At 65.7% G+C, this 57,671-nt stretch carries 41 protein-coding genes and 1 pseudogene (2 of these 42 cut by a window edge); 27 read left to right on the top strand and 15 right to left on the bottom strand.

The window, feature by feature from the left end:
* The 4 genes from ACM9HJ_RS05185 to ACM9HJ_RS05200 form a co-directional block, all read right to left on the bottom strand.
* Positions 1–881, bottom strand: the 5' portion of a protein-coding gene (locus ACM9HJ_RS05185) for a threonine ammonia-lyase (protein WP_416570634.1). The gene continues 46 nt to the left of window position 1, outside the view; 881 of the gene's 927 nt are visible here — the first part of the coding sequence; it begins with the start codon at positions 879–881; its stop codon lies off the left edge, out of view.
* Positions 881–2,182 carry an MFS transporter gene (locus ACM9HJ_RS05190; RefSeq protein ID WP_416570635.1) on the bottom strand — a complete coding sequence of 434 codons (1,302 nt, stop codon included), beginning with the start codon at positions 2,180–2,182 and terminating at the stop codon, positions 881–883. Before ACM9HJ_RS05190 ends, ACM9HJ_RS05185 begins: the two co-directional genes overlap by 1 nt.
* Entirely contained in the window at positions 2,179–3,975 is a 1,797-nt protein-coding gene (locus tag ACM9HJ_RS05195; protein WP_416570636.1) for a CocE/NonD family hydrolase, read from the bottom strand. The genes ACM9HJ_RS05190 and ACM9HJ_RS05195 overlap by 4 nt, the downstream gene beginning before the upstream one ends.
* Positions 3,976–4,073: 98 nt before the next feature.
* Positions 4,074–5,204 carry an NAD(P)/FAD-dependent oxidoreductase gene (locus ACM9HJ_RS05200; RefSeq protein ID WP_416570637.1) on the bottom strand — a complete coding sequence of 377 codons (1,131 nt, stop codon included), beginning with the start codon at positions 5,202–5,204 and terminating at the stop codon, positions 4,074–4,076.
* Positions 5,205–5,292: 88 nt separating this feature from the next.
* Between ACM9HJ_RS05200 and ACM9HJ_RS05205 the strand changes: the two genes are divergently transcribed.
* The gene (locus ACM9HJ_RS05205) at positions 5,293–6,783 is read left to right on the top strand and encodes a M81 family metallopeptidase (RefSeq protein ID WP_416570638.1); all 1,491 of its coding nucleotides are present in this window, start codon (positions 5,293–5,295) and stop codon (positions 6,781–6,783) included.
* Complete coding sequence (locus ACM9HJ_RS05210) at positions 6,780–8,174, top strand: serine hydrolase domain-containing protein (RefSeq protein ID WP_416570639.1); 1,395 nt, start codon at positions 6,780–6,782, stop codon at positions 8,172–8,174. Before ACM9HJ_RS05205 ends, ACM9HJ_RS05210 begins: the two co-directional genes overlap by 4 nt.
* Positions 8,175–8,217: 43 nt before the next feature.
* Here the strand turns inward: ACM9HJ_RS05210 and ACM9HJ_RS05215 are convergent, their stop codons facing one another.
* Both ACM9HJ_RS05215 and ACM9HJ_RS05220 read right to left on the bottom strand, forming a co-directional pair.
* Entirely contained in the window at positions 8,218–9,045 is an 828-nt protein-coding gene (locus ACM9HJ_RS05215; RefSeq protein WP_416570640.1) for a phytanoyl-CoA dioxygenase family protein, read from the bottom strand.
* A gap of 89 nt (positions 9,046–9,134) precedes the next feature.
* Positions 9,135–9,908 carry a TetR/AcrR family transcriptional regulator gene (locus ACM9HJ_RS05220; protein ID WP_416570641.1) on the bottom strand — a complete coding sequence of 258 codons (774 nt, stop codon included), beginning with the start codon at positions 9,906–9,908 and terminating at the stop codon, positions 9,135–9,137.
* Between the two features lie 203 nt (positions 9,909–10,111).
* On the opposite strand from ACM9HJ_RS05220, the gene ACM9HJ_RS05225 reads away from it, so the two are divergent.
* From ACM9HJ_RS05225 to ACM9HJ_RS05245, 5 genes are read left to right on the top strand one after another with little or no spacing between them, the layout of a single operon-like run.
* Positions 10,112–10,624, top strand: a complete 513-nt coding sequence (locus tag ACM9HJ_RS05225; protein WP_416570642.1) for a MaoC/PaaZ C-terminal domain-containing protein — start codon at positions 10,112–10,114, stop codon at positions 10,622–10,624.
* A gap of 29 nt (positions 10,625–10,653) precedes the next feature.
* A complete protein-coding gene (locus ACM9HJ_RS05230; RefSeq protein WP_416570643.1) occupies positions 10,654–11,952 on the top strand; it encodes an MFS transporter in 1,299 nt (432 codons plus the stop codon).
* Positions 11,949–13,505: a class I adenylate-forming enzyme family protein gene (locus tag ACM9HJ_RS05235; protein ID WP_416570644.1), complete on the top strand. Its 1,557-nt coding sequence runs from the start codon at positions 11,949–11,951 to the stop codon at positions 13,503–13,505. The genes ACM9HJ_RS05230 and ACM9HJ_RS05235 overlap by 4 nt, the downstream gene beginning before the upstream one ends.
* Before the next feature lie 58 nt (positions 13,506–13,563).
* Positions 13,564–15,741 (top strand): TonB-dependent receptor, encoded by a 2,178-nt coding sequence (locus ACM9HJ_RS05240; RefSeq protein WP_416570645.1) that lies wholly within the window; start codon positions 13,564–13,566, stop codon positions 15,739–15,741.
* A 2-nt stretch (positions 15,742–15,743) separates the two neighbouring features.
* Entirely contained in the window at positions 15,744–16,571 is an 828-nt protein-coding gene (locus ACM9HJ_RS05245) for a M55 family metallopeptidase (protein ID WP_416570646.1), read from the top strand.
* A 7-nt stretch (positions 16,572–16,578) separates the two neighbouring features.
* Here the strand turns inward: ACM9HJ_RS05245 and ACM9HJ_RS05250 are convergent, their stop codons facing one another.
* The 3 genes from ACM9HJ_RS05250 to ACM9HJ_RS05260 are packed head-to-tail and all read right to left on the bottom strand — an operon-like array spanning position 16,579 to position 20,945.
* On the bottom strand, positions 16,579–17,349 hold the full coding sequence (locus tag ACM9HJ_RS05250; protein ID WP_416570647.1) for a hypothetical protein: 771 nt from the start codon (positions 17,347–17,349) through the stop codon (positions 16,579–16,581).
* On the bottom strand, positions 17,349–18,815 hold the full coding sequence (locus tag ACM9HJ_RS05255; protein WP_416570648.1) for a hypothetical protein: 1,467 nt from the start codon (positions 18,813–18,815) through the stop codon (positions 17,349–17,351). The genes ACM9HJ_RS05250 and ACM9HJ_RS05255 overlap by 1 nt, the downstream gene beginning before the upstream one ends.
* Positions 18,816–18,830: 15 nt before the next feature.
* A complete protein-coding gene (locus tag ACM9HJ_RS05260) occupies positions 18,831–20,945 on the bottom strand; it encodes a TonB-dependent receptor (RefSeq protein WP_416570649.1) in 2,115 nt (704 codons plus the stop codon).
* 342 nt (positions 20,946–21,287) lie between these two features.
* Here ACM9HJ_RS05260 and ACM9HJ_RS05265 point away from each other — a divergent pair, with 342 nt between their 5' ends.
* The 3 genes from ACM9HJ_RS05265 (at position 21,288) to ACM9HJ_RS05275 (ending at position 24,166) form a co-directional block, all read left to right on the top strand.
* On the top strand, positions 21,288–22,331 hold the full coding sequence (locus ACM9HJ_RS05265) for a Rieske 2Fe-2S domain-containing protein (RefSeq protein WP_416570650.1): 1,044 nt from the start codon (positions 21,288–21,290) through the stop codon (positions 22,329–22,331).
* A 115-nt stretch (positions 22,332–22,446) separates the two neighbouring features.
* Positions 22,447–23,178: a GntR family transcriptional regulator gene (locus ACM9HJ_RS05270; RefSeq protein ID WP_416570651.1), complete on the top strand. Its 732-nt coding sequence runs from the start codon at positions 22,447–22,449 to the stop codon at positions 23,176–23,178.
* 16 nt (positions 23,179–23,194) lie between these two features.
* On the top strand, positions 23,195–24,166 hold the full coding sequence (locus ACM9HJ_RS05275) for a PDR/VanB family oxidoreductase (protein WP_416570652.1): 972 nt from the start codon (positions 23,195–23,197) through the stop codon (positions 24,164–24,166).
* Positions 24,167–24,208: 42 nt separating this feature from the next.
* Here ACM9HJ_RS05275 and ACM9HJ_RS05280 read toward each other — a convergent pair whose 3' ends face one another.
* Positions 24,209–24,682 (bottom strand): MarR family winged helix-turn-helix transcriptional regulator, encoded by a 474-nt coding sequence (locus ACM9HJ_RS05280; RefSeq protein WP_416570653.1) that lies wholly within the window; start codon positions 24,680–24,682, stop codon positions 24,209–24,211.
* A 208-nt stretch (positions 24,683–24,890) separates the two neighbouring features.
* On the opposite strand from ACM9HJ_RS05280, the gene ACM9HJ_RS05285 reads away from it, so the two are divergent.
* The 10 genes and pseudogenes from ACM9HJ_RS05285 to ACM9HJ_RS05330 all read left to right on the top strand — a co-directional run bounded on the left by ACM9HJ_RS05285 (position 24,891) and on the right by ACM9HJ_RS05330 (position 38,358).
* The gene (locus ACM9HJ_RS05285) at positions 24,891–27,284 is read left to right on the top strand and encodes a TonB-dependent receptor (RefSeq protein ID WP_416570654.1); all 2,394 of its coding nucleotides are present in this window, start codon (positions 24,891–24,893) and stop codon (positions 27,282–27,284) included.
* Positions 27,284–27,778, top strand: a complete 495-nt coding sequence (locus tag ACM9HJ_RS05290; RefSeq protein WP_416570655.1) for a TRAP transporter small permease — start codon at positions 27,284–27,286, stop codon at positions 27,776–27,778. The genes ACM9HJ_RS05285 and ACM9HJ_RS05290 overlap by 1 nt, the downstream gene beginning before the upstream one ends.
* Positions 27,768–29,072: a TRAP transporter large permease gene (locus ACM9HJ_RS05295; protein ID WP_416570656.1), complete on the top strand. Its 1,305-nt coding sequence runs from the start codon at positions 27,768–27,770 to the stop codon at positions 29,070–29,072. Before ACM9HJ_RS05290 ends, ACM9HJ_RS05295 begins: the two co-directional genes overlap by 11 nt.
* The gene (dctP, locus tag ACM9HJ_RS05300; RefSeq protein ID WP_416570657.1) at positions 29,069–30,157 is read left to right on the top strand and encodes a TRAP transporter substrate-binding protein DctP; all 1,089 of its coding nucleotides are present in this window, start codon (positions 29,069–29,071) and stop codon (positions 30,155–30,157) included. The genes ACM9HJ_RS05295 and dctP overlap by 4 nt, the downstream gene beginning before the upstream one ends.
* Entirely contained in the window at positions 30,154–31,350 is a 1,197-nt protein-coding gene (locus tag ACM9HJ_RS05305) for a CaiB/BaiF CoA transferase family protein (protein WP_416570658.1), read from the top strand. The genes dctP and ACM9HJ_RS05305 overlap by 4 nt, the downstream gene beginning before the upstream one ends.
* Before the next feature lie 8 nt (positions 31,351–31,358).
* Complete coding sequence (locus tag ACM9HJ_RS05310; protein WP_416570659.1) at positions 31,359–32,354, top strand: CoA transferase; 996 nt, start codon at positions 31,359–31,361, stop codon at positions 32,352–32,354.
* The gene (locus ACM9HJ_RS05315; protein WP_416570660.1) at positions 32,351–33,550 is read left to right on the top strand and encodes a CaiB/BaiF CoA transferase family protein; all 1,200 of its coding nucleotides are present in this window, start codon (positions 32,351–32,353) and stop codon (positions 33,548–33,550) included. The genes ACM9HJ_RS05310 and ACM9HJ_RS05315 overlap by 4 nt, the downstream gene beginning before the upstream one ends.
* Positions 33,547–34,794, top strand: a complete 1,248-nt coding sequence (locus tag ACM9HJ_RS05320) for a CaiB/BaiF CoA transferase family protein (RefSeq protein ID WP_416570661.1) — start codon at positions 33,547–33,549, stop codon at positions 34,792–34,794. The genes ACM9HJ_RS05315 and ACM9HJ_RS05320 overlap by 4 nt, the downstream gene beginning before the upstream one ends.
* Positions 34,794–37,145, top strand: a complete 2,352-nt coding sequence (locus ACM9HJ_RS05325) for a 2-hydroxyacyl-CoA dehydratase (RefSeq protein WP_416570662.1) — start codon at positions 34,794–34,796, stop codon at positions 37,143–37,145. The genes ACM9HJ_RS05320 and ACM9HJ_RS05325 overlap by 1 nt, the downstream gene beginning before the upstream one ends.
* Before the next feature lie 203 nt (positions 37,146–37,348).
* Positions 37,349–38,358: pseudogene (locus ACM9HJ_RS05330) on the top strand (IS110 family transposase).
* A gap of 252 nt (positions 38,359–38,610) precedes the next feature.
* Here ACM9HJ_RS05330 and ACM9HJ_RS05335 read toward each other — a convergent pair.
* Positions 38,611–40,311: a hypothetical protein gene (locus ACM9HJ_RS05335; protein WP_416570663.1), complete on the bottom strand. Its 1,701-nt coding sequence runs from the start codon at positions 40,309–40,311 to the stop codon at positions 38,611–38,613.
* A gap of 259 nt (positions 40,312–40,570) precedes the next feature.
* On the opposite strand from ACM9HJ_RS05335, the gene ACM9HJ_RS05340 reads away from it, so the two are divergent.
* The 4 genes from ACM9HJ_RS05340 (at position 40,571) to ACM9HJ_RS05355 (ending at position 47,887) form a co-directional block, all read left to right on the top strand.
* Positions 40,571–41,716: a pyridoxal phosphate-dependent aminotransferase gene (locus ACM9HJ_RS05340; RefSeq protein ID WP_416570664.1), complete on the top strand. Its 1,146-nt coding sequence runs from the start codon at positions 40,571–40,573 to the stop codon at positions 41,714–41,716.
* An 84-nt stretch (positions 41,717–41,800) separates the two neighbouring features.
* Entirely contained in the window at positions 41,801–44,767 is a 2,967-nt protein-coding gene (locus ACM9HJ_RS05345; protein WP_416570665.1) for a TonB-dependent receptor domain-containing protein, read from the top strand.
* A 58-nt stretch (positions 44,768–44,825) separates the two neighbouring features.
* Positions 44,826–45,773, top strand: a complete 948-nt coding sequence (locus ACM9HJ_RS05350) for an ornithine cyclodeaminase family protein (RefSeq protein ID WP_416570666.1) — start codon at positions 44,826–44,828, stop codon at positions 45,771–45,773.
* Complete coding sequence (locus tag ACM9HJ_RS05355) at positions 45,770–47,887, top strand: amidohydrolase family protein (protein ID WP_416570667.1); 2,118 nt, start codon at positions 45,770–45,772, stop codon at positions 47,885–47,887. The genes ACM9HJ_RS05350 and ACM9HJ_RS05355 overlap by 4 nt, the downstream gene beginning before the upstream one ends.
* A gap of 49 nt (positions 47,888–47,936) precedes the next feature.
* Here the strand turns inward: ACM9HJ_RS05355 and ACM9HJ_RS05360 are convergent, their stop codons facing one another.
* On the bottom strand, positions 47,937–49,271 hold the full coding sequence (locus ACM9HJ_RS05360; protein ID WP_416570668.1) for an APC family permease: 1,335 nt from the start codon (positions 49,269–49,271) through the stop codon (positions 47,937–47,939).
* Positions 49,272–49,542: 271 nt separating this feature from the next.
* On the opposite strand from ACM9HJ_RS05360, the gene ACM9HJ_RS05365 reads away from it, so the two are divergent.
* Both ACM9HJ_RS05365 and ACM9HJ_RS05370 read left to right on the top strand, forming a co-directional pair.
* Positions 49,543–50,025 carry an Lrp/AsnC family transcriptional regulator gene (locus ACM9HJ_RS05365; protein ID WP_416570669.1) on the top strand — a complete coding sequence of 161 codons (483 nt, stop codon included), beginning with the start codon at positions 49,543–49,545 and terminating at the stop codon, positions 50,023–50,025.
* A gap of 83 nt (positions 50,026–50,108) precedes the next feature.
* Complete coding sequence (locus tag ACM9HJ_RS05370; protein WP_416570670.1) at positions 50,109–51,827, top strand: GH39 family glycosyl hydrolase; 1,719 nt, start codon at positions 50,109–50,111, stop codon at positions 51,825–51,827.
* A gap of 18 nt (positions 51,828–51,845) precedes the next feature.
* Here ACM9HJ_RS05370 and ACM9HJ_RS05375 read toward each other — a convergent pair whose 3' ends face one another.
* The 3 genes from ACM9HJ_RS05375 to ACM9HJ_RS05385 form a co-directional block, all read right to left on the bottom strand.
* Complete coding sequence (locus tag ACM9HJ_RS05375) at positions 51,846–53,168, bottom strand: phytase (RefSeq protein ID WP_416570671.1); 1,323 nt, start codon at positions 53,166–53,168, stop codon at positions 51,846–51,848.
* A 138-nt stretch (positions 53,169–53,306) separates the two neighbouring features.
* The gene (locus ACM9HJ_RS05380; protein ID WP_416570672.1) at positions 53,307–54,551 is read right to left on the bottom strand and encodes a TetR/AcrR family transcriptional regulator; all 1,245 of its coding nucleotides are present in this window, start codon (positions 54,549–54,551) and stop codon (positions 53,307–53,309) included.
* Positions 54,552–54,622: 71 nt separating this feature from the next.
* Positions 54,623–56,419, bottom strand: a complete 1,797-nt coding sequence (locus ACM9HJ_RS05385; protein ID WP_416570673.1) for an acyl-CoA dehydrogenase — start codon at positions 56,417–56,419, stop codon at positions 54,623–54,625.
* A 229-nt stretch (positions 56,420–56,648) separates the two neighbouring features.
* Here ACM9HJ_RS05385 and ACM9HJ_RS05390 point away from each other — a divergent pair, with 229 nt between their 5' ends.
* Positions 56,649–57,671: the 5' portion of a TonB-dependent receptor gene (locus tag ACM9HJ_RS05390; RefSeq protein WP_416570674.1), read on the top strand. It continues 1,227 nt past the right edge of the window; only the first 1,023 of its 2,250 coding nucleotides appear in the window; its start codon is at positions 56,649–56,651; its stop codon lies beyond the right edge, outside the window.

Consider the following 57,671-nt stretch of genomic DNA (forward strand, 5'->3'; position numbering starts at 1 on the left):
CCGCTGAGGATGGCCACATCCCCCTCCCCCGCACCGGCGGCAAGAGCAGCGGCGATGGCGACGGCACCGCTGGGTTCGGCGACCAGCTTCGCTTCCAGAGCGATCTGCCGGATGGCACGCAGGATCTGGGCTTCCCCGACAGTGACGATGTGGTCGACATGGTCGCGGATCAGGGGCCAGTTCAGGTCGCCCAATTGCTGCACCCGCAGCCCGTCAGCCAATGTCCGGCCCGTCCGCTCACCGGGCCATGAGACGACAGCGCCAAGCATCTTGCTTTCCTGGGCATCGGCCGCCAATTCGGGCTCCACCCCGATCACCCGGATGGTCGGGTTGCGATGCTTCAGCGCGCGGGCCAGACCGGAGGCCAGACCGCCACCGCCCACCGCGACGAACACCTGGCGAGTGTCCGGCCGGTCGGCCAGTATCTCCTCCCCGATGGTGCCGGTGGCGGCGATCACGGCGTCACTGTCATAGGGTTCGACCAGGCTGGAACCCGCCGCCGCCGCAATCTCGTGTGCCCGCGCGGCGCGTTCGGCACTGGCGGCGGCAACGGTGACCACCTCCGCGCCCCAGTGCCGGATGCCATCCAGCTTGGCCAGCGGTGCGTCGTCGGGCATCACGATCACGGCCCGCACGCCCAGCCGGGCGGCGGCATAGGCCACCGCCTGGCCGTGGTTGCCGCTGGAATGGGTAACAACGCCGGCTGCGCGCTGGGTGGCGGACAGGCCCAGGATGGTGTTGAAGGCGCCACGGATCTTGAACGATCCCGTCGGTTGCAGGCTTTCCGCCTTCAGGCCCAACCCGCCGCGCAGGGACAGGATCGGCGTGCGGCGGACATGGCCGGCGATGCGCGCCGACGCGGCTTCGACATCCTCCAGCATCACGACCTCCGCAGCGCGCGATAGAACATCAGGGCCGAGAGCAGGCCGGCAGGGGCCGCCACGGAGGTGATGGACCAGCCCACGGCCAGCGGATCGGCATAGACATAGTCGGTGAACACCGCCGTCAGGCTGGTGCCCAGGCTCATCCCCACCAGGATATTGCCGAACGATACCAGCGAGGTGCCGACGCCGCGCATCGGGTTGGTGATGGTTTCCTGGATCATGGTCACCCCGATGGTCGCGGCGATCGACGACATCACGGCCCAGAGCGCATAGAGCGCGACGGCAGTGAGGCCATTACCGGCCAGCGCCACCGCCGAGCCGCCGATCATCAGCAGCGCGAACAGCGACGCCGCCAGCAGCCGGGCCCGCGACCCGCCGCGACGGTAGAGATGATCGCTGAGCATGCCGCCGAACAGCGAACCGATGACGCCCATGGCCAGTGAAACCCCGCCCAGAATCGCCCCGACCTCGCCCGGCGTATAATCGAAGCGGCGCGACAGCAGCGACGGTGTCCAGTTATGCAGGGCGCAGTCCCCCACCGATGCCATCGCCACCGCGACATAGAGCGGCACCAGGATATGGCGCCGTTCCACGAAGCCGGTGATCACATCCTTCAACGGCGCGCGATCCCCGGTATCGCCGCCGCCTTGGCGAACCGGTTCGCGCACCGTCAGCAGCAGGGCCACGACCAGCAGGCTAGGCACGGCCAGCAGAATCAGCACCGACCGCCAGGGCGCCAGATCGGCAAACCCGGGGATGGAAGCGAACATTCCCTGGTTAGCTGCCTGCAACAACCCGCCACCCGCCGCGATGGACAGGCTGCCGCCCACCGACATGCCGGTCATGAACACGCCGATGGCGGTGCCCCGGCGATGGGGCGGGAAATAATCGCCCATGATCGACACGGCGGCGGGCGCCAATGCCGCCTCCCCGATGCCCACCAGCATGCGGGCGATGAACAGTTCCTCGAACGAGCGCGCGAAGCCGCAGGCCACGGTCGCCAGGCTCCACACCGTCACGGCGGCGACCATCACCCGGCGCCGGGGCAGGATGTCGGCGAAGCGGCCCAGCGGCAGCCCGGCCATGGCATAGACGAAGGTGAACGCCACGCCTTGCAAAAGACTGACCTGGGTATCGGTGATGTGCAGATCGGCACGGATGGGATCGACCAGCAGGTTCAGGATGAAGCGGTCGGTGTAATAGACGATGGCGGTGATGAACAGGACGACCATCACCCACCAGGCACGGGCGGGTGACGGCCAGCCGTCAGCCCCCTGCCCCACGGTTACGGCGCTCATTGCCACACCCGCAGCGGCAGGGTGACGGCACTGGCGCTGTCATCCCCGTGCAGGATGGTGAAGGCGTCCGGCTTGCCGTCGGAATAACGGCGGAAGGTGCCGGCATCGGCCCCGGCAATGGCGATGCGGACCGCATGGCCGCGACGGATGCGGGCAGCGACGGGGAACAGGGCGATATCGACCTCGAATTTCTCCCCTGGCACCACCGGCAGCGCATCGGCACGTTTATGGCTGTGGGCGGGACCATCGGTTGGATAGGGCAGGTCGCCCGCGACTGCCGGCTTGCGGCTGACGGCACGCAACTGGCCCTCGGTCAGATAGGTGACGCGCCCGTCCGGCGCCACATCCTCCAGATAGACGAAGATCGCCGGATCGGCGGTTTCCGTCCTCATGGTCAGGGTGACGCTGGCCCGGCCAGCCAGTTCCATATCCTGGTCGAACGGCGCGCTGGTATAGGTCAGCAGCTTGGCATCGGCCCCCTGGCGGTCGCCATAGGCGGCGGCGGTGCCCATCTGCGTGCTCCAGCGCGTGGCGGGGCCGGTGCTGGCGGTGAAATCGACGCTGTAGCGATCCGATCCCGGCTTGCCCGGCGCGGCGGCCAGCAAACGCCCCTGACCGAGGTGGAACTGCCGCGCGGCCATGCCCTTGGGCGGCCAGACCGGGGTTTCGCGGAATTCACCGGTGCCCAGCACGTAATAGCGGATGGAACGGCCGACCGGCTGGCCGGCACGCACCTTGGCCGCGAAATCCATCATCGCCGCGACCTGGGCCTCGCCCGCCGGGTTGGGCGGGTTCTCGCCCGACAGGAACGGGTCGGTAAGCTGCCCGCCGCCATGGTCATTGGCGGTGATGATCACCTGGGCCGGCACCTCCGGCACGGCATTGAAGCGGGTCAGCGCGCCATCGGCCGTGCCGGCATCCATCCAGCTGCCCCAATATTGTACCGGCACCTGTTGCCGGCGGATGGCGGCCAGGTGGCTGGAGGGGCTGACCGGTGCCAGTACGTAACCGTTGGCCGCCCTGTCATCGATGAAGGCCACGTCCGCATAGGTGGCGGACGTCCAGCGCTTGCGGCCGGCGATGGCCCTGCGGACCAGGGCGAAATCGGTATCATCATCGACCGGCTGCAACCGAGGGAACAACTTGGGGCAATCGGCGACGCGCAGGGCGCAATCCAGCCCCAGCGACGGATCGACCGAACGGCCCAGGTCGCGGCGCAGCGTATCGGCCCCCCACCCTTCCAGCATCGCATCGTTCCAGATGCCGCCCGGCACCATCAGGCCACGATAGACGTCGAAATCGGCCTGGCGGATGATGGCGCCGGTCAGCCCGGCCGGCGATCCGGTGGCCAGATCGGCCGTGTCCGCCATATAGGACAGGCCGGCGGCGATGATCTGGCCGTTGGACCAGGGCTGAGCCTTCAGGTGGCGGATGATCTCGTCCATGTCGGCGATCTCATCCGGGCCCAGTTCCACATCGCGCGGCCCGAAGGATACCGTCGACCCGCGCGTATCCAACACCGCCACCACATAGCCGGCCTGCCGGTACAGGGGATAATGGCCGCCCTCGTTGAAATTATAGATGCCGGTGCGGCCATAACGGGTCTGGATCAACAGCACGGGCGCCTTCGCGGCCGGTGGCTTGCCACCCGGATACCAGAGGCTGACCGCCACCCGCACGCCGTCACGCATGGCCAGGTAATAGGAGGTGTCGGGCCGCGCCACCTGTGGCGCTGTGGTCGCCGCCGGGGTTTCAGCCGCCCGCGCGCCGTACCCGCCACCGCATAAGGCCATCAGCGCAATACCGCAGCCCAACCAGCGTCTCAACGCCCCCGCCGCCATCACCGTCTCTCCCGGCTATTTTGCAGAATATGATACTGATGTCAGGTTTATTATCTGGTGTCAATCGCCCGAAACCGCGTCGGCCCCAGTGCCCTCGGCGATACACCGGCAACCAGCAATGGCTCCGGCAAAGCCACGCCACGCAGCAGGCAGACCGCCGCCTCCCCCAATGCGGGTGCCGTCTGCATGCCGGTACCGCCCTGGCCCACCAGCCAGAAGAAGGCATCGTCATCGGGATCGAACCCCGCCACCGGCTCCCGGTCGGGCGCGAAGGTGCGCAGGCCGGCCCAGCTGTGCAGCGGACGGCGCGGGGGCAGGCCGGTGACAGTCTCTAGCCGGTCCAGCGCCATCGCCACCTCCAGATCATCGACCATGGCATCGCAGGGGTCGGACGGGCTCTCCTCCATGCCGGAAACCAGCAGCCGGCCGGCATCGGGCTTGAAATAGAGATCATGGCCGGCGGCCACGCACATCGGCCAGGGCTCCGGGTCCAAACCCATGGCCGGCAGCACCGACACGGTACGGCGCAGGGGCGTCAGGCCCAGCGGGGACAGGCCGGCGATCCGTGCCACCACATCGCCCCAGGCACCGGCGGCATTGACCAGGACCCTCGCCCGGATATCGGTTTCCCCGGCCCGCAGGCGCCAGCCGCCAGGGATGCGCTCCGCATGGGAAAGCCGGGCATTCGTGAGCAGTCTGGCACCAGCCGCCCGCGCCTGCCGCAGCCAGCCTTGCAGCATCGCATCGACATCAATCTCGAATGCATCCTCATCCAGCAGCGCCAGAGCGGCATGTTCGGACCGCAGGATGGGCACAAGCTCTTGGACTGCCCCACCCCGCAGCAGGCGTGCCCGGCCGCCTCCTGCGCGAAGCTGGTCATGCAGCGCCGTCAGTTCCCCTTCCGCCGTCCCGTCGCCAAATAGCAGCACCGGCCGGCCGGGCCGCAGAGGGAGTTCGACACTGTCCTGGGCGGTGAAGAAGGCCGCACTGGCCCGTGTCAGCGGCCCGACCTGGGCCCCTGACAGCGCGTGCGTGAAGATCGCCACCGACCGGCCAGTGGCATGATGGCCGGGCTGGGCCTCCTGGTCGATCAGGATGGTGCGGCACCAGGGCGCGATCCGCGCTGCAAGTGAGGCGCCGGCGATCCCGGCCCCGACGATGCACAAGTCGCAGTCGATCATCCGCTTCCCCTTCCCAACATTCATTTGACAAAGGTCACCCATATATCGATTTATGAAGGCGATGTCAGGTTTATAATGAGATGCTGGAATGCGGGTCTTCACGGCGGCGCTCTGGAACGAAACCAACGCCTTCGCACCCTTCCCCGTCGATCTGGGCAACTTCACGCAGGGCGGCCTGTTCGGGCCCGGCGCGCGGCCCGACAGCCATGTCGACGGCGTCGCCCTGTGCCAGGAGGCGCGCCGCCGGGCGCGGGACGGCGCGTTCGACCTGATCGAGGGGACCTGTGCCTACGCCGATCCCAGCGGCCTGATCGTGCGTGCCACCTATGAGGCCCTGCGCGGCCGCATCCTGGCGGAACTGCGCGAGGCGATGCCGGTGCACATCGTGGCCCTGTCGCTGCACGGGGCCATGCATGCCGATGGTTATGATGATTGCGAGGGCGATCTGCTGGCCCGTGTGCGGGTGTTGGTCGGGCCGGGCGTGGCGGTGGGCGCCACCATCGACCCCCATGCCAACCTGTCGGCGCGCATGGTCGATGCCGCCGATATCATCGTCGCCTTCAAGGAATATCCGCACAGCGACAGCGATGCCCGCGCCGTGGAGACGCTGGACCTGCTGATCGCCACGGCCGAAGGGCGCATCCGACCCGTGATGCGGGCCTGGGACAGCGGCACGCTGGGCGTGTTCCACACATCCCGCCCGCCGGTGCGGCACTTCGTCGACCGGATGCTGGTGCTTGAACAGGCGGGAGAGGCGCTGTCGGTCTCCCTGATCCATGGCTTCCCATGGAGCGACGCGGAAAGCAGCGGTACGCGCACGTTGGTCATCACCGACGGTGATGCCACCCGCGCCGCGCATCTGGCCAAGCTGCTGGCGCATGAGGCGGCGGCATTGGCGCCGGTCGGGATGGAAGCACCGATCCCGATGGACCGGGCCATCGACCTGGCCCTGACAGAGACGGCCGGACCGGTGGTGCTGGCCGAATCTCCCGACAATCCGGGTGGTGGGGCACCGGGGGACAGCACGTCCCTGCTGGAACGGCTGATCGAACGCGGGGTGCGCAATGCGTGCCTGGGTCCGCTTTGGGATCCCGGCGCCGTCGATCTCGCCTTCCGCGCCGGTGTGGGTGCGCGCCTGCCCCTGCGGCTGGGCGGCAAGGCGGGCCGGCTTTCCGGGTGGCCGCTGGATGGGGAGGCGGAGATATTGGCGCTTGATCCGGCCGCGGTCCAGACATTCGAGGGCATGGAGCTTGCCGTCGGCCGGGCCGCGGCGATCCGCTTTGACGGGGTGGACGTGGTGGTGGTCGCCAAGGCCTGCCAGGGCCTGTCGCCCGACCTGTTCACCCGGCTGGGCATCGACATCGCCAGCCGCACCATCGTCGCGGTCAAGTCCAGCCGTCATTACGAATATGAATTCGCTGCCATCGCGCGGCGGCTGATCACGCTCGACTGCCCAGGCACCCTGCAACTGGACCTGTCGGCCTATACCTATCGCAATCTCTGGCGCCCGCGCTGGCCAATCGATCCGGTCGGTGCCGCCCCTTTCCCCGTGACCCTATCGACGGAGACGACCCGATGACCCGCGCCACGACACTTTGCGCGCTTCTTGTCTGCCTGATGCCGGCGATGGCCGGGGCCGCCCCGCCCTTGGCCAGCCAAGCCGATGCCATCGTGCAGAAGGCGCTGGAGACCGGTCCCTATCCGGGCATTTCGGTGGCCATCGAACAGGGTGGCAAGATCATCTATCAGCGCGGCTTCGGCTTCGCCGATGTCGAACGGCAGATCAAGGTGGAGCCGGAAACCCGCTTTCCCGTCGGGTCGATCACCAAGACCTTCACCTGCCTGTCGGTGCTGCAACTGACGGCTTCCGGGTCGGTGGGGTTGGACAAGGCGGCCGGCGATTACCTGCCGACCCTGGCCGCACCGGCGCGCGACGTGACGGTGCGCCAGTTGCTGAATCACACGTCGGGCATCGCCAACTACACCGACCTGCCCGATTTCCCCATGGCTAGGCCGGTGGGGATGAGCCGCGATGATGTGGTTGGCCATTTCGCCACCAAACCCCTGCTGTTCAAGCCGGGAACGATGTTCAATTACAGCAATTCCGACACCTATCTGCTGGGCCTGATCGTGGAGAAGGTCAGCGGCAGATCCTATGCCGATTATGTGCGCGAACAGGTGCTGACGCCGTTCGGGATGAAGCGGTCGGGTTTCGATGCCCGCGACAATGGGGCCAAGGACCGGGCGCGCGGTTATGAGAATGCGACCGGCGGGTTCAAGCCGACGCAGCTTTATGATTTCGAGGTGCCGTTTTCCGCCGGTGCGCTGGTCTCCACGCCCGGCGACCTGCTGCGCTACCGCCAGGGCCTGTTCGGGTCCAAGACGGCGGGCAAAGTACGCGACCTAGCCCTGACCACCGGGCCGCTGGCCGACGGCACGCCCAACCCCTATGCGCTGGGCTGTCTGGTCGATGGGAAGATGGAAGGCCATCGCAAGATCACCCATGCCGGCAACATCTTCGGCTTCGCGGCGGATTTCGCCTATTACCCCGATGACGACCTGACCATCGCGATTGCCACCAACGGCCAGAACACGGCCTTCCCGCCGATCTCGATCGAACGCAAGCTGGCAAGACTCTATCTGGGGCTGCCGCCGCTGACGGCCGTGGATGCGCCTGTGCCGACTGAAACGGGCACGGCACTGGCCGGAGATTATCAGGTTGGTGCCTTCCGCATGGGGTTCGAAAAGCTGGGCTTCGTCTTCCAGGATGGCGTGCTGAAGGCCAGCTTCGGCGGTATCAACAGCGGCGCCCCCCTGCTGCCCCTGCGCCACCAGGGCAATGGCCGGTTCCTGTCCAGCATCGATGACGAGGTCGCTATCGACTTCAAGCAGCGTAGCGATGGTGGGGTGGAGATGGTGCTGTATTTCTATGAAGGCGCCATCCGGGCGGTGAAGGCGGCGGCACGTTGATGCCAAGGCCCGATGATCCTGAGTGATCACCGGGCCATCCCCTCTACCCCTGTGGCCAAGCCAGCGGGAACAGCGGACCGCCCATGGGGGCACCGGCGGCAATGCCCGCCGGCGGGATATTCGCCCGCACGCTCGCCATGTCCATGAAGGTCCCCGGCCGTGGATCATAGGTGGCGTCGTCGCCGGTATAGCGGATGGCCAGGGCGCGGCGGCGACGGTCGGCGGTGCGGTTGCCCGGCGCGCCATGGATGGTCAGACCCAGATGCACCAGCACGTCGCCGGGTTCCAATTCCCAGGACAGCATGGGGAACCGTTCCGGATCGGCATCGATATCGGGAATGGGGGGATAGGCGCTGGCAGCGAAGGCGCCCTGGTTGGCGGCATCAAAGGCCTGGGGCCGATAGGTCTCCCCCCGCCGGTGCGACCCACGCACATAGGTGACGACGCCATTGTCCGGCCCCACCGCATCGAACGGCACCCAGATCGACAGGACCTGTCGCCCCGTCACGGGCCAATACGGCAGATCCTGGTGCCAGGGGGTGCGCTCCACCGACCCCGGCTCCTTCACGAACAGCTGGTCATAGAACAGCCGCGCCGTCCGGCTGCGCATCAGCTGCGCCGCCAGGGCCGGCATCGGGGAGTTCAGGGCGAAATCGGCGAAGATCGGATTGCGCAGCCACAGGAAGAAATCGCCATAGAAACGGCCGGCCACGCGCCCATACTCGGCACTGGTGGCCGATGGTGCCGACAGTTCCCCCTCGATCGCGTCGCGCATCCGCGCGATCCAGTCGGGCGGCACCGCCCCCCGCACCACAACCGCACCATCCCGTTCCAACGCCTCGACCTCTGCCCCTGCTTCCATGGCCTGCATGATATTTTCCCTCCCAAAAACTGATTCTGATGTCAGAAACGGTTTTATGGGAGGGAAACGGGCCGGTCAAGCCCGTTGCCGTTGGCCGGCTATAGATGCAGGTCGGCGACCGACCGGGCGGCCGGCGCCAGCGTCCCCTTGATCGGCGTGCCGCCATAAAGCGAGCGATGCCAGAGCACAGCGAAAAATTCCGCAATCTGCGCATCGGTCGGTGTCGTCCGGCTGATCAGGTCCAGCAGGTGCGGGTCGGGATAGACGATCAGCTTGCGCGCCATCTCATCCATCATCGCCCCCAGGCAATAGGCGGCCAGCAGTGCCGCATCCTCGGAGATCGTGCCATCGGGCGTGCGGCGCGAGATCGACAGGGCGATGCGTTCATACCAGGCGCGGTTGCTGCGATGGATCAGGTCGCGGAACCCCGGCTCCTCGTCCCCCAACTGCAACACGCAGCGCAGCAGTCCGGCATTGGCCCGGCCGATTTCCAGCCAGCGCAGATTGGACGCACAGATCGTTTCGAAAATGCTGGTCCCCGCCACGCGCTCCGGCAGCATGTCCACGCCATGGGCCAGATAATCGCTCAGCACCTGCAAGGTGATATCGGCCTTGTTCTCGAAATAGAGATAGAAGGTGGCGCTGCCGACCTCCGCCACCTCGCACAGGTCGGACACGCGCATGGCGTGATAGCCGACATCGTCCAGCACCCGGATGGCCCCCAGCTTCAAGGCTTCCTTGGTCCGCTCCCCCTTGGTGCGCTTGGGCGCATGGGTGATCTCATGCTGGAGATAATCCGCGTAACGCAGGATGGGGCCGCCAGCGGGCTTGGTCGCCGGCACCGCGGCCGGCTTGGATTTCTTGTCTTTCATGCCCTGACCCATGCCAATGGTTCCTTGTTGGACAAACCTGATTATGGTGTCATTTTTACTAAAAAAGCCGTTGAATGACAAGATCATGGCTGACATCGCCGGCGTCGCCAAGCCGATCCTGTCAAAAAATCGACGCACCGCCGCTTGACAAAAACTGATTATGGCGTCAGGTTTTTAAAATAAGCTTTGAAGGGAGAAGACCCATGGCGGCAACCGCAGACGCGGCCAAGCTCGGCGACGAACTGATACCGGGCGAAGAAATCGGGGTTTCCGGTTGGGTGACCATCGACCAGCCGTTGATCGACCTGTTCAGCCGCGCCACCCTGGACGCCGATCCGATGCATGTTGATCCGGTCTGGGCCAAGGAAAAGGGACCGTTCGGCCATACCGTGTCGTTCGGGTTCCTGACCATGTCGCTGCTGACGCATCTGATGCATGACGCGGCCCGCTCCGGCTTTTCGGTGGAGCCGGACGTGCATGGCTATTACCTGAATTACGGTTTCGACCGGATGCGGCTGATCGCACCCGTGCCGGTCGGGTCGCGGGTGCGCGGCCGGTTCCGCACCCTGTCGCGCATTCTGGATGAAAAGCAGCGCCACATCGTCAAATTCGGCGTCGAGATCGAAATTGAAGGGCATGATCGCCTGGCGCTGGCCGGGGAATGGCTATCGGTCTGGGTGCCGCCCGGCGGTGTCACGAATACACCCCGCAGCTGATCGACAAGGCAAAGAGGGGAACCGCCATCATGCGATTGTCCTATCCGCGTCTGGCTGGCTACGCGCTGGGCGCTTTTGGTACCGGCGTCTTTTCCACGGTACCAACCGTGCTGCTGCTGTTCTTCTGCACGGAGATTATCGGCATGCCGCCGGCCCTAGCCGGCATGGTGGTTTTCCTGCCCAAGCTGTGGGCGCTGGCCTGGGACCCCGTCGTCGGTATCTGGTCGGACCGGACCGGGAGCCGGCTCGGGCGGCGGCGCCCCTTCCTGCTGGCCGGCGGCGTGCTGGTCTCCGCCCTGTTCCTGGCTTTGTTTGCCTGGCCCTATCCGGCGGGCGACGCGGCCTTTCCCTGGGTGGCCACGATCTATTTCATGCTGGCCAGCGCCTATTCGCTGTTCGCGGTACCGTTCATCGCGGTCCCGGCGGAGATCAGCAGCGATCCGGCGGAGCGCGAGCGGGTCACCGCCTGGCGCATCGGTTTCGGCATGATCGGCACGCTGATCGGTGCCGGTATCGCGCCAATGCTGGTCCATGCTTTCGGCGGCGGCCGGGCCGGCTATGCGTCCATGGCGCTGGTGGTGGCGGCGATCTGTTCGGTCGGCATGCTCTCGGCTTTCCTCTGCACGCCCTCGACCACCGGGGTACCGGCATCCTCCCCTGCCCCGTTACGCCTGTCGCTGCGGGTCCTGCTGACCGACCGGTCGTTCCGGCGCCTGACCGCCGCCTATATCCTGCAACTGACCGGGATGGGCGTCATCTCGGCCATCACCCCCTATTGGATCGTGCAGGTTGCGGGTCGGGAGGAGGATGGGGTTGGGACGGCCCTGGGGCTGATGCTGATCATCACGGTGCTGTCCACCCCGCTCTGGGCCTGGGCCATCCGCCGTTTCGGGGCCGGCAACGCCATCGCGGCCGCTGCCTTCCTGTGCGGGGCCGGAACACTGGGCTTCCTTCTGGTGCCTGCGGGATCAATGGCGGGGGGCCTGCTGCTCTATACCCTGATCGGCCTGCCCTTTGCCGGCATCCAGGTCGGTCCCTTCGCGCTTGCCGCCCACCTGACCCATGCGGCGGCAGAGGCCAGCGGCAACCGGGATGAGGGCCTGTTCACCGGCGCCTGGACGGCCAGCGAGAAGCTGGGCTTGGCGCTCGGTCCCGGTGTCGTCGGGCTGGGCCTGTCCCTGGTCGGCTTTCATTCCGGGGCGTCGGTACAGTCCCCGGAAGCGGTCAAGGGCATCACCTGGCTGCTGGCCATCCTGCCAACCCTGTTCCTGTGGGCCAGCCTGCTGCTGCGTCCCCCCAACCGGCAATCCAAGGAGGCTTTGGCATGAGCCCGGAACGTGTCGATGACCTGATCCGCGCCACCGCCACGCAGGACCCGATGGCCGAGGCCCTGGTGCTGGGTGGCCGCCGCTGGACCTATGGCGAACTGGTGCGCGCCGTCGATGATCTGGCCCGCGCGCTGCTGGCCGTCGGTGTCGGCCATGGCGACCGCGTCGCCACGCTCAGCACACCGCATCCCGATTTCGTCGTCGCCTTCCTGGCCACCAGTTCCATCGGCGCCATCTGGGCCGGGCTGAACCCCCGCTACCGGTTGGGCGAGCTGGACTATGTCCTGAACGATGCCGAACCCAAGCTGCTGCTGGCCCGCACCCGCATCGATGACCGCGATTATGCCGACGATCTTGTGGCGCTGACCGATGGCCGGCCCGGCCTGGAACTGGCGGTGGTGCTGAACGGTGACCCGTCCTTTGCCGGCGCCATCGCTTACGCCGACCTGATCGCCAAAGGCGCCGCGATCAGCGATGCGGACCTGGCCGCCGCCCGCGCCGCTACCGGCGGGCGCGATGCCGCCATGATCGTTTACACGTCAGGATCGACGGGCAAGCCCAAGGGCGCTCTGCTCTGCCATCAGGGCATCTGCGAGTTCAGCCGCGCCCAGAACCGGCTTTGGCCCGTCTCGCCGGCCCGCATCCTGAACTATTTCCCCATCAACCATATCGGCAGCGTCATCGACGTGACCTGCCCGGTGCTGGCGGCCGGCGGGGCGGTGATCTTCCTGGAACATTTCGAGGTGCGGGAGGCCTTGCGCCTGGCATCGGTGGAGAAATGCACCCTGTGGGGCAGCGTGCCCAGCGTGTTGCAGATGCAATTGGCCCTGCCCGATTTCGATGCCTACGACCTGTCGGCTGTACAGTTGATCCTGTGGGAAGGGGCGGCCATTCCCGCCGATGTGCTGGACCGGCTGATGGCGATGGGGCCACCGCTCGCCACCAATTATGGCATGACCGAAGCCACCAGCGCCATCACCGCCCTGCCCCCCACCCGCGACCGGGAAGCGCTGCTGAACTCTGTCGGCCCGGCCTTCCCCGGTGTGGAGGTCCGGCTGGTCAAGCCCGATGGCAGCGAGGCCGCGTCCGGTGAGGAAGGCGAGGTCTGGGCGCGGTCTGGCTGGAACATGCTGGGCTATTGGCGCCGTCCGGAAGCCACTTCCCAGACGATCACCGCCGACGGCTGGCTGCGCACCGGCGACACCGCCATCCGCCGGCCCGACGGCCTCTACCGCATCGTGGGCCGGATCAAGGAGATGTACAAATCCGGCGGCTACAATGTCTATCCGCGCGAGGTGGAGGATGTGCTGGAGGCGCATCCCGCCATCTCCCTGGCGGCCGTGGTTTCCGTCACCGATCCGCTCTGGGGGGAAAGCGGCGTGGCCTATGTCATGGCCCATACAGCCATCGATGCCGCTTCACTGGATGCACATTGCCGGGCGCGGCTGGCCAACTACAAGGCGCCCAAGCGCATCCTGCTGCGCGACACGCTGCCGCTGCTGCCCAATGGCAAGGTCGACAAGCTGGCATTGAAGATCGACGCGCAAGGGTAGAATTCGCGCCGATTTATAACACTGACGTCACATACATAAACATAAGGGGGTCTTCACAATGGTACGTTCGACACTGGCCCGGCTGGCGGGCACCACGGGGATCGCGGTCACGCTGGCCATGCCGGCCCTGGCACAGCAGGCGGCACCCACCGCCGGCAATGAGATCGTCACGCTGGAGGAAATCATCGTGACGGCGCAGCGCCGCCCGACCAGCGCCCAGGACACGCCCATCTCGCTGACCGCGATCAGCGGATCGGCGCTGGCCGACAGCGGCGTGAAGCGGGTGGAAGACATCGCCAACATGCTGCCCAACGTCTATATCGACAACCGCAACCTGCGCGGCCAGAACATCGCCATTCGTGGCATCAGCGCCGATCTGAACAATCCCGGCCTGGACCAGGGTGTTGGCATCTTCATCGACGGCGTCTATATGGGCCGCGCCACCGCCACCAACCAGAACCTGTTCGACCTGGAGCGGATCGAGGTGCTGCGCGGGCCGCAGGGCACGCTTTATGGCAAGAACGCCATCGCCGGCGCCATCAACTATGTCACCCGACTGCCGGGTGACGAGACCTATGCCGAGGGCACCCTGGGCTATGGCAATTTCGACAGCGTCACCGGCAGCCTGCTGCTGAGTGCCCCCCTGGTGGATGACAAGCTGTCGGCCAGCATCGGCGGATCGATCGACCAGCAGCAGGGCCTGATCTACAACAGCCTGACCGGCAAGCATATCGACAATCGCAACGGCCAGAATGCCCGCGCCGTGATCCGCGCCCGGCCCACCGACGATCTGGACATCATCCTGCGCGGCGACATCTCCCGCGACCGCACCCGGTCGGGCGCCATCGAGGTGCTGAATGACGGTGCCATGACCGGCACGCCGCTGGACCAGCCCGACCCGCGCACCCGCGTCGTCGCCCAGAACCGCGACCCGCAGAGCGACCGCGATGCCGGCGGCGTCTCCGCCGAAATCAACCTGGCGACGGAGGCCGGCACCCTGACCTCGCTGTCCGCCTGGCGCTATTCCGACTGGTATAATCTGGGCGAAAACGATTATACGCCGCTGGACATCCTGGCGTCCGGCATCCGTGAGGACCAGAAGCAGCTGTCGCAGGAACTGCGCTTCGCCTCGTCCGGGTCCGGCCCGTTCGACTATGTGCTGGGCCTCTATTATTTCCACCAGGATCTGGATACCCAGGCCCGCTCCATCGCCGGCCCCGATCTGGGCGTCTATCCCTATGAAGTGGATGGCAGCATCTTCGCCGATGTCGTCACCAACAGCTATGCCGCCTTCTCCCACGGCACCTACAGGCTGACCAATCAGGTCAGCCTGTCCGGCGGCCTGCGCTTCACCAAGGAGGACAAGAATGTCAAGCACCGCCAGCAGGGCGACCCGCTGCAATTGCTGCTGCCAAACATCCCCCTGCGCGAAATCTCCCGCTCGGAGACCAACGTCTCCCCCAGCGTCAGTCTGAACTACAAGCCGGAAGAGAACCTGTTCTTCTACCTGACCTTCTCCCAGGGCTACAAATCCGGCGGGTTCAACGTCTTCTCCATCTCGCCCACCGACGATGCGGAGTATGAGCCCGAGCATGTGAACAACTACGAAGCCGGCGTGAAGACGACCTTCCTGGACCGCCGCCTGCAGATCGACGCCTCGGTCTATCATCTGGATTATCGCCGCCTGCAGGCCAGCCAGTTGCTGCTGATCAACAATCTGGCGGTGTTCCAGACCTCCAACGCCGCCAAGGCCCGCAGCCGGGGCACCGAGATCAGTCTGGCGGCACGGCCGGTGCGCGAACTGACCCTGTCGGCCACCTATGGCTATGTCGATGCGACCTTCCCCGAATATCCCAACGCCACCAGCACCGGTGCGGATTACAGCGGCCACCGCCTGCCCCGCGCGCCACGCCACAATGCCAGTGCTGCCGCCCAGTACGAGGTGCCGGTGGGTGGCGATCTGGAACTGTTCGCGCGGGCGGAGCTGTCGCACCGGACGAAGATCTTCTTCGCCGCCGACAATATCCATGGGCAGGATGCGGTGACCCTGCTGAATGCCCGTATCGGCATCCAGGATTATTCCACCGGCAACTGGGGCGTCTATCTCTGGGGCCGTAACCTGACCAATGTCGATTACACGATCTACAAGGAAGCCGGCGCCATCGTGCCGGGTCAGGTGATCCAGTCCATCGCGGCCCCGCGCACCTATGGCATCGAACTGCGCGGGCGGTTCTGACCATGGCGCTCATCTTCATCTGCGCTGATATCGAGGGGGTGGCCGGGGTCGTCAACCGCGAGGAGACCCTGATCACCGGATCGGACTGGCAACGGGCGCGCGAACGGATGACGATGGAGGTGCTGGCGGCGATCGACGGTGCCCGCACCGCCGGCGCCACCGGCTTCACGGTCGCGGATTCCCACGGGACCGCGACCAACATCCTGCCGGATATGCTGCCCGACGATGCCGAGCTGGTCCGTGGAACCCCAAGGCCGCTGATGATGATGGAAGGGGTCGATCACGGCCCCTTCACCGCCGCCTTCCTGCTGGGTCACCATGCCGGTATCGGTCAGCTGCGCGGCGGGCTGGCACACAGTTTCTCCAGCCGGCTGATCTCCACCCTGCGCGTCAATGGCCGCGACCTGCCGGAATGCGCGCTGAACGCAGCCATCGCCGGGCAGTTCGGCACGCCCGTCACGTTGGTGACGGGCGATGACGCCTGCATCGCCGAGGCTGTGGAATGGCTGGGCCCGGTGGAAACCGCCACCACCAAGCGCAGCATCGGCTATTTCGCGGCCAGCGGCCGATCGCCAGCCGTGATACGGGATGACATCCGGACGGCGGCGGCACGGGCCACGGCACGGGCGGGGGAGGTCTCCCCCTTCCGGCTGGATGGTCTGTTGGCCGTCGATCTGACCCTGAAATGGCCGCTGATGGCGGAGATGCTGGCTTACCTGCCGATGTTCGAACGTACCGATGCACTGTCGGTGCGGTTCGAAGCTGCGGATGCCGCGACATTGGCCCGGCAGCTGCAATTCCTGCTGACGGTGCTGCCCAGCCTCGCGTGATGCCGGTTTACGGTTCCACCCTGATATCCACCCGCCGCCGCGAGGTCTCGGTCAGCCCGTCGAAGGCGGGATCGGCCAGCGGTGACGGGTTCAGGCGCCATTCCAGCCTCACCCGTTCCGCCGGCACGCCCAGGCTGACCAGCCACAGAAGCGCCATCTCCGCCCGGCGTTTGGCCAGATCGGCCGGTTCCGCAAGGGTCTGGCCCGACAAGTGCAACGGCTCCGTCTCCGCATAACCGGTCACGGTGACCTTACCGCCCGCCGCCTTGGCATAGGTGGCGGCGTTGACCAGCATCTGGTCGCTCTGCTGATAGACCACGAAGTCGCGGCCGAAATCGAACGGGATGGGAAACAGCGTCGCCACATAGGGCGGCGGCGGCACCGGATCTGGGGCGTAGAGCGGGCGGATATTGCGGGCCGGCAGCACGAAGCGCCGGCCGGGGAAGCCTTCCGCCGGGATCAGAGCGCGGGTGCAGGCATGATCAGACAGGATGGAAACGCGCACCGGTTCCAGCACCGTGGCACCACAGGCGTTATCTTGGCGATCCGCAATGCGCCCTTCGACCAGGACGGCCATGGACCAGTCGGGCTTGGTGGCCGACTGGGTGATGTCGAAGCGCCGGCCCGTCTCCCGCTCATCCGCCAGCCAGCAGCCGGATTTGCGGCCCGCGTCGGTGTCGCGATAGATCGGGCAACTGACAAAGCGCACGGCCTCTGACGCCTGGGCCAAGGAGGTGCAGGACAGCAGCGCCAGCAGCGCCGGCATGATCCGCCGCATCAGAGTGCCCCCATCAGATTGACCAGGTCGCGCTTTTCCTGCTCCGTATAATGGATGTTGTAGCGCCGGTCGTAATAATCGATCACGGCGCGCAGGTCGGGTGCGGAACCACTAGCGAAATAGGGTGCCCTGCCGGTCAGGCCGCGCAGGGTCTGCAAGGTGATCTTGCCGACATCGACACAGCGCCCTGTGGTCAGGGCGTAACCCGGATCATGGGTATGGATCACCTTTCCGTAATGCGGGTGCGGTTCGCCGGTACAGGTCAGGCGGAACAGGGGCAGGTGCGGCTGCGGGTCGGCAAACGGCAAGGTGGTGGTGCCCAGATCGACCTGACCCGGTGCCACATCCATGCCCATCTGGCTCATGTTGTGACAGAAGACGCAGGAATTGCGGACGGGATTGCCGAAGCCGACGGGGGAATTGATGCCGGCACTGTCGGTGATCAGGAACATCTTCTCCCGGAAAATACGGGCACCACGCGCCACGGACTCCCGATATGCCCGCTGTTCCGGCGTGATCGCTTCATCGGCCGGGATTTTCTCCCACGCCGCGAACTCGCTCCACACCGCCGTGCCCTGGCTGCCCAGGCGGCCGGGCTGGGATTTGGCCAGGGTTTCCGGCCCGCCCCTGGCGCCGCCCGCATCCAGATCGCCGCCTACCCGGTCACGCTGTCGCGCCACGAAGATGCGATCCTCGAAATCGCGGATGCGCTTGATATCGTCGGGGGTCAGCACATCGAAACCCATATGGCTGTGGGCCGCGTCACGCATCTGTGCCTCCAGCGACAGGGCGCGGCGGTCGGCCATCAGGTTGCCGCTGACCATCCGCCCCGTCTCCGGATCGATGGGCAGGGGCTTGCCAACCTTGGGATCGACGGCGAAACCCATGGCCAGGATGTACTTGAAATTCGCCACCGGACGCGGGCGACGAAAGACGGAAACCTGCGGGTTCGGCGACGACAGGCCCCAAACCTTTGACGCGTTGCAGCCGGTGGGATCGCGGACCAGTTCCAGTGTGAAGTCGGGGGTGATCTTCGCGCCATCATGATCCACCGGCGGCCAGGGCCGGGCGATGCGGAACAGGCCGTGATCCAGCAGCAGGGAATGCGATGCCCGCTCCCCCTGCGTCAGGTCGGGGCAATTTGCACCGTCGATGGCGGCGAACAGCGGGTCCTTGCCGCCCGTCTCCGTCCACCTTATGCGGGCGGTTTCGACCGACAGGCTCATCCCGTCCGACGGCTGGTGGCAGGTGATGCAGGCGCGGCCATACTTGCCCTTGGCTTCGAAGAAGGGATGGCCCTTCGTTTCCATCGGCCCGCCATCCAGCAGCAGGCGGGTGAGGCCATCGGCGTCCGTATCGTCCAGTTGGGCCGGAAATACCGTACCATCACCGGGCGACCACCAGGCGGCATCCGCCGGCAGCGTCAAGGCCGCCAGCAGCGCCAATGCTGAAACGAGGGACCGCATCCCCAACTCCCCGCCTCAGAACCGATAGGTCAGGCGGCCGCCATATTGCCGGCGGGCGCCATAGATCAGGCCGCCATCGGCCGAAGACGAGTTCTGCAGCTGGCTGGCGATATAGGTTTCGTCAAACAGGTTGGTGACGAACAGTTCCAGCCGCACGCTGTCGGTCGGATCGATGGACAGGCGGGCATCCACTACGTCGCGCGATGGCAGGGTGGTGACCACGCTGGGGAACGGCGTGGCATAGCTTTCCGCCACGTGGGACCATTGCAGGCGCGGGGTGATCGCCGTCTCCCCCACCAGGATTTCGTACTGCACCCCGGCATTAATGGTCCATTGCGGGGAGAATGGCAGAGTGCTGCCCTTGGTCACCAACTCGTTGCGGTTGGCCACCGTATTCTGCAGAATCGTGCCCTTGGCGAATTCCGCATCCAGATAGCCCAAGCCGGCATTCAGCCCCAGGGCACCGAACCGCCCCTCGATCTCCAGCTCCCCGCCCATGGCCTGGCCGGCGGCGGCGTTCTGGGTCAGGGGCAGGCCGTTGGCCAGGCTGGCCAGCTGCATGTCCTTGTAATCGGAATAGAATAGCGACCCGTTCAGGCGCAGGCGGCGGTCCAGCAGCGTGGTCTTCCACCCGGCTTCATAGACCAGATTGGTTTCCGGCCCGAAGGACGGGCTGGAGGCCGGCAGATTGCCGCCACCGGCCTTGTAGCCCTTGGACAGGCTGGCATAGAGCATCGTGTCGTCGGTGACATGGTAATTGGCGCCCAGCTTGCCCGTCAGCTGGGTGGAGGACAGCTTGCTGATGCCGGTGCCACCAGCCGAGGCGATGCGGTTATAGGTCTGGTCGTCCCAGGAATGGCGGGCCCCGACGATCAGTTCCAACTGCTCCGTGGCGAAATAATTCGCCTGACCGAACAGGGACTGCGACTTGTTCGTCACCTTGGAAATGATGGTGGAGGTGGAGGAGACGAAATCGACGGTGTGGTTATTGTCGCGCAGCACCGACAGCGGAATATCCTCATCCATGCGGAAGGCACCGACCACCCAGGTCAGCGGCCCGTCACCGGTGGACAGCAGATTGACCTCGTTGATCAAGGTCTCGATCGTCGTATCCGTAAAGCCGACACGGCCGACATTGGCCGCCGGCGGGCGCGGCAGGGCGGTGGCCGTGCGGTCGCCATCGGTCTGATCGGTGGTGCTGCCATCCTGCCAGGAGGTCAGGGCGCGCAGATCGACATCGTCCGACAGCGACCATTTCACCTCACCCGACAGGCGGTAGCCTTCCTGCTTCAGGTAGGAGATGGCATCTTCCTGGATCACATAGGGATTGGTGCTGACCGTGTCGTTGCGGCGCTTGACGGCGTTGTTGTCGCTGTCGCTGTTGAAATATTCCGCACGCAGATTGATGCGCAGAGTCTCCGCCTCGTTGCGTAGCGCGACATTGATGCGGCCCCCCTCCAGGTCGGTATTGCCCGGATTGCTGGGGCTGGGGCCGATATTCCTGGTGAAGCTGTCGCGCTTGTCGCGGACGGCGGCGACACGCACGGCGACATTGTCGCCCAGGCCGACATTCAGGGCACCGGTGGTACGCAGCCAGTCGTAAGAGGCCACGGTCTGGTCGATGAAGCCCTTCACCACGCCGAATTCCGGATCCGGCGTGCGCACATAGATCGCACCACCCGTGGAATTCTGTCCGGTCAGCGTGCCCTGCGGCCCGCGCAGCACCTCCAGCGATCCGATATCGTAGAAGGACTGGCTGATGAACTGCTCATGCGGGATCAGCTGCCCGTCGATGTAATAGGCGACACCGGGGCTGGAGCTGGGCGCGGTCTGGGCGATGCCGACGCCGCGGATATTCACGTAAGTTGAGCGGTTCACCTGGTTGATGGCGATGGAGGGCGACACCTGCTGGATATCGGCCAGATTGGCCACGCCCTTGCGCACGATATCGTCGCCGGACAGGACGGTGGCGCTGATCGGCACATCCTGCAGGCTCTGCGTCCGGCGTTCCGCCGTCACCACGATCTCCTCCAGCACGGCGTCCTGTGCCTGGACGGCGGGGACGATGGCGCTGCCAGCCAGCAAAAGGGTAAGCAGACGCGCCGCCGGGCGCGATGCCAGCTTGTTCATGGGGCTTCTCCCTTGGGGCGGCCCGTTCGCGACCTTGAGGAACGGGCTCTTGGTTAGTTGATTTTATGAACGATACGATAGCACAAACCGTAATGCAATATAACATATGAATTGATAAGCAATTTCTGAATGTCGGCTGTTGATACCCGCTCAATATGGCCGCTATTGAGGTCGGTTGCTCCTGCATATCGCGCTTGCGAACGTGGCGTTTAAGTTATATTGCATATCTAATATAGCCGCCAAATGACCCGTTCCGAGTGCCCAGCGCATTCTGTCGACGGGCGCCTGGAAAGGCTGTATACAGATATCAAAACAAGGACACATGAATCGGGAGGATGACAGATGGGCCAGAGTTTTCCGCTGAACGCCTGGTATGTCGCGGCCTATGATGTGGAGGTGGGGCGTAAGCTCCTGCCCCGCACCATTTGCGACAAACAATTGGTTTTATACAGAAAACTGGATGGGTCGCCTGTGGCGCTGGCCGATGCCTGCTGGCACCGGCTGTTACCCCTGTCGCTGGGCAGGCTGGAGGAGGATCGGGTTGTCTGCGGTTACCATGGGCTGACCTATGATGATACCGGACGGTGTGTATACATGCCGTCGCAACACACGATCAACCCATCGGCCTGCGTGAAATCCTATCCGCTGGTGGAACGCCATCGGTTCCTTTGGGTGTGGCCGGGGGACCCGTCGCTGGCCGATCCGGCGCTGATCCCCGACATCCATTGGAACAATGACCCGGCCTGGGCCGCCGATGGCAAGGTCATCCATGCCAAGTGCGATTACCGGCTGGTGGTCGATAATCTGATGGACCTGACGCATGAGACCTTCGTGCATGGATCGTCCATCGGCAACGATGCCGTGGCGGAGGCGCCGTTCACCGCCACCCATTCCGACGATACGGCCACCATCACCCGCTGGATGGTGGATATCGAGGCACCGCCCTTCTGGGCCGACAATCTGGGCCGCAAGGACCATGTCGACCGCTGGCAGATCATCAATTTCACCGCACCCTCGACCATCATCATCGAGGTCGGCGTGGCCCCCACCGGCACCGGCGCGCCGCAGGGCGACCGATCCGCAGGTGTGGATGGGCGGGTCATCAACGTCCTGACGCCGGAGACGGGCAGTACCTGCCATTATTTCTGGGCCTTCGCGCGCAATTTCGACATCCACAACCAGGCGCGCACCCACAAGATCCGCGAGGGCGTGGCCGGCATCTTCCGCGAGGATGAACAGATCCTGGAAGCGCAGCAGCGCGCCATCGATGCCAATCCCGGCCATGTCTTCTACAACCTGAACATCGATGCCGGGTCGATGTGGGCACGACGCCTGATCGACCGGATGATCGAGCGGGAAACGCGGCCGGCGCTGGCGGCGGAATAGGGAGCAGCGGCCACGGCCGCTGCAGGCCGCCGACTGGCGGCCCGCGCCACGTGGCGCGTAAGCCAAGGCGGCGGAACCGCCGCCCCGGCGCCTGAGGGAACAAGGAAAGAATCTCATGAGTTACAATAAGGATGCAGCCCAAACCGTCAGGGCGCTTGCCGGTATCCGTGACCTGATCCTCAGCGGCGCAGTCGAACCCGGTGAGCGGCTGTCGGAGCCGGGGCTGGCCGAACGGCTGGGCATTTCGCGCACGCCGATCCGCGCGGCGCTGGCCCGGCTGGAGCAGGAGGGGCTGCTGGAGCGGGGGCCGGCGGGTGGTCACATGCCGCGCCGCTTCACCCTGGCGGAGGCCATCGACGCCATCGAGCTGCGCGGGGTGCTGGAGGGCACGGCGGCGCGGCTGGCGGCGGAACGCGGGGTGGAGCCGCGACGGATGATCGCCATCAACCGTGTGCTGGACGCCATCGACGCCCTGATGGCGTCCGATCCGGCCAACCCGTCGCTGGCGGGCTATATCGGCCTGAATGCGGAATTCCACCAGCTTCTGTCCGGCCTGTCGGGGAGCGAGACCATCGAACGGGAGATCGACCGCATCACCCGCCTGCCCTTTGCCTCGCCCAGCGCCTTCCTGGACAAGCCGGGATCGGTGGTGGTGCCGCATTCGCTGGTCTTGGCCCAGGCGCAGCATCGCGCCCTGGTGGAGGCGATCGGCCTGCGCGAGGGCAGCCGTGCCGAGGCCGTGGCGCGGGAGCATGCGCGGCTGGCACGGCGCAATCTGGAACAGGTGATGGAAGCGGGCAGCACAGCACTACGCCGCTTCCCGGCCCTGGCGCTGGTCGCCGGGTGAGAGAGGAAACGCTATCATGAAGAACGATGCCGTCTGGGTGGACGCCCGGATCACCCGTACAGAGATGGTCGCCGATGGGGTGCGGCGTATCGAGTTCGCGGCGCCAAGCCCCCTGCCCGCCTTCGATCCCGGATCGCATATCGCCGTCCGTGCCGCCATTGCCGGCGGCCATGCCATCCGCACCTATAGCTGCCTGCCCGACGCCGCACCCGGCCATGTCGCCGTGGCGGTGAAGCTGCATCCCAACAGCCGGGGCGGGTCGCGTTTCATGTTCGGCCTGGTGCCCGGCGATCAGGTGCGGATCACCACGCCGCAGAACCGGTTCGAGCTGTCCTGGCGGGCGCCGGATTATCTGCTGCTGGCCGGCGGCATCGGCATCACGCCGATCCTGGGCATGGCGGCGGCGCTGGCCGGGCGCGGGGCCAGGGTGCGGGTGGCGTATGGCGGGCAGAGCCTGGATGCCATGCCGTTCGTGGAACCGTTGCGGGTGCTGCTGGGCGACCGGTTGGCGCTGTATCCGCAGGATCAGGGGTCGATGATCGACCTGGATGCCGCCATTGCCGGCCTGTCGCCGGATGGCGAGGTCTATATCTGCGGCCCGCTGCCCATGCTGGAAGTGGCCAAGAGCGCCTGGGCACGGGCCGGACGGGCCAGCAGCCGGTTCCGGTATGAGGTGTTCGGCGATACCGGCCGCTTCACCGAGACCCCCTTCACCGTGCGCGTGGCGGGCTACGGGGTGGAGGTGACGGTACCGCCGGACCGGTCGCTGCTGGACGCGCTGGACGATGCCGGCATTCCCATGATCCATGATTGCCGACGCGGGGAATGCGGGCTGTGCGCGGTCGAAGTGCTGGACCACCAGGGCCCGATCGACCATCGCGACGTGTTCCTGTCGGACGCGGAGAAGCGGGAGGGCACGAAACTGTGTGCCTGTGTCTCCCGCATCGCCGGCGGGCATGCGGTGATCGACACGGGCTATCGGCCCTGAGGAATGTTTAGTAATGAATAATAACAAAAATTTCCACGAAGCTCAGCCCTTGAAGCAGCTTTGATAGATCCGGTCGAGCAGGCCCAGCAGCAGGGTCCGCTCGTCCGGCGACAGATGGGTCATCACGTCCCGTTCCGTCTCCTCCAGGTTGGCAAAAAGCTGCGCCAGGGCCGATTGGCCGGCTTCGGTCACCACCAGTTCATAGAAGCGCCGGTCGTTGGGCGAACGGCGGCGTTCGGCCCAGCCGCGCCCTTCCAGATCATCGACGATCTGCACCGTCGCCGACTTGTCCAGCCCCACCTCCCGCGACAGGAGGTTCTGGGAAATCCCCGGATTTGCGGCAATGATGGAAAGCGAGCTGAACAGGCCGGAACGCAGGTTCCAGTCGGCATTGCGTGCGGAGAAATTGCGCGACAGATGGTTCTGGATGCGGCGCAGCCGAAAGCCGATGAAATCACCCAGCCGCCCAAGTTCCACCTCGGGCGGGTCGTTCGTTTCGATCTTGTCGTTCGCCATGGTCATCATCGGGAAGGGAGCGGGGAATGGTGCAAAACCTTGATAGCGGAAGCGGAAAGCCCTGTCCGCAAATTCCGTTCTCCTGGATCGCATTCTGGAATTTAGATAGTTGTGAACATCAACCGTCTATGTTATGAACTATAACGAAAGGCGAAACAGCCTTCACGGTGGGGCAATGCACCCACCCGAACATCCAGGGAGGATGAGAATGTTCCAGAAGTGGACGCTTCGCGGCGCCGCGCCCGTGGCGCTGGCCGTCGGTCTTTACGCCGTACCCGCCATGGCCCAGGCCCAGCAGGCCCCAGCCCCCATCCAGCTTGAAGAGATCATCGTGACGGCGGAACGCCGGTCCACGAATTTGCAGGACACGCCCATCGCCATCACGGCGCTGACGGCCGAGGACCTGCGCGAAAAGGGCGTGGTCGACCTGAAGGGCGTGGCCGATGCTACCCCGAACTTCCAGATGACGACGTCGGGCAACGGCTCCGGCGGCAGCAATTTCGCCCAGCTGTTTATCCGCGGCGTCGGCCAGCCGGATTTCATCATCACCAAGGACCCTGCCGTCGGCATCTATATCGACGGTGTCTATCTGGCGCGCGCGCCAGGTGCCGTGCTGGAACTGCTGGATATCGAGCGGGTGGAGGTGCTGCGCGGGCCGCAGGGGACACTGTTCGGCAAGAACACGTCGGGCGGTGCCCTGAACATCACCACCCAGGCCCCGTCAGATGATTTCGGCGGCGTGGCGGAACTGCGCATCGGTGAATATGGCCGCCTGGATGTCGGCGGTTCGGTCAATGTGCCGCTGGTGGAGGACAAGCTGGCGCTGCGGGTCAGCGCGCTGTCGCGCGATCAGGATGGCTATTACAAGCGCCTGCTGCCGTCCGCAGATGGCACCAAGCGCAACGGCAACGACGTGAATGTGCGCAGCGGCCGAGCCACGCTGGCCTGGACGCCCACGGACGAACTGTCCGTCACCCTGTCGGGCGACATCACGCGGGAACGCCAGGCGGCCACCGATTATCAGGCCGTGGGCATCTTCAACGACGCCGCCAGCGCGCCCAATATCGAGCTGTATAATCGCGTCGTCCTGGCCCCGCAGGGCATGGTCTATGATAATCGCTGGGTCGCACCCAAGCCCTGGACCACCTATTCCACCTCCACCAGCTACGCCAATTCCGATGTCTGGGGCGTGTCGGGTGTGGTGAACTGGACGCCGGGCGATGTGCGGGTAAAGTCGATCACCGCCTATCGCGACCTGGACGTGGCCAGCAAGGCCGATGCCGATGGCACCCCGGCCGATATCGTGGCGTCTGCCGGCATCTCGGTGCAGCAGCACCAGTTCAGCCAGGAATTCCAGTTCAGCGGCGATGCCTTCGACGACCGGCTGAACTGGCTGGTCGGGCTGTGGTATTTCGAGGAGAAGGCGACGGACACCCAATCCTCGCGCCAGTTGGTCGGTCTGGTCGATGCGCTGCGTGCCGCCCCCAACCGGTCGATCTCCCCGCCCGGCGTGGCGGCATCGGTCTGCCCTGCCAGCGGCACGGGGCCGGCAAGCTGCCTGGGTGGTGCCACGAACGCCAACAATCTGCGGTATGACCAGGCCCGCCTGGGCAATCGCTGGCTGGACGGGTCATCCTACGCCGCCTTCGCCCATGCCGGATACAAACTCACCGATGATTTCAGCGTGACGGCCGGTGCCCGTATCAGCAAGGAAAAGAAGGATTTCCGCTATTACGAGGTGCGGCCGTCGCAGAACAATCTGGTCAGCTTCAACAACGTCACCGCCGGCGACACCTGGGATGTGTTCACGCCGAAGCTGGGGGCGGAGTACAAGTTCGACAGCAACATGATGGTCTATGTCTCCTGGTCCAAGGGGTTCAAGGCCGGCGGCGTCAATGGGCGTCCCACCCGCGCCGACCTGTTCAACACCTTCGATCCGGAGAAACTGACGGCCTATGAGGCGGGGTTCAAGGGCGACTTCTTCGACCGCCGCCTGCGCCTGAATCTGGCCGCCTACTTCAGCGATTACAACGACATCCAGATCACCCGCAACACCACCGACGGCACGGGCGCCTTCATCCGCCTGGAAACCAATGGCGGCGATGGCGAGATCAAGGGGCTGGAGGCGGAAGCCACGGCACTGCTGGCGGAGGGTCTGACGCTGCAGGCGGGCCTGGGCTATACCGACTTCAAGTTCACCTCGCTGCTGCCGCAGCAGGCGACGGCGGGCACGTTGCTGCTGACCTTGAAGAACGAGCTGCCCTTCGTGCCGAAATTCACCGGCAATCTGGGCCTGACCTATGAGGTGCCGGTATCGGAAGACGGTGCAGCACTGCGCCTGCGCGGCGACTGGCGCCATTCCAGCAGCTATTTCATCGATATCGACAATACCAAGGCCGTGGCCCAGGACGCTTACGATGTGTTCGACGGCCGCATCACCTTCGTGCCGTCGTCGGGCGATTGGGAGCTGTTCGTGGCGATGAGCAACATCACCAACAAGGCGGTGATCGCCAATGGCGTGGCGTCACCCGCCAACGGCAACCAGATCGTCACCTACAAGGCGCCGCGCATGACCTATGGCGGCATCCGGGTGACGTTCTGATGGCGGGTTTGCGCGAACCATCGTCGGCCGGGCAGGGACTGCTGACGAAGCTATCCTTCCTGCTGGGCGCTGCCGGCCTGCTGATGGCCATGTCCGCCGATGCCATCGCCGTACTGGGCCGGCATGTGGGTTTCACCGTGTTGGGCGCCATCGAGGTGGTACAGGCCAGCGTGGTGCTGGCGGCGTCGGCCGCCATGGTCGGGGCCACCCTGTCAGGTGCCCATGCCCGCGTGCATATCCTGATCGAACGGCTGGGGCCGGCCTGGCACAAGCGGTTCGATCAGGTGTCGGATCTGGTCAGCTGCCTGTTCTTCCTGTTCCTGGCCGCCGGGTCCGCCTGGGTCGCGGCGGAACTGTGGCCGGGGTATGAGATCACGGAGATCCTGGGCCTGCCGCTGCGCTGGCTGCGGCTGGTGTGGATCGGGTCCTGCATCCTGATCGCCGTGCTGTTCCTGGCACGCGCCCTGGGCAAGGGAGGCAGCGATGAGCCCTGAGATTTGGGGCGCCATCGGCGTCATCGCCCTGCTGGCGCTGCTGACCCTGGGACTGCCCATCGGCGTGGCGCTGGCCGCCGTGGGGGCCGGCGGCATCGCCATCCTGGTGACGCCGGAAGCGGCGCTGATCAAGGCTGGGGTTGTGGCGTTCGAGACCATTGCCAAGTATGAACTGGGCGTGCTGCCGCTGTTCCTGCTGATGGCGCATCTGTGCTTCGCCGCAGGCGCCAGCCGCGATTTCTTCGATGTCGCGGCACGGTTCATCGGGCATCGGCCGGGCGGGCTGGCGCTGGCATCCATCGCCGGCTGCGCCGGGTTCGGGTCGATCAGCGGGTCCAGTCTGGCCACCGCCGCCACCATCGGATCGGTGGCATTGCCGGAGATGCGCAAGCATAATTACTCCCCGGCCTTCGCCACCGGGGCGCTGGCCGCCGGCGGCACGCTGGGGGCGCTGATCCCGCCATCGGGGGCGCTGATCGTGTTCGGCATCATCGCCGAGCAATCGATCGGCAGGCTGTTCGCGGCGGCCGTGATCCCGGGCCTGAGCCAAGCCCTGTTCTACATGGTCGGCATCTATATCCTGTGCCGCATCTGGCCGGAGCTGGGGCCGAAGACGGCGCGGGTGCCGTGGCGCGAACGGCTGCCGGCGCTGCGCCGGATTATCGATATCATCGCCTTGATCGTGTTCGTGGTCGGCGGGCTGATGATCGGCTGGTTCACCCCGACGGAGGCCGCATCGGTGGGGGCGGTGGGTTCCTTCCTGTTGTGTGCCATCCGCGGTGCACTGACGCGGGCCGCCGTGTCCAAGGCCCTGGGTGACACGCTGCGCACCACGGGGATGATCTATATCGTCATCATCGGCGCCATCCTGTTCTCCACCTTCATCAGTCTGACCGGCATCACCGGCCATATGTCGGCCCTGGTGTCGGAACTGGATGCCGGGCCGATTGCGGCGGTGCTGGTGATGACCTTGCTGCTGCTGGTGTTGGGGTCGTTCCTGGATGGGTTGGCACTGATGCTGCTGACCGCACCGATCTTCCTACCCATCGTCGTCGATCTGGGGCTGTCACCCATCTGGTTCGGCATCTTCCTGGTGCGGACGATGGAGATCGGGTTCGTGCATCCGCCCCTGGGCCTGAACTGCTACGTCATCCATGGCATCGCCAAGGATATCCCGCTCTCCACCATCTTCCGGGGGATCATCCCCTTCCTGGCCATCGATTTCGTGCATCTGGCGGTCATCATCGCCTTTCCGGCGGTGACGCTGTGGCTGCCCAAGGTGCTGGGGGCATGAGGATGAACAAGCATCTGAAAAGCCTGACCGCCGCCCTCGCCCTGCTGGCGCTGACCGCCTGCGGTGCCGACGAGAAGCCGGGCACCACCACCCTGTCCTATGCCAGCCCCTACCCGCCCGGCCATCCGTTCAGCAAGGCGGATATCGAGTGGATGGAGACGGTGTCCACCAAGTCCGGCGGGCGGCTGGTGATCAAGCCCTTCTGGTCGGGATCGCTGCTGTCGTCGGACCAGAGCATGGTGGAAATCCGCCATGGCGTGGCCGATATCGGGCTGGTCACGCCGATCTATGCCAGGGGCGGGGCGCATGCGCTGCGCGGTCAGGCCGGGTTCTATGGCGGCATCCGCGACATTGCCGACCAGATCGCCATCTATAAGTGCCTGGCCGCCGCCTTTCCGGTGTTCGGGCAGGAATTGGAGGGGCTGCATGTCCTTGCCGTCCAGGGCGGCAATTTCCCCGGCATCCTGACAAGGCACAAGCCCATCGAAAAACTGGAGGATATGCGCGGCCTGCGTCTGCGGGCGCAAACCGAAGCGCTGGGCGTGCTGCGCGACCTGGGTGCCGATCCGGTCAACATGCCGATGGGCGAGGTCTATTCGGCGCTCGCCAAGGGCGTGATCGACGGGGTCGTGGCCCCGGCCGACACCATCGCGTCGCTGCATTTCGGGGAGGTGGCATCCTATTTCACCGCCCTGCATTTCGATCGCGGCGCCTATCCGGCGCGTGCCATGTCCGACAAGGCGTGGCAGCGCCTGACACCAGACCTGCAACAGGTGCTGATGGATGCCCAGCCGGTATGGGAGGCAGCCTTGGCCCGCCAGATCCTGGTGGCGGAGGATCGCGGGCTGGAGAAAGGCAAGGCGCTGAATATGCGCCTGACCATGACCCTGCCGCTGGCGGACCAGGAACGGTTCAAGACGCTCTACGCCGCCAATGCCAGGCGCATCGCCGATGAGTTGAGCCATTTCGAGATCGATGGCCACCCGATCCTGGCCCATGCTCAGGACCTGATCGCCGCACGGGCGCGGGGAGAGACTCCGGCCTGTTTCAATGCGACACCGCAAACAGCGGAGAACCAGCCATGAGCAGCGAAAGCCCCCTGTCCGGGCTGCGCGTCGCGGATTTCAGCTGGGTCGGCGCCGGCCCCCGCGCCACCAAGGACCTGGCCGATTACGGCGCCACGGTAATCAAGGTGGAAAGTGCCAAGCGCCTGGACCTTGGCCGCCTTTCCCCCCCCTTCAAGGGGGGAAAGCGCCACCATGACGCATCTGCCTTCTTCGCTATCACCAATACCGGCAAGCAGGGTGTGACCATCAACCTGAACGATCCGCGCGGCATCGAGGTGGCGAAGAGGTTGATCGCCTGGGCCGATGTGGTGGTGGAGAATTTCGGCAAAGGGTACATGGACAGGATCGGCCTGTCGTTCAACACGCTGAAAGCCATCAAGCCCGACATCATCCTGCTGTCGGTCAGTGTGGCCGGGCGCAGCGGGCCGCTGTCCGACCTGCGCGGATACGGCAATTCCGCCGCCGCCTTGTCGGGTTTCGCGGCGCTTTCCGGCTGGCCCGACCGGGGGCCGCATATGGCGCCGTTCGCCTATGGCGATGTGGTGGCGCCGATGATGGCGACGGTGGCGGTGCTGGCCGCGCTGGAACATCGCCGGCGTACCGGTGAGGGCCGGCATCTGGACGTGTCGCAGGTGGAGCCGATGATGCTGGTCACGTCGGACTGTCTGGCCGACCATCAGCGCGGCCTGCCCACGCGGCGCGGCAATGACGATCCGCGCATGGCACCGCACGGCCTGTTCCCCTGCCGTGGTTCCGATCAATGGTGCGCCATCGCCGTGCGCGACGATGCGGAATGGCGGGCATTGGCGCTATTGGCGGGGATCGGGGATAGCCGGTTCGACACGCTGGAAGGCCGCAAGGCGTATGCGAGCGACCTGGCGGCGCAACTGTCGGCCTGGACCCGGAGCCATGACAAGCACCGGCTGGCCGACAGCCTGTCGCAGGCCGGCATTCCGGCGGAAGCGGTGAACGATGGCCGCGACGTGTTCACCGATGCGGAGCTGGAAGCAGCCGGCCATTACCACCGCATCCATCATGAAAAACTGGGCGATTGCGAGATGCCGGGGCCGCCGCTGCGCTTCTCCGACGCCGCCATCCATGTCGGACCGCCACCGCTGCTGGGTGGTGATAACCGCGCCGTGTTCGTCGACCTGCTGGGCATGGACCCGGCCCTGGTCGAGGAACTGACGGCATCCGGCGCCCTGGCGTGAGGGAGAAGATGATGCTGAACCATCTGACCATCATCGACGCCACGGACGAGATGGGTGTTCTGGCTGGCCATATGTTCGCACAATTAGGGGCCGATGTGACGCGGCTGGTCTCGGCGGCTGGCGAGGTTGCCGATCCGGTCTGGACCAGGAATGTGCGCACTGTAGCACTGGACGATGCTGATCTGCCGGCATTGCTGCAAGGCGCCGACATCCTGCTGCGCAACGGGCCGCTGAGCGGTGTCGATCCGGCGGATCATCCGCATCTGATCGACGTGGTGCTGACGCCGTTCGCCGCCATCGACCGGCCGTCCACCGACTTGACCCTGATGGCGCGGTCGGGCCTGCTGCATATCGGCGGTGATCCGGACCGGGAACCGCTGCGCCTGCCCGGCCAGCAGGCCCATGCGCTGGGGGCCATCCAGGCGGTGATCGGGGCGCTGACCGCACTCCATGCCCGCAAGGACAAGGGACAGCGCGTCACCGTCTCGGCCTATCAATCCGCCGTGCTGGCCAATTACCGCGAACCGGTGATGTGGGATTGGGCCGGCAAGGTGGGGGCGCGGACCGGCAATCTGCTGGTGCGGGGCAAGTCGGGCGTGAACCAGGTGTGGAAGGTGGCCGATGGCTGGGTCACCTGGGCGCTGGTCGACAATCCCGGCATGATGCGGGCCATGGTCGCCCTGATGCGGGCCGACGATATGGCCGGACCGCTGGCCGAGGTGGATTGGGACACTATCCTGGTCGCCGATCTGCCACAGGAAACCCTGAAGGCGTGGGAGGGGGTGGTTGCCGCCTTCCTGGCCACCAAGAGCCGCACCTTCCTGGCCGAGCAGTCAAACCGCACCGGCATGGGCCTGTCGGCCATCGATCAGCCCGACGATGTGCTGTCCAGTCCGCATCATGCGGCGCGTGGGGCGTTCGAAGATTTCGCCGATCCAGTGTCTGGTCGCACCATCCGCGTGCCGGGCCCCCTGTTCCAGACCAGCCGGGAGGGCGTGCGATGAACGGCCCGCTTTCCGGCCTGACGCTCGTGGATTTCACCAAGTTCCTGCCCGGCCCGTATTGCACCTGGATGCTGGGCAATCTGGGGGCGGATGTCATCCGCGTGGAGAATCCGCGCGAGTTGGCCAAGCAGGCGCAGGTGTTCGGTTGGGAAAAGCTGTCGCCCGACGCCCGTGCCGACCTGCGCGCCCGCGACATCTATGCCCGCAACAAGCGCAGCCTGGTCATCGATCCCGGTCACGAAGAAGCGAAGTCGGTGATCGGGGCATTGGTGGCCAACGCCGACATATTGGTGGAGGATTACCGGCCCGGCGTGATGGAGGCCATGGGTTACGGCCCCGCCGCCATGCTGGCGCTGAACCCCAGGCTGGTCTATGCGTCGGTGACCTTGTGCGGCCAGACGGGGCCGTACCGGGACAAGCCGGGGCATGATCCGGTGGCACTGGCCATCGCCGGTGCCCTGTCGCGCATCGGGGAGGATGCGGATAAGCCCAGCTTTCCCGGCGTGCCGGTGGCCGACCTGTTGAGCGGATCGAACGCCGTCATCGGCATCCTGTCGGCCATCATCGCGCGCGGTGTGACGGGCAAGGGCCAGCATGTCGATGTCGCCATGTCCGATGCGTCGCTCGCCCTGGTGGCCAGCACCATTTCCCGCAATCCCGACCTGTCCAACGTGCCCGGACGCGGCAAGCGGCGCGCGGATAGCGGCATCTGGGAAACAGCGGACGGGCGGTTCATCACCACCACCGACATGGAACCGCGATACTGGCAACGTTTCTGCACGGCGGTGGGGCGGCCTGACTTCGCGGCAGCACAGATGGATATCGGCCGGCGGGCAGAGATCGCCGAGGCACTGGCCGGCATCTTCCGCACGAAAACCCTGGCCGAATGGCTGGCCGTGCTGGGCGAAGCCGACACGCAGTTCGCGCCCATCCATGATCTACCGGGCGCCCTGGCCGACCCGCATAACCGGGCGCGCGGTATGGTGTTCGAGGTCGATCTGCCCGGCGGCGGCAAGGCCCCGCATATCGGCCTGCCCATCCGTCTGTCCGACACGCCCCCTGCTCCGCCACAGCCGGCCCACATCGCCGGTGGCGACAGCGACGACATCCTGGCCGGCATCGGCCTCTCCCAAAGCGACATCCAGGCGCTGCGCGACAAGGGCGCGCTATCCGCCGGACAAGGATCAAGAGCATGAGCGAGACCAATCAACAGCGCCCGCTGGAAGGCCTGCGCGTCCTGGACCTGACCCGCGCCCTGGCCGGGCCCTATGCCACTCTGCTGCTGGCGGGGTTGGGGGCGGAGGTGATCAAGCTGGAGGACCCGGTCGGCGGCGATCTGGCGCGGGAGAACAGCCCCTATGTCGGGCGCGACGGTGTCGTCGTGGAACGCCGGCATGACGACGATATCTCCATCTCCCACCTGACCCGCGCGCGCGGCAAATATGGCGTGACGCTGAACCTGAAACACCCGGATGCGAAGGGTGTGTTCGCCGATCTGGTGAAGGGCTGCGACATCGTCGTGGAGAATTTCACCAGCGGCACGGCCGACAGGCTGGGCGTGGGGTACGCGGCGGCGAAGGAAGCCAACCCGCGCGTCATCTATTGCTCCCTCTCTGGCTTCGGTGCCAACGGGGCGGAGGGCGGCAAGGCCATGGATGTCATCATCCAGGCTTTGTCGGGGGCCATGTATACGTCGGGCGCGCCCGGGGAACCGCCGGTGCGCATGGGTGTGCCCATGGCCGACATGCTGGCCCCGGTCTTCGCCGTCATCGGCATTCTGTCCGCATTGGAACAGCGCCACCGCACCGGAGTGGGCCAGCATATCGACGTGTCGATGCTGGGGGCGCTGACGTCGTTTGTGGCGATCGAGAACTGGTCGGCCATGGCGGCGGCCGGCATGCCGTCCCGGACCGGCCTGACGGTGCAGCGCCTGTCGCCCTTTGGCGTGTTCGAATGCGCCGACGGCTATATCGCGCTGGTCGCCGTGCATGACAAGCTGGCCGCCGGCCTGTTCCGCGCCATGGGACAGGTGGAACTGCTTCAGCACCCGCAATTCGCCACCCGCGACGCCCGCGTCGCCAATGCCGTGGCGCTGGAGGCGCGCATCAATGCCTGGTCGCGGCAATTGCCCGTGGCCGATGTGGTGGCGGCGCTGGAGGCCCACGGCGTACCGGTGGCCCCCGTCCGCCATCCCGAGGATGCGCTGGTCGATCCGCGCGTGGTGGCACGGGAGGAGACCGTGCCCATCGCCCATCCCAGCTACCGTTCCGACATCGACCTGCGCACGGCCGGCATCCCCATCCTGTTCTCTGGCGCGCGCACCGGCTTCGACCCGGTGCTGCCGGTGGCGATCGGGGAGCATAATGGCGAGGTGTATGAACGGCTGACCGGCTATTCGCCCGAACAGCTAGCCGGCCTGAAGTCGCGTGGGGTGATCTGATGGCGCGCCACGCGGCCCTCGCCCTCCTGCTATCCTCCGCCGACGATCCCGCCGGAATACTGGAAGCGCTGCGGCTTCAGGGGCAACGGCCCATCCGGATGCTGGGCGTGGATGCACCGCGTGCCCTGGTGCGGGCGGCTGGGTTGCTGCCCGTCCGGCTGGTGCCCACCCATGCACCGACGCCGATGATGGATGCGATCATGGGCGGAGCCGGCCTGTCCCTGCGCGGCAAGTCGTTGCTGGAACAGCTGGTGGGCGATGGGGCGCAGCCGGACCCGGTGCTGATCACCAGTGCCGACAATGAACAGCCGCAGGTCTTCGCGGCACTGCGCGAACTGGCGCGCGATGCCGGGGGACGGCTGGGGCCGGTGCATTTCCTGGATCGGCTGTACGGACCCGGCGATGGCGTGGCGCGGTATAATGATAAGCGGCTGGCGCAGCTGCACGACTGGCTGGCCGGGATCGGCGCCCCGGTCGGGGATGTCGCGGCGGCAGAGGCCGATGAGGTACGGTTGCGTGTATTGCTGGGCCGGGTGCTGGATCTGCGGCCGGCCGGGCGGCTGACGGGGGCGGAAGCGACGCGGCTGGTGGTAGGGGCGTCACTGTTGCCGCTGGATCAGGCCGAAGCCGCCTTGTCGGCACTGTTGACCGATCCGCCGCCCGTGATCGGAGCCAAGCACAGGTTGTTCCTGACCGGTAGCACACAGGAGGATTTCCGGCTGTATGATGCGCTGGAAGCGGCCGGGGCGCTGGTGGCGGGAGAGACCCAGGATTGGGGCCGGGGCTGGTGCGGCAACCCCGCCCCCATGGTCCGCCGCGCGCCGGATGACGCAGCGTCGGTGATTGCCATGGCGCAGGCCACCGGCGCCGAAGCGCTGCTGCATGTCACAAGGCCGGGGGACGAGGCTTCCCCCTGGGATGTGAAGGTGCTGCGCGATGCGGGTCTGCCCTTCCTGGCCGTCACCTGGGACGGAACCAGCCCGATGCCCCCTGCCCTGGCGGCGTTCCTGGCCGATCCCGCAGCTCCAGCCACACCGCCGGCGCCCAGTCCGCCCCCGTCCCCCGCCCGTGCCGGTGGTGGCCGTGCCGCGCTGAAACCGCCGACGCGCAGCCGCAAGTCGCTGGCCGCCGTGGCCAGCTTCGGACAGTTCCAACGCGACTGGTTCGCGGGACTGCGCGAGCAGGTGGCGGCGGGATCCCCACTAGCCGTCGTCAATGCCAACGCGCCGCAGGAAATCCTGCGCGCCCTGGACATCCCCTTCGTGGTGAACCAATGGTGGGCGTCCATCGTCGCCGCCAAGCAGCAGTCCGGCCGTTATTTCGGCCTGCTGCGCGAGCGGGGCTATCCGGCGGATGTCGAGGCCTACAGCGCCCAGGGCCTGGCCGCGACCTTCGATGCGGATGCGCAGAACGCCCCCTGGGGCGGGCTGCCCAGGCCGGATTTCCTGGCTGCCGTGATCGGAACCGACGCCACGGCCCGCATCTTCCGCCATTGGGCGGATGAGACCGGGGCCGACCTGTTCCTCTATCAACGCAGCTTCGACAGCCGCTGGACCATTCCCGTCGACTGGTGGGACGACCTGCCAGACGACTGGGACAGGCATCTGGAACCCGAGCGGCTGGACCTGCTGGAAGGCGAATTGCGGGCGCAGGTGGCGGCATTGGAAGCGGCCACTGGCCGGCGGTTCGATCCCGGACGGTTCGCGCAGGTCATGGATCTGGTGAATGAGCAGGAGGATTGGTACCGCCGCACCCGCGACCTGATCGCCGCCAGCCATCCCGCCCCCGTCGGCATCGTCGACACCATGCCGGCCACCATGGTGCCGCAATGGCATCGCGGTTCTGTCTGGGCCCGCGATGCGGCCAAGGCGCTGTATGACGAGGTGGCGGCCCGCGTGGCGGCGGGAGAAGCCGCCTGCCCCAATGAGCGCGTGCGCCTGATGTGGGTGGGGCGCGGGCTGTGGAGCGATATGGGTTTCTATCAGCGCTGGGAGGAAAGCCACGGGGCTGTGTTCGTATGCTCCATGTACCTGTCGCTGGCGGCCGACGGCTATATCCGCCGGCACGACCGGGGGCGCGACCCGATGCGCGCACTGGCCGCACGGTTCGTGACCATGGGGGACGAGTTGCGCATGCCGACCTGGGCCGGCGCCTGGCATGTGCGCGATGCCCGCATCCATGGTGTGCACGGGGCCGTGGCGCTGGCCGATGCCGACCCGTTCGTGCTGCGCGCGCTGGAGGAGGCCAGCATCCCCATCCTGCGCCTGGACCTGGATAATTACAACCAGGAAGGGGCCGATGAGGCGGCGGTGAATGACGCCATCACCGGGTTCATCGAAATGCTGGGATGACCAAGTCTGCGCCCGAATGCCCGATCATGCCCCTCAGCCGCCGGCGCCCACATCCGTGGGCTTGGCTACGCGGCACGTGCTGCGCGGCGGCAATCGCCGTCGTACCAACGGTCAAACATTTCGACCGCTGTTAGGGTGGACGGCCCCCCGGCATCGCTGTGCCATAGTTGGGTTGTCAGACACCAACATCGGGAGCCGCCCAGATGGATTATAAGCGGATAGGGATCGACATTTCCAAGCATGTGTTCACGCTGCATGGTGTCGATGATCAGGAACAGCCCGTGCTTCGGCGCAACCTGAAGCGCAGCGAGCTTGAGGCGTTTTTCAGCAAGGTTCCAGCCACGGAGGTGGTTCTGGAGGCCTGCGGCGAGGCGCATCATTGGGGTCGGGTTCTGAGCGCCATGGGCCATCGCGTGCGCCTGCTGCCGGCCCAATATGTGAAGCCGTTCGTGAAGCGCTCGAAGAACGACCGGACGGATGCAGCGGCGATCTGCGAGGCAGCCTCCCGGCCTGGCATGAGTTCGGTGCCGGTGAAGAGCGTGGCACAGCAGGCCGACGCCATGATCCTGAAGCACCGTGAGCTGCTGGTGGGCCAGCGAACCGCAGTGATCAACGCCCTGCGCGGTCATGCCGCCGAGTTCGGCGTGGTCGTCGCCAAGGGCACGGCGCAGGTGAAGACCTTGGCGGATACGCTGGCCGCTGATGAGACGATACCGGCGGTGGCCCGCGCCCTGTTCGCACGCATGGAAGAGCATATCGACCACCTGCACCAGCAAATCCATGCCCTGGAGGCCGAATTGCTGACCCTGCACAAGGCCAGTCAAGTCAGCCGCTCGCTGGCCGAGATGCCCGGCGTGGGCCCAGCCATCGCCATCACCTTCGCCCTGACGTGGACCCGCAGCATTTTGCCTCCGGCCGGCATTTCGCCGCCTGGCTGGGCCTGACGCCCAAGGAACATTCAACCGGCGGCAAGCAGCGGCTGGGACGCATCAGCAAGGCCGGCAATGAGCGATTGCGACAATTGCTGGTCGTCGGCGCCACCGCCGTCATCCGACATGCAAGGCCAGGCAGCAAAACCGCCTCGCCCTGGCTGCTGCAATTGCTGGAGCGAAAGCCGCGAAAGCTCGTGGCCGTCGCTCTGGCCAACAAGATGGCCCGCATCCTGTGGGCCATGATGCGCACGGGGGAAGCCTACAGGCCGGCAACCGCCTGAGACATCGCCCGCGCGCCGGTGCCGGGAACAAGTGCAAAGCGATAAGATGTGAACAGGTCGAACCGACAGGCGACACATTCCGTTAATACCTGTGGCCCCAAAAGGTCGCACCGTTGCTTGGAAGGCGCTTGGCGGAACCCATCTGGGCCAGCGGTCATGTGCCGCACAAACAGGCCGGACACATGAACGCAATCGACCCGAACAAATCATCTCGCCTACCCCTTGTGCCCAAGGGGCCGTCCACACATGGTATCATTTCCCCTGCACGCGTTCCCACTGCCAGGCATCCACCGTCTCCCCGCGCGGCTGGTATCGGATTTCGAACCGGTCATTTCCCCGCTTCACATCCAGCACCAGCCAACCCTCCTGGCGGCCCTGCAACCCGTCCTGGCCCACGGGGCGCATGATCTCGTCCCCATCCCGCAGGCCCGCTTTGTCGGCGGCGGAGCCCGGGATCAGGCCGGAGACGATGCGCGGGTTGGCGGTCAGGGAGGTAGGGGCGAAGCCCAGCTCATAGCGGCGCAACTTCTTCGTTGTCCGACGGAATTCCGGCCCGAAGGCGTTCGACGGCGGCAGGACCTGCGCCCCGTTCATCATGGCGTGGAATTCGGCCAGCCCCTTGTCGCCCAGCTCCGCCTTGACCAGCCCTTCCCAGTCACCTTGCGTCAGGGAACGGTCCGCCTTGCGCCAGCCCAGCATGGTGTGGACCAAGTCATCCAGGGAGCGCTTGCCGCCCGACTTCGTGCGGATCTCATGGTCGATCTTGGCGAAATAGAGCGATGCCCGGTCATAGGGCAGCACGCGGATGCGCGTGTCGGCCCAGAAACGGGCGGGAATATCGGCATTGGGCGTGCCGGATAGGGCGTTGGTGTAATAGCGCCCGGCATGCTGGTTCAGGTCGGCCACGAACTGGTCAGCGTCGATCATGCCGGCGCGATAGGGCAAGGTGCGCTGGTAGAACACGGCCAGCCCCTCCCCGAACCAGGAGGAGAGCAACCCCTTCGGCTCGTCCAGGGAATTGACCCAGGTGTGCAGCATCTCATGCGCCAGGGTCAGCTTCAGATCGTCCAGGTCGGTCTTGTCATCGAAGGTCAGGGCGAAGGAATTGTTCAACTCCACCCCGCCGCCGGGATTGACCGGATTGGGCCGCATGAACACGCCATAGGCGCCGGGCGTGCTGTCACCGAAGAAGCGGGAATAGAAGGCGTGCAGCTTGTCGCCCCAGGCCAGCAGGCCGGCGGCGTCAAAAAGCGGCTTGCCCTGCCAGGACCCGAAATAGCCGTCCGACCGACCCGACGCCGGATAGAGCCCGACCGTGCCCGCCATGTAATAGGCATCGCTGAGCCTTTCCGCCGGCTGGTCGGCCAGGGTGGCGTCGCCGATCCCCAAGCTGGACAGGCCAGTGGCACCCTTGGGCTGGGCCGACAGGTCCCAGCGCAGGGTGACGTCGTAATGCCGCTCACCATCGGCGGGCAGGATCAGGAAGGCGTTGCCGGCGGCGGAGAAGCCACCCGTCTCGCTGCGCAGGTTGAAGGGCGGGGCCGCACCGCGCACCAAGGGTGCATTGGTGATGGGTGCGCGGTAGCGCACCGTCACCGGGCCCGCCACGTCCCGCCCCGCCGTCCAGACGCGGTGGGCGGTCAGGCCCTTTTCCGGCTTGTCGCTGCTGGCCACCGGCACCGTGCCCTTGGCATCGGTCACGGTCAGGCCGGTAATGTCGTTGGCGACGGTAACGACATTGCTAGCGACGATGGGCAGGCGGAACAGCGGGGTGGAGGCCGAGGCATTCAGGTCGGACAGCGTTAATTCCACATCGACATAGGGCACCAGGCCCGACGCGTCGATAGCCCCCGGCTTCAGCACCAGCGACAGGTCGGGCGCATCCGCCGCCCCGGCCGGCAGGGCCGCCACGATGGTGGTGATCAGCAGGGTCGGCCGCAGGAAAGCACGCATCAAGACACCCTATTCCGGTTCGCATCCATGATGGTTCCATGATCGGGGAGGTGCCGGGAACGCCGCAATGGCGGTTCGGGCGGGTTCGGGAAATATCCAACCGCAACCGGGTCGGCTTTGCGCATAAACATTCCCGCCCGCCCGCATCGCTGGCAAAGACAGGCGAATTTAATCCCGTCCGACCGCCTAACCTTACCTCCAGATCGACATGTCAGTTGGCGCACGGGGAAAACCGTTCCGCCAGACGGAGGGCGAGAGGTTGGTTTTCACCAAGGCAGGCGTCGCGGACCCGTCCGATGCGCCCACTTATACACAATGGTCCATCGAGGCGGCGCGCAAGGTGCGCGGACGGCCGGACAGCATCGTCCTGTTCGACAGCACGATCGCGGAGCCGGCTTCCCTGCTGTCCGACCTGCTGCAAGGCGGCCTGACGGGCAGCTTGCGCGACCGGTTCGTCAGCGTCTTCGGTTCCGGCAATCCCCAGCTGATCGCCGCCATCGCCGCCCGCTATGAGCTGAGCGACGACATGGTGCTGACCACGACGGGGGCGATCAGCGGCCTGGACCTGCTGCTGGACATGCTGGTGGTGCCGGGCAGGCCGGTGCTGGTGGAGCAGCCCTGCTTCGACATCCTGCCTATCCTGGCGGCCAAGGCCGGGGCGGATGTGCGCTTCGTCGACCGTGCCTATCCCGATTACGATATCGACCTGGAACAGGTGGAACGCGGCTTCGCCGCCGGGGCCGGGTTGCTGCTGCTAACCAACCTGCACAATCCCACGGGCCGTCACCTGCCCGATGCCCGCTTGCTGGAGATCGCGGCCCTGGCCGACCGGTTCGGCGCCCTGGTCATCGTGGACGAGGTCTATCGCGGCTTCGCCGATCCCGGCGCCTGCGCCGCCACGCTGGCCCCCAACATCGTGACGGTGAACAGCCTGACCAAGCTCTATGGCCTGTTCAGCCTGAAATGCGGCTGGGTGGCCGGCGATGCAGGGCTGATCGCGCGGCTGCGCACCCATCATGCCAATCGCGACCTGGGCGTCTGCAAACTGTCCCACGCGCTGGCGGCGCAGGTCATGGCCGACAGCACGGCCTTCGACGCGCATTGGCAATCGATCCTGGAGCGGACCCGGCCCGTGCTGCTGTCCCATGCCGCCGCCATGCGGGTGGACGGGCTGATCGAAGGCGACGTGCCGCCGCAGGGCTGCATCTGGTTCCCCCGCCTGACCATACCGCTGACCGGCCGACAGGTGGCGGACAATCTCTGGCAGGCGGCGGGAGTGCTGCCCGTGCCGGGGGAACTGTTCGGCGACGGACGGCACATCCGCATCGGCTTCGGTGCCGATGCGGACCGGCTGGATAGGGGAATGGGGCGCCTGCACGCCCTGCTACGGGGGGAAAGGCCCTGAAAGGGCCGCGCATAAACCAAACATCGCCGGCGTCCAAGCCGGCATTGAACAGGATGAGAGCTTCGAAGGGGGAGCATAAGAGAGATGAAGCAACGTTTGGCCCTGGCCCTGATGACGGGCATTTCGCTGACCGCCCTGGGTGCCGCCCGGGCACAGGATACCGGCGCACCTCTCCAGCTTGAGGAGATCGTGGTCACCGGTTCGCGCATCGCGCGCCCCGAAACCACCACCAGCCAGCCGGTACAGACCCTGGATGGCGCGGTGATCAATAATCGCGGCTTCCAGACGGCGGCCGAGGCCATCAACGAGATGCCGTCCATCGGCATTTCCGACACGCCGCGCGGCGACCAGGCCGGCAACAGCGTCGGTCGCAATTATATCAACATGTTCAACCTGGGTTCCCAGCGCACGCTGACCCTGGTCAATGGCCGACGCTTCGTGTCGTCCAACCCGCTGTCCACCGATGGCGCCAGCCCGGGCAACCAGGTGGACCTTAACAACATCCCCGCCGCCATGATCAAGCGGATCGAGACGGTGCAGGCCACGGGCGCCTCCGTCTATGGGTCCGACGCCATCGCCGGTGTCGTCAACCTGATCCTGAAGGACAATTTCGAAGGGGCCGAGGTGGATGCCCAGGCCGGCATCAGCGATCGCGGCGACCACGAGACCTATCGCGTGTCGGCCATCGTCGGCGGCAATTTCGACAATGATCGCGGCAACCTGACCTTCGCCTATGAACGGTCGCGCGAACGCGGGCTGCTGAACACCGACCGGGCGGCCACGGCGCGCGCCACCGCCACGCCGGGCAATGCCGCCAATACCGGCCCCAGTGACGGGCGTCCCGCCGCCATCACCATCAACGACCACCGTCTTTCGGAATTCAACCGCGACGGCGTGCTGTTCACCGCCCCTGCCCCGGTGCCGGCGCTGGCCCTGACCATCCCGGACCCGAATGACCCGACCAAACGCGTGCGCGCCCGGTTCGATGCCAACGGCAATATCGTGCCCTACAATGTCGGCACCTATTACACCTTCGCCTATGCCTCGGGCGGCGAGGGCTACAGCCTGGCCGACGTGACGGCCCTGGTGTCGCCGGTGGAACGCAACGTCGCCTATATCAACGGCCATTACGACCTGACCGAGCGGGTGAAGCTGAGCTTCGAAGGCTCCGCCTCCTGGGTGGATGCCACGGAGCCGGCCAACCAGGGTGAGTTCAACACCACCTTGCAGACCGGTTCGTCGGCCGCCCTGCGCATCACCACGGAAAACGGCTTCCTGACCGATCAGGCCCGTTCGGTGCTGGCGGCACAGGGACGGACGGCCTTCTTCCTCAGCCGTGCGCTGGACGATGTGCTGCCCGACGACGCACAGACCGTCGCCAAGTCCGACACCCAGCGCGCCGTGCTGGGCCTGGACGGCACCTTCGACCTGGGCGAGCGGGAGCTCTTCTGGAACGCCAGCGGCGTCTATGGCCATACCGGCGGCCATTACAGCACCATCAAGGTCAATCAGGCCCGCTTCACCAATGCCGTCGATGCCGTCAAGGACGCCTCGGGCAAGGTGGTCTGCCGCGTGACCCGCGACAATCCCGGTTCCACCAATGTCGATATCGCCAATTGCAAGCCGCTGAACCTGTTCGGCTATGGCGCGCCAAGCGACGAGGCGCGCGATTATATCAACGCCCTGTTCCGCCAGGATTATTCCCTGGATCAGGCCGTTGGCACGTTGAACCTGGGCGGGGACATCTTCTCCCTGCCGGCCGGTGAAGTGCGCACCGCCATCGGTTTCGAACATCGCTATGAGAAGTCGGTGTTCAGCCCCGACGACAATTCCCGCAACGGCATCGGCCGCGACGTGCCGGTCATCCCGGCGCGCGGTTCCTATGACACCAACGAATTCTATGGCGAGCTGCTGGTCCCGGTCATCGACCGCGACATGGACATCCCGCTGGTCCGCAATTTCGAGATCGAAGGCTCCATCCGCTATATCGACCATTCGCTGACCGGTACGGACACGGCCTGGAATATCGGGGAACGCTGGCAGGTCACGTCCGACCTGATGGTACGCGCCTCCAACAGCCGCACCTTCCGTTCGCCCTCGGCCCTGGAACTGTTCCTGCCGCGCTCGTCGATCAGCGCGTCGGGCCAGGACCCGTGCGACAGCCGCTATGTCAATGGCGGTGCCAACCCGACCGCGCGGCTGGCCAACTGCGCCGCCCTCTATCGTCAGATCGGGCTGGCCAGCGGTGCCAGCTTCACCTCGCTGATCTCCAACGTGCCGCGCGCCGTGACCAATGGCGGCGATGCCGGCCTGAAGCCGGAAGTGGCCGACAGCTGGACCTTGGGCACGGTGATCACCCCGTCCTTCGTGCCCAACCTGACGCTGACCGCCGACTGGGTGGACATCAAGATCAAGGATGCCATCACCACCTTCGATCTGACGGCCATCTTCTCCACCTGCTATGACAGCCCGAACCCCGATCCGGCGATCTGCGGCCGCATCACCCGCGATGCGGCGGGCCAGGTGATCGATGCGCTGCTGGGTTACGTCAATGCCGGCTATACCGATTTCGAGGCGCTGACCCTGACCGGTGATTACCGTTTCGCGCTGGAGGATGTGGGCGTCACGGCCATTCCGGGTGAGATCAACCTGAACGCCATGCTGCAATATACCAGCAAGCTGGAAACCTCCGTCTCCGGCCTGGGTTACGACCTGGACAGCTCCAACGGGGAATACACCAACCCGAAATGGAAGGGCCGGTTCAGCGTCGGCTATACCGACGGCACCCTGGGTCTGGCCTGGACCACAAACTATCTGAGTTCCGCCGTCTATAACGTCACCTATACGGCGGAAGATCGCGACATCCTGGGCGTGGGCGATTATTTCCGCCATGACCTGACCGGCAGCTACGTCGTCAACGACAATCTGACGCTGCGGGCCGGGGTGACCAACGTCTTCGACCGCGAACCCTCCTATCCGCTGGGCTATGTGGGAAGCTACGACATCATCGGCCGCAGCTTCTTCATCGGCGCCAAGGCCAGCATCTGGTAATACCCGGCCGGGCAGGTCTACCAAGACCTGCCCGGCATTTCACATCTTGGAGGGCGGCATGGGTTTCGACGGTCTGGTCATGCTGGATGCCGCCGCCGTGCGGGCCGGGCTGGATTATCCCGGCTGCATCGCCATGGTGCGGGATGCGATGAAATCCCTGTCCGCAGGGATCACCAGACAATTGCCGCGCGGCGTCATCGACCTGGGCGGCGGGCGGCTGTTCGGCCAGATGCCGGCGGCCCTGGGCGACGACGGCATGTTCGGCGCCAAGCTGATCAGTGTGTTTCCCGAGCCCGACCGCCCCACCATCCGCCGCCATCGCGGCCTAGTGGTGCTGTTCGATCCCGTTGACGGCCGCCCGGTCTGCGTGGCCGATGCCGAAGAGATCACCCATATCCGCACCGCCGCCGCCACGGCCGTGGCCACCGACGCCCTGGCCCGCACGGATGCCAAGAGCCTGCTGCTGATCGGTACGGGCGGACAGGCGCGCACGCATCTGAAGGCGCTGCCGCTGGTACGCGACTTCAAGCGGATCATGGTCTGGGGCCGTGATGCGGCCAAGGCCGAGGCGCTGGCCCTTGAGACCGGCATTTCCGCCGTCACCGACCTGTCCCAGGCCGTCACCCAGGCCGATGTCATCTGCACCCTGACCGGCGCCAGCGAACCCGTCCTGCGCGGTGGATGGCTGCGGCCCGGCACCCATGTGAACCTTGTCGGGTCCAGTGTACCCGGCCCGGTGGAGGTGGATGGCGAGTTGGTCCGCCGTTGCCGCTACATCGCCGACAGCCGCGCCAACGCCCTGCTGGCGGCGGCCGAATTCCTGGCCGCCCGCGCCGCAGGGCTGGTCGATGACAGCCATATCGTGGCGGAGATCGGCGAGGTGCTGCTGGGCCGCATCCAAGGCCGCCAGAGCGATGAACAGATCACCGCCTATAAATCGCTGGGCCACGCCGTACAGGATCTGGCTGCCGCAGCGCATCTTTACCGGAGAGCCCTGGAACCATGACATCCTCCCTGCTGCGCGCCGGCATGCTGGCCGGCACGATGATCGCCGGACTGCTGCTGACGCACCCGGCCACCGCCCGCACCGAACGGCTCAGCGTCATCGCCGGGGGCGAGAAGGTGGGGTTCGTGGAGGCGGAGATCGATGGCAACCGCATCGCCATCCGCCATGACGTGAAGAATAACGGCCGTGGACCGACCATGGCGGAAAGGCTGGTACTGGACCGTGCCACCGGCCTGCCCGTGGAATGGGCGCTGGACGGTACCTCCACCTTCGGCAGCCCGGTGGCCGAACGCTTCACCCGTGATGGGGCCAAGGCCGCCTGGACCGACAGCATGGGCGACGGCACGGCCGATGCCGGCCAGCAGCTCTATGTCGGCCAATATGCCAGCCCCTGGGCGCTGGGCCTTTATGCCCGCGCCCTGCTGAAGGACAAGGACCGGCGCATCCCCGTCCTGCCGGCGGGTGAGTTGAGCCTGGAAAGCCTGGGCAAGGTCACGGCCGGTGAGGGTAAGCAGGCGCTGAAGCTGGATGCCTATCTGATCAAGGGCATCGATCTGGAACCCGCCATCATCCTGCTGGACAAGGATGGCAGCCTGTTCGCCGAAATCTCCGCCAATGGCGTGGTGGTGCGCGAGGGGCATGAGGCGGCGGCCGACAGCTTGCGCCACGCGGCGGAGAAGATCGAGGCCGACCGGTACGTGGCCCTGCAGCAGCGGCTGGCCCGCCGTTTCGACCAGCCCGTGCGCATCCGCAATGTCCGGGTCTTCCAGCCGGAGACGGGGACACTGTCCGATCCCGTCTCCGTCGTCACCTTCCGTAATCGCATCTCCGCGGTGGAGCCGCTGGACAGCCCGGCCACGCCGGGCGAGGTGCTGGTGGAGGGCGGGGGCGGCACGCTGATGCCGGGCCTACACGACATGCACGCCCATGTCAGCCTGCAATCGGCCCTGCTCTATATCGCCGCCGGTGTCACCAGCGTGCGCGACATGGGCAACAGCAATGATGTGCTGCTGGGCCTGACCGATCAGATCGAGGTAGGCAAGGTCGCCGGCCCGCGCATCGTGCGCAACGGCTTTGTCGAGGGCCGCAGCCCGTTCTCCGCCCGCAACGGCATCGTGATGGATAGCGAGGCGGCGGCACTGGACGCGGTGCGCTGGTACGCGGCGCGCGGTTACTGGCAGATCAAGGTCTATAATTCCATGAACCCGGCCTGGGTGCCGGCCTTGTCGGCTGAAGCCCGACGGCTGGGGCTGGGTGTGACCGGCCATATCCCGGCCTTCACCAATGCCGATGCCATGATCGATGCCGGCTATGGCGAGGTCACCCATATCAACCAGGTGATGCTGGGCTGGGTGCTGAAGCCCGATGAGGATACGCGCACGCCCCTGCGCCTGACGGCCATGACCCGCACGGGTGATCTGGATCTGAAAGGCCCGGCGGTACGCAAGACCCTGAAGGCGATGGTGGACAAGGGCATCGCCCATGACCCGACGGCGGTGACGCTGGAACTGCTGATGCTCAGCCGCAACCGGGTGCCCTGCCCCTGCGTGGCCGATTATATCGACCATCTGCCCATCGGGCTGCAGCGCCGCCGCATGAATGCCATCGCCCCGATCAAGGGACCGGAGGAGGATGCCGCCTATCAGGCCGGCTTCGCCAAGGTGCTGGAGGTGCTGAAGCTGTTCCATGACAATGGCATAAGGCTGCTGCCCGGCACGGACGACCATACCGGCCTGTCCCTGCACCGGGAACTGGAGCTTTACGCCAAGGCCGGCATTCCCGTGGCCGATGTGTTGCGCATGGGCACACTGGGACCGGAACAGTACATGAAGCGCGACCAGATCCTGGGCTCCATCGCCAAGGACAAGCTCGCCGATTTCTTCCTGATCGACGGCAATCCGCTGGAGAATTTGGGTGCCATCCGCCGCATCCGCATGGTGGTGAAGGATGGGGCGGTCTATTACCCGGCGGAAATCCTGGAAGCGTTAGGCATCCGGCCCTTTGCGACACCGCCGACGGTTACCCTGCCCGACACCCCGGCCCGCCGCGCCGATGCGCTGCCGGTCGGGCCGCATGATCATTCGCACGAATATGGCGTGCAGACCGCGTATTGATATCGGCGGAGACCAATGAAAAAGGGGCGGACCTGCATCCGCCCCTTTTTCATGTCCGGCTTCCGGCCTCTAACCGCCCGCGACGGCTGACCACATAATAGACCGCACCCACCAGCCCCCACCCCAGCAGCATGGCATAGGGCCGCCAGTCCGCCTCGAACCCCACCACGATCAGCACCAGGGCAGAGCAAGCACCCAGCCCGGCCACGGCGATCTGCTGGGCCTTGGGCAATTTGAAGCCGGCCCGTTCGTACAATTCCGGATGATCGCGGGTTACCCGTGCTGCAGCCAGGCAGATGGTGCCGTACTTCACCAGATTGGGAATGTTCACGGCCAGGAACAGGAAGGTCAGTTCCATGGGCAGGAAGAGGCCGACACAGCCCAGGCCGAACACGGTCAGCAGCGCCATATAGGGCGTCTGCCACTTGGGATGCACCCGCGCCAGTGCCGCCGGCAGGACGCCGGCCCGCGCCATGGCGAACAGCGAGCGGCTGAACAGCATGAACAACCCGTTCAGCGACTTGCCGATCGACGCCGTGGCCGCCACCACGATCAGCGGCACCGCGAACGGCCCCATGAAACGCTTGGCCGCCTCCAGGATCGGCGCCTCGCTGGCGCCCAGCGGGTCCGCCCCGAGCACGCCCAGCGCCACGATGGCCACCCCCAGATAGAGCAGGGTGGCCACCCCAATGGACAGCGCGATACCCAGGGGGATGTTGCGGCGGCTGTTCTTCACCTCGCTGCCGGCCTCCGTCGCCGCCTCGATCCCGGCGAACAGGCCGGTCAGGATGGGGGCGGCGGCGATCACGGCCATCCAACCATGGGGGGTGAAGGGGGCGAGATTGTTCAGATCGACCTGCGTTCCCGCCCCCCAGAAGATGAAGACCATGAACAGCACCACCACCAGCGCCATCAGCACCTTCTGCGCCCGCGCCGCGATATGCACGCCGAACAGGTTGGCCAGCAGCGCCATGACGAACAGGGCGAACATGGTGGGCCTGGTCGGCAGCGGCACGATCATCGACAGATAACGCACCAGCACCAGCGCCAGCACGACCATCGCCCCCATATTCGCCACCAGCCGCAGCCAGGTGATGACGAACGCCACCTTGGGATGGACGAACCGCGCCGGCCATTCATACGACGCACCGGAGACCGGCAGGGTGGAGCCCAGAAAGGCGTAGGAAATGGCGATCAGGAAGATGGGCAGCGCGCCCACCAGCACCGACACCAGCATGCCCGGCCCTGCCAGCGCCGCCGCCGGCGCCATGGCGGAGAAGATGGCCACGCCCACCGCCGACCCCAGGCCCAGCGCCACCACCCCCCACAGATCGATCCCCTGGCGCAGTTCGGGCAGGTCGGGGGCAGGCTTGGCGTCGGTCATCGCGGGTTCCCGGTCTCATCCATTCGTGATTGCCGGTCAACCCGGCATGCACCGCAACATAGGGCATCCGCGCGGCGAGTTTTTTGCGAGATTGGGGCCTTTCGGGAAGTATCTTTCCCCGGACGGCGCCCCGCACCTCCGGCGACCTGCTTTATACCCGATCCTGGGAATTTTCGAAAAATTGACACCAATGAATGACAGTTGATCGAATGGATGAATTCCATTATCCGGAAAATCCGGATCATCATGCCCATCGAAAGGGAAGCCGCCCATGTCCGAGGAACTGACCGCCGCCGACATCCGCATCCTGGAGCAGTTGCAAAAGGATGCATCGCTTTCCACGGGTGAGCTGGCAGACAAGGTCGGCCTGTCGCAGTCCCCTTGCTGGCGGCGCCTGCAGCGCCTGAAGGAGGAGGGCTATATCAAGGGACAGGTGGCCCTGCTGAACCGGGAGAAGCTGGGCCCCGGCATGATCATCTTCGCGGTGATCAAGATGACGACGCTGACCCCCGAACAGCGGGCGCAGTTCATCCGCACCATCGAAGTGACCCCGCAAATCCTGGAATGCCACACGATCTTCGGGGAGATGGACATCATGCTGAAGATCGATGCGATCTCCATGCCCTGGTACCAGGAATTCATCTTCGATGTGCTGCTGAAACTGCCCGGCGTGGTGGATGTGCAATCCACCGTGACGTTGAAGGAACTGAAATACACCACCGCCCTGCCGCTGCGCGGTGCCAAGGCGCTTTGAGCCTCGAACCATTCCCCGATCAGCCATAGCATTGTTGGCATAAAATCATATAAATAATACCCGATCAAATCATCGGGGGAAACATGCTCAAGAACAGTGCCTTCACGTCCTGGCGGTTGCCGGCCGCTGCCTGCCTCGCCCTGGCCCTGGCCGGCCAGCCGGTCATGGCCGGCACGGACAGGCCGGAACAGCCGATCAGCGTGACGATCCAGGTCGATGCTTCGAAGACCACAGGCCCGCTCAAGCCCGTCTGGCGTTTCTTCGGCGCCGACGAGCCCAATTACGCCACGATGAAGGACGGGCAGAAGCTGCTTGCCCATCTGGGGGAGTTGAAGCCCAAACAGGTCTATTTCCGCGCCCATAATCTGCTGAATACCGGCGATGGCACCGCCGCGTTCAAGTGGGGTAGCACCAACGCCTATACCGAGGACAAGGACGGCAAGCCGATCTACAACTGGATGATCACCGACATGATCATCGACAGCTATCTGGCGCGCGGCGTCCGGCCCTATCTCCAGATCGGCTTCATGCCGGAGGCGCTGTCATCCGCCCCCGCCGGCACGCCCTATCGCCATAGCTGGCGGCCCGGATTCAAGTATGAGCTGATCGAAGGCGGCTGGAACTATCCGCCCAAGGATTATGGCAAGTGGGAGGAACTGGTCTATCAATGGACCAAGCATAATGTGGAAAAATACGGCCGGGACGAGGTTCTGACCTGGTATTTCGAGGTGTGGAACGAACCCAACGGCCCCTCCTACTGGAAGGGCACGCCAGAGGAATTCTACAAGACGCATGACTATGCCATCGCCGGGGTGAAACGCGCCCTGCCCGAGGCCAAGGTCGGCGGCCCGGATGTGGCCGGCTCCGGCGGGGCCTTCATGGATGGCTTCCTGAAGCATGTGGTGTCGGGCACCAACCATGCGACAGGCCAGACCGGAACCCCCACCGACTTCCTGGCCTTCCATGCCAAGGGCAGCCCGACCTTCATCAAGGGTCCCGAGGGCGGTTACGTGCAGATGGGCATGGTCAATCATCTGAAGGCCGTCGATAACGGCTTCCGGAAGATCGCCGCCGTCCCGGCGCTGAAAAACACAGCCATCGTCATCGGCGAAAGCGATCCGGAAGGCTGCGCCGCCTGCCCCGGCCCGCAGAACGGCTATCGCAACGGCACCATGTATTCCAGCTACACCGCCGCCTCCTTCGCCCGCATCTGGGAGCTGGCGGAGCGGCACAAGGTCAATCTCGACGGGGTGCTGACCTGGGCCTTCACCTTCGAGGACCAGCCCTGGTTCGCCGGATACCGGCAGCTGGCCAGCAACGGTATCGACCTGCCCGTGCTCAATGTCTTCCGCATGTATGCCAAGCTGGGGCCTGACAGCATCGCCGCCACCAGCAGCGCCCAGGTGCCGCTGGACGAGATGATGGCCGGGGTGACGCAGAAGAATGATGTCGGTGTCATGGCCACCCGCAAGGGCACGGAACTGGCCATCCTGATCTGGCATTACAATGACAATGACCTGGCCGGTCCCGATGCCGCCATCCGCCTGCAACTGGACGGGTTGGGCAAGGCAAAGGCCCGGAAGGTCACGCGGTATCTTGTCGATCCGCACACGGCCAATGCCTACACGCAATGGCAGAAGATGGGCTCCCCCCAATCGCCCGACCAGGACCAGTACAAGCTTTTGGAAGCCGCCTCCATCATGCATTCCGAAAGCCTGGCCCCCCTGTCCGTGGCCAAGGGCAAAGCCACGCTCGACCTCACGCTGGTCCGTCAGGGGGTGACGCTGCTGATCCTGGAATAGGGGGCGGCGATCAGGGGCCTATGGCCGCGGCGTCCAGCCGCCGGCCTTTACGGTGAGCTGCGGCAGAGCCGCGACGACGTCGGACCAGGAGACATACTTGAAGTTGGTGGCGTTGGGCTTGCCGCTCAAGCCGTTCAGGTCGTCATTATAGCCGTCCTGGACCATCAGCAGCCCCTGCGGATATCCCGGCAGCGGGATCGACACCAGCTCCGCCCCATCGCATTCCTGACCGGCATCGATGGGGCCGTTGGCGGTCAGCCGGAAGCTGCCCAGGTAACGGTTCTCCCCGCCCCGTTCGAAGATGGCAAAACTGTCATCCAAGCCGCCATTGTCGGAATGGCCGCCATCGCCATGCGCATCGCCCTGGCTGGACGCGATCAGATAGCCGGTGCCATCGGCTCCACGGTAAAGCGCCAGCCCCTCCACATCACGGGCGATCCTGCTGTCCTGGTTGTTGAACGGGCTCTTCACCGATCCGCGCGTCTCATAGAAGGGCCTGTCCTCGGCCTGGCCCGTCGTCAGGTTTACCCGCCACAGGCCCACATCCTCCTGCCCCGCGAACAGGGTGCCGGCCTCGGCATCGACCACCAGCCCCTCGAACTGCGGTGACCAGTCCTGCGCCGGATCGGTCTCGCTCTCCGCCCACAAATCCTGGCCCTTGTGGCTGGTGGGGAAGTCCCAGTGGCGGGTGCGCTCGTGGCCCACCGTGCCGTCGGCCTTCACCACCAGCCGCTGTTCGGCCAGGCGGGCCGCCTTGCGCTGCGCCACCACGGCGCGGACCTCGCCGGTGGCCTTGTCCTGCCACAGGGTCAGACCATAGGCGCTGACCTGATCGGCCACCGGATTGTCGATCTCGCTCTTGCCGTCGGGCGACAGGCGGGTGGGGAAGACCTGACCCTGGTTGGGGTCGGTGATATCGGTCAGAGGGCTGGTGGGGTTGGCCGGATCGATGGCCCAGACCATCAGCCGGTCGCGGCCACGGTCGCTGGCCACGGCGATGTCGAAGCTGCTGCCGTCGGGACGCTTCAGCCCATAGGCCACGTCGACATTGTTGTAGCGGCCATCGGGCTCGGCATCGATGCGCTGCACCAGATTGCCCTGAAGATCATAGACCCGCAGGCCCGATCCCTTCACCGCCGTGATCATCAGGCTCTTGCCCGGATCATCCGGGTGCAGCCAGAAGGACGGATCATCGGCGTCCCCCTTCTGCGCGCTGTCGGGCATGCCGGGCGCGGTCTCCGCCACAGGCTTGACCAACGGAAGCGGGGCATAGGCCATGGGCTGTTCCTTGCCGCAGGCGGTCAGAAGCAGCAGGGCCGCAATCGGGATCAGCGCACGCATGGTCGGGGTCTCCCACTCCTTGAAGGATTCTTCCAGGGGGTGGTGGCCCCTCCCCCTGTCCTGGGGATGTATCACCGTTTTCCGCCCTACCAATTTGACGGATTTATGAAACTTCGCCCCGCCCGCCGGCGATAGCCCTCAAGATGAAAGCCAGAAACGCCCCTGTGCCAGCGCCGTCAGGTCGCTCGCGAATTCACGGCGCGCGGTCTCCAGCGCCTGCATGGGGGAGCCGGTGGCCAGCAGCCGGATCATCTTGCCGATGAACATGCATTGCGGCAGCAGCGCATCCAGCGGCCGAACCACAACACCCATATCCGCCAGCACATGTTTCCAGGCCCGTGTCTGGTCGGCGATGCTGTTCCAGACCATGGGCCGCAGTTCCGGCCGCCGGGCCGCCTCCAGCCAGACGGTGAAATTCGCCAGGTTCTGGTCGGCAAAGGCCGTCACCTCGCGCAGGAACACCACGGACGTGCGGTCGATCAACCGTTCCAGGTCGCGTGGGCCGCTATCCATGGCGGCGGCTACGCGGTAGCGCTGCTTGGAATCCTCGAACAAGTGTGCCTGGGCGGCGGCCAACAGGCTGTCCACCGTGGGAAAATGATAGGCCGGCCCCGCCGGCGCCAATCCCGCCTGCTGTGCCACGTTCCGATAGGTGACAGCTGCACTCCCGTCCGTTGTCAGGATGGCGATGGCGGCGGCGATGATCTTGTCCCGGGTTTCGGCCGATTTGCGCCCGGGCTTGAGCGGCGGCAAATCATTGGCAAGGGCCGGCGGCGCCCAGGCATCCAGCGGCTGCGCGCCCTTCAGCATCACGGCAGCGACCTGTTCCTCCGTCAGCCCCAGGGCCAGCACCGCCAACAGCAGGCCGATCATGGCATCAATGGCGGAACCGGCCGTCGCCTGCGGATCCGGTGCATGCGTCGACCGGGCGATATCCTGCCAGATCACCACCAGCCCGGCGAACCATTCCCGGGCCAGGGCCAGGCTTTCCGCGTGGCGCGGCGCGTCCAGCATGATCTCCGCCCAACAGGCCGCCCCCGTCCGGTCACGCCCGACGGCGTTGACCAGCAACCGGACGACATACTCGCGCACCGATCCGTTGCGCCCGGACAGGGCCGCCCGCCGGAAAGCCTCGGTATAGCCGTCAAGAACCTGATGGGAGGCGGCGGCGACCATGTCGAACTTGCTGTCGAAATAATAGGTGGTGGCCGCCAGTGAGACGCCGGCCTCCTGCGCCACAAGACGGTGGGTCAGGCCGGCGATGCCATGATGGGCCATGAGGGTGACGATGGCATCCACCATTCCGGCCCGGCGCTGCTGCGACCGTTCCTGCTTGTCCCCCCGGCGGCGCGCGGGCGGCACGGATGCGGCTGGCTCTCTCATGGCACCCCATGGCGCTGTCTCTGACGGCGCGAAACCTACCGTCCCGCATCCTCAAACGGCAAGCCCCGCGCTCAGCCACCCAGGAACTGGGCCGGAGTGACATCCAGGCAGGTGCTGTCCATCCGTTCCACCAGACCGAGCTGGGGCAAGGCACGCGGCAGCTCAAAACGGAAGAAATACCGGCAGGCGGCGATCTTGCCGCGGTAGAAGTCATCTTCCGCCGTCCCGGCTTGCAGGGCCGTGCTGGCGGCCACGGCCTGTTTCAGCCACAGCCAGGCGATGACGATCTGGCCGAACGCATCCAGGTAGAGCGTGGCATTGGCCAGCCCGCGTTCGGCATCCGCACAGGCCAGGACGGTGCGGGTAGCCCGGCCCAGGCCTGCCAGGGCGGCGTGCAGGGCGTCCACCTCTTGCGCGAAGGTGCCATCGGCCTCCGCCGCGTCCTGGGTCTGGCCGATCTCCAGGACCAGCAAATCCACGGCCCATCCGCCTTCCATCCGCACCTTGCGGCCCAGCAGGTCCAGCCCATGGATGCCATAGGCCCCCTCATGGATGGCGTTCAGGCGGTTGTCGCGGTAATGGCGTTCCACCGGATAGTCACGCGTATAGCCATATCCGCCCAGTATCTGGATGGCCAGCTTGTTGGCCTCCAGGCAATGTTCAGCCGGCCAGGACTTGGCCATCGGGGTCAGCAGTTCCAGCAGCAGATGCAGGTCGCGCCGCTCCGCCTCCTCCGCGGCGGTCGCCATCCGGTCGACCAGCATCGTGCAATAGCAGGACAGGGCCAGCGCGCCTTCCACCGCCGCCTTCTGGGCCAGCAGCATGCGGCGGACATCGGCATGTTCGATGATCGCCACCTGCGGCGTGGTCGCATCCTTGTTGCGCAAGGCGCGGCCCTGCGGACGGGTGCGGGCATAGTCCAGGGAATAGAGATAGCCGGCCAGAGCCGACATGGTGGAATTGGCGCCGACGCCGATCCGCGCCTCATTCATCATATGGAACATGCAGGCAAGGCCCTGGTGCGCCTCGCCCAGCAGATAGCCGTGACAATCCCCCTGCTCCCCGAAATTCAGCAGGCAATTGGTCGTGCCGCGCTGACCCATCTTATGGTTCAGGCCGGCGAGCGCGATATTGTTGAAGGCCCCGGGGCTGCCGTCGGGGTTCAGCCGGTATTTCGGCACGATGAACAGCGACAGGCCCTTCACGCCGGGCGGCCCGTCCGGCCGGCGGGCCAGCACCATATGGACGATGTTTTCCGTCAGATCCTGATCCCCGCCGGAGATCCACATCTTGGTGCCGGTGATGCGGTGCAGGCGGCCGTCCAAGGGCTCCGCACGGGTGCGGATATCGGAGAGCGACGATCCCGCCTGCGGTTCCGACAGGCACATGGTACCGAACCAGCGCCCCTCCAGCATCGGCGGCAGGAACGATGATTTCTGTTCATCCGTACCAAATGTCGCCAGCATGTTGGCGGCAGCCACGGTCAGCAGTTGGTAATTGGCGATGGAGATATTGGCGGCTGCCAGGATACCGTTGATCAGCATGGTCACGGTGGTGGGCATCCCCAGCCCGCCCACCTCCTCATTAAAGCCGGCGGAGAACAGGCCGGCCTGCGCACAGGCATCCAGGGCCTGCTTCACCCGCGCATCGACCAGAACGCGACCGTCAGTGAAATGCGGCTCATGCGCGTCCAGATCGGCGGCGCAGGGCAAAAATTCCTTCTCCGCGATGGCCTGGGTGGCATCCAGCACCGCGTCGACGGCCACACGGTCATAGGCGGCAAAGCGGGGTGCGGCCAAAACCCTGTCGAAGCCCAACGTCTCGTAAAGCAGGAAGTCGATATTCCGGCGATGAACGATCAGGGACATCGGGGCCACTCCGGTCAGGTTCTGTATCGCCGATGGAATACGGGCAGCCCGATCCAGTGGTCAAGATTTTTTGATCGTTCGTACCAATTTTATGACTGGACAGGATGAGGTCGAGATTCAATACTGACTTCCGCGTCAGTCAGTATTGACGATCACCGGACGGTATGAGAACGTCAGACCGTTCGCGCAAAAGCGTCACCAAGGCGCAGCCGCTAACAGGGAGGAAAAATTGAGATATAGAGCTTGCACAGCGTCGCTGGCGGCGCTGCTGGTCGGTGCGTCCGCGTCCGTCGCGCAGACCCCTTCCGACAACAATATCGTGCTGGAAGAGATCGTGGTGACGGCGACCCGCCGCGCCGAACGCCTGCAGGATGTCCCGCTTTCCATCACCGCCTTCACCCAGGCCGAACTGACCCAGAAGGGCATTGTCGGCGTCGAAGGCATCGCCAAGGCGACGCCGGGCGTGGTCATGGACCATCGCAGCAGCAACAATCTTTCCGTCACCACCCGCGGCATTTCGGTCAATGGCTATGACGCCGGGCTGCAGAGCACGACCACCATCTATCTGGACGACCTGCCGCTGACCACCATCGGCAATTCGGTGACACTGGACCCGTCCCTGTTCGACATGGAACGGGTGGAATTCCTGCGCGGGCCGCAGGGCACGCTGTTCGGCTCCGGCTCTCTCTCCGGTGCGCTGCGCATGCTGACCAAGAGCCCCGATCTGACCAAGACCGATACGGCCCTGTCGGTGGATGGCGGCTATACGCCCGCGTCGGAAGGGCTGCGCCAGCGCTATAACGGCATGGTCAATGTGCCGCTGGTGGAAGACAAGCTGGGCCTGCGTGTCGTCGGCTTCTATCGCAACGAAGATGGCTATATCGACAATGTCGGGCTGGGGAAGAAGAATTCCAATTCCCTGGAAAGCTGGGGCGGCCGGGCGATCATGCTGTGGAAGCCCACGGACCGCCTCAGCCTGCGGGTGATGGCGCTGTACGAGGACAGCCAGCCGCGCGATGCCTCGCTGGTCACCCCGGCGCTGGGCGAGCGCAAGCGCTACACCAAGATGCCGGACCTCTACACGTCGCAGACCCAGCTTTACAATGCCACGCTGGATTATGATTTCGACTGGGCGCATCTGACCAGTTCGACCAGCTATGGCCACCAGAAGGGTCATTTCGACGTCGACCTGGCCGGCACCTTCGCGCTGGCCGTGCCCTTCGACCTGTTCAATACCGGCATCTGGAAGAAC

Origin of the sequence: Niveispirillum sp. KHB5.9 (genome assembly GCF_048066115.1) — a bacterium.
Taxonomy (GTDB): Bacteria; Pseudomonadota; Alphaproteobacteria; order Azospirillales; family Azospirillaceae; genus Niveispirillum.

Bases quoted from the DNA above. Each gene is read 5' to 3' on its own strand.
- ACM9HJ_RS05190 (WP_416570635.1), bottom strand. From the start codon at position 2,182: ATGAGCGCCGTAACCGTGGGGCAGGGGGCTGACGGCTGGCCGTCACCC.
- ACM9HJ_RS05195 (WP_416570636.1), bottom strand. From the start codon at position 3,975: ATGGCCTTATGCGGTGGCGGGTACGGCGCGCGGGCGGCTGAAACCCCG.
- ACM9HJ_RS05200 (WP_416570637.1), bottom strand. From the start codon at position 5,204: ATGATCGACTGCGACTTGTGCATCGTCGGGGCCGGGATCGCCGGCGCC.
- ACM9HJ_RS05205 (WP_416570638.1), top strand. From the start codon at position 5,293: ATGCGGGTCTTCACGGCGGCGCTCTGGAACGAAACCAACGCCTTCGCA.
- ACM9HJ_RS05210 (WP_416570639.1), top strand. From the start codon at position 6,780: ATGACCCGCGCCACGACACTTTGCGCGCTTCTTGTCTGCCTGATGCCG.
- ACM9HJ_RS05215 (WP_416570640.1), bottom strand. From the start codon at position 9,045: ATGCAGGCCATGGAAGCAGGGGCAGAGGTCGAGGCGTTGGAACGGGAT.
- ACM9HJ_RS05220 (WP_416570641.1), bottom strand. From the start codon at position 9,908: ATGAAAGACAAGAAATCCAAGCCGGCCGCGGTGCCGGCGACCAAGCCC.
- ACM9HJ_RS05225 (WP_416570642.1), top strand. From the start codon at position 10,112: ATGGCGGCAACCGCAGACGCGGCCAAGCTCGGCGACGAACTGATACCG.
- ACM9HJ_RS05230 (WP_416570643.1), top strand. From the start codon at position 10,654: ATGCGATTGTCCTATCCGCGTCTGGCTGGCTACGCGCTGGGCGCTTTT.
- ACM9HJ_RS05235 (WP_416570644.1), top strand. From the start codon at position 11,949: ATGAGCCCGGAACGTGTCGATGACCTGATCCGCGCCACCGCCACGCAG.
- ACM9HJ_RS05240 (WP_416570645.1), top strand. From the start codon at position 13,564: ATGGTACGTTCGACACTGGCCCGGCTGGCGGGCACCACGGGGATCGCG.
- ACM9HJ_RS05245 (WP_416570646.1), top strand. From the start codon at position 15,744: ATGGCGCTCATCTTCATCTGCGCTGATATCGAGGGGGTGGCCGGGGTC.
- ACM9HJ_RS05250 (WP_416570647.1), bottom strand. From the start codon at position 17,349: ATGCGGCGGATCATGCCGGCGCTGCTGGCGCTGCTGTCCTGCACCTCC.
- ACM9HJ_RS05255 (WP_416570648.1), bottom strand. From the start codon at position 18,815: ATGCGGTCCCTCGTTTCAGCATTGGCGCTGCTGGCGGCCTTGACGCTG.
- ACM9HJ_RS05260 (WP_416570649.1), bottom strand. From the start codon at position 20,945: ATGAACAAGCTGGCATCGCGCCCGGCGGCGCGTCTGCTTACCCTTTTG.
- ACM9HJ_RS05265 (WP_416570650.1), top strand. From the start codon at position 21,288: ATGGGCCAGAGTTTTCCGCTGAACGCCTGGTATGTCGCGGCCTATGAT.
- ACM9HJ_RS05270 (WP_416570651.1), top strand. From the start codon at position 22,447: ATGAGTTACAATAAGGATGCAGCCCAAACCGTCAGGGCGCTTGCCGGT.
- ACM9HJ_RS05275 (WP_416570652.1), top strand. From the start codon at position 23,195: ATGAAGAACGATGCCGTCTGGGTGGACGCCCGGATCACCCGTACAGAG.
- ACM9HJ_RS05280 (WP_416570653.1), bottom strand. From the start codon at position 24,682: ATGGCGAACGACAAGATCGAAACGAACGACCCGCCCGAGGTGGAACTT.
- ACM9HJ_RS05285 (WP_416570654.1), top strand. From the start codon at position 24,891: ATGTTCCAGAAGTGGACGCTTCGCGGCGCCGCGCCCGTGGCGCTGGCC.
- ACM9HJ_RS05290 (WP_416570655.1), top strand. From the start codon at position 27,284: ATGGCGGGTTTGCGCGAACCATCGTCGGCCGGGCAGGGACTGCTGACG.
- ACM9HJ_RS05295 (WP_416570656.1), top strand. From the start codon at position 27,768: ATGAGCCCTGAGATTTGGGGCGCCATCGGCGTCATCGCCCTGCTGGCG.
- dctP (WP_416570657.1), top strand. From the start codon at position 29,069: ATGAGGATGAACAAGCATCTGAAAAGCCTGACCGCCGCCCTCGCCCTG.
- ACM9HJ_RS05305 (WP_416570658.1), top strand. From the start codon at position 30,154: ATGAGCAGCGAAAGCCCCCTGTCCGGGCTGCGCGTCGCGGATTTCAGC.
- ACM9HJ_RS05310 (WP_416570659.1), top strand. From the start codon at position 31,359: ATGATGCTGAACCATCTGACCATCATCGACGCCACGGACGAGATGGGT.
- ACM9HJ_RS05315 (WP_416570660.1), top strand. From the start codon at position 32,351: ATGAACGGCCCGCTTTCCGGCCTGACGCTCGTGGATTTCACCAAGTTC.
- ACM9HJ_RS05320 (WP_416570661.1), top strand. From the start codon at position 33,547: ATGAGCGAGACCAATCAACAGCGCCCGCTGGAAGGCCTGCGCGTCCTG.
- ACM9HJ_RS05325 (WP_416570662.1), top strand. From the start codon at position 34,794: ATGGCGCGCCACGCGGCCCTCGCCCTCCTGCTATCCTCCGCCGACGAT.
- ACM9HJ_RS05335 (WP_416570663.1), bottom strand. From the start codon at position 40,311: ATGCGTGCTTTCCTGCGGCCGACCCTGCTGATCACCACCATCGTGGCG.
- ACM9HJ_RS05345 (WP_416570665.1), top strand. From the start codon at position 41,801: ATGAAGCAACGTTTGGCCCTGGCCCTGATGACGGGCATTTCGCTGACC.
- ACM9HJ_RS05350 (WP_416570666.1), top strand. From the start codon at position 44,826: ATGGGTTTCGACGGTCTGGTCATGCTGGATGCCGCCGCCGTGCGGGCC.
- ACM9HJ_RS05355 (WP_416570667.1), top strand. From the start codon at position 45,770: ATGACATCCTCCCTGCTGCGCGCCGGCATGCTGGCCGGCACGATGATC.
- ACM9HJ_RS05360 (WP_416570668.1), bottom strand. From the start codon at position 49,271: ATGACCGACGCCAAGCCTGCCCCCGACCTGCCCGAACTGCGCCAGGGG.
- ACM9HJ_RS05365 (WP_416570669.1), top strand. From the start codon at position 49,543: ATGTCCGAGGAACTGACCGCCGCCGACATCCGCATCCTGGAGCAGTTG.
- ACM9HJ_RS05370 (WP_416570670.1), top strand. From the start codon at position 50,109: ATGCTCAAGAACAGTGCCTTCACGTCCTGGCGGTTGCCGGCCGCTGCC.
- ACM9HJ_RS05375 (WP_416570671.1), bottom strand. From the start codon at position 53,168: ATGCGTGCGCTGATCCCGATTGCGGCCCTGCTGCTTCTGACCGCCTGC.
- ACM9HJ_RS05380 (WP_416570672.1), bottom strand. From the start codon at position 54,551: ATGAGAGAGCCAGCCGCATCCGTGCCGCCCGCGCGCCGCCGGGGGGAC.
- ACM9HJ_RS05385 (WP_416570673.1), bottom strand. From the start codon at position 56,419: ATGTCCCTGATCGTTCATCGCCGGAATATCGACTTCCTGCTTTACGAG.